This window comes from Desulfosporosinus burensis, assembly GCF_054657535.1.
In genome coordinates, this window is the sequence record NZ_BAAHYN010000001.1 from 1 (window position 1) to 57,416 (window position 57,416).

The following is a 57,416-nucleotide window of genomic DNA, read 5'->3' on the forward strand; positions in this document are numbered from 1 at the left end:
ATATTTCCTCATCGAACTCTTCAAGCAGTGAATCCCTGCTGTTTATTTATCTAGGATCTCATCAAACCTTAGCTTCAAGCCATCCTTTGATTCGTTTACCCTATCATGCTCAAGCCTTTTCTTTCGTACTTCCTCCAGCTCTCCAGATATGCTTTTGTATTCCTCGTTATAGACCTCAGGATCAACGTTATTATTCACCTGAAACCGGATAAGCCGCTTTAACTCATTTTTCAACTCTTCAATCCGTTTATCCAACGCTTCGGTTTCTTTACCATCTGGCCTTTGCAAAATAATCATTTCAATATTCGCAGTCATTGTCTTGATAAAACTCTGCTTGTTTTCATAGATTCCGTTGAACATCCGCACAAAGCCATCCATCAAAACATTCTCATCGACTGCCTTGGCTCCACAGGCATCCTTACCGTCCATTATGTAAGTTTTGCACTGCCATACGACTTTCTTCGATGTATTGGTGCTGTTCCACTGCCTTCTCTTGAAAATGTTCCCACAGTTACCGCAGAAACGGATATTTACTGCTATATTTATGCCTGTCACCCACCAAATTCCCTCTTAGTAAGGCTCTTCGTTCCTTCTCATCCTGAACCTTGTCAAATACCTCTTTGGTTATGATCGGGTGGTGATTTTCATCGATCATATACTTCTGTGACTGGCCTTTATTGCCGTGCGTTTATGTGTGAGGAAATTAACGGTTATGGTTTTTTGCAGAAGAGCGGCTCCATAATACTTCTCATTAGCCTGTGTCAAGTCTTACATAAAAAAATAGATGACCTCCCGCAACATTTCCGATAATTGCAGATGGTCAGCTATGCATAAAGCGATCTTCTTTTACTATTGATAGAATAGTCGTCGTTATTACCAAAGTTTTATATAGTGCTGTGCATTGCCCATCATCCCACCTGCACAGACGGGAGAGTAAAAAAAATAGGTTCGCAGTTCCGGCTCAATTTAAATCATCAAGTATTCTTTGTAGCAGGGTAGGCGATATTCTAAAATCGACGTTCATTAGCTCTGTTATATCAGATTTAAAATCTTTGATTATACCCTTCTTATAAGCAATTCTCAGTATGCCAAGAGTACCTATGATGTTTAAATCAAATTGTTTTGCTTTATTTCGTGCGTGGAGATCATCAAGAATGACTTTATTTATACCAAGTTCAGATGCTCCAATAATAACTTGAACTTCTCCAGGATGCAAACGACCTGAAAGAGCCTTTACCGCCAACTCATTCTGTACATTGAACTGGATAATTTGCCCTTTTGTAACAAAATGAGCAATCTGCGAAGCGGCATCATCAGTTTTATGTGACTGCACAGTTTCCTCATATACAGCATAAGGAATGTATATCTTATTGAATATCTGGGTTAGTGCATCCAGCCTGCCTATTTTACTCAAAAATATCAGCGGGCTGGAATTTGATACAATATTCATACACTAGGCCTCTCGCTTTCGTGGTCGGACATAAATTTCAGGTCATCTTCATACATTTCCTCTGTATATTCAACAGCAGGAATATTCAAATGGTTAAGGATATTGATAAATTCTGATAAAGACTTGCCTGCAAGTTGGGCTGCCTTTCCAAGACTTATATCTTTGGATACGAAGAGACCTATGGAAAGGTTGAGTTTGAGTTTATCCTCAAGGGTTTTGCCCTCTATATGCAGTGCATTTATCTCCAATAACACATCCTCAGGCAGATACATGTTGACCGCTATCTGATTCATAATTATTCACCATCCTTTTAATCTTTTTTAATCATTCCACAATTTGCATTATTTTTATTATAAATAAGCAATTCTATGTGCTGCTCATTGCGATGGTGCAAGTCATTGATTATTTCCATTATAACACAATTCAAACTGGAACAAGTATGAAAAATGGCTGAACAATTTTACCCTCAGTCAAGATAGGACAAAAAATTATTGCTGATCATTCTCTCAATTCAAGTTTCTTTCAATTTATACAGCCACTTTAGGACTGTTCTCCAAGAATTGCGGTCGGCATGACCATTCCCCTGTTTCCTGATCAATCTGACGGATGCCTACCTGCTTGACACTCATTCTCACACTTCCAAGGCCAAAGGCCCAGCCTTCCATTATCCAATTCATTATTCTAACCTACGGGGTCCTGTTCCCCTTATTCACTTATAAGTTTGGTTGATCCAATGGTTAAGTTAAAATTATTTTCATGCTCTGTAATCACATAATCAACAACAAACCTTCTATCATTCTTAAAAAGAGTATCTTTCCTAAAAATCAAATAATCATATATTTCATTAAACTCATCCTCTATTTGTTTATCCTTGACTAATCTTTTTATAATGCTATCTTTTTGTTTTTCTCTATCCTCCATTGGAAATAATGATATGTTCCAAACCAGAATCCCAAATTGTATCATGCTTTTATTCATTTCATCATTATCAATTCTTTCAGATAGAGGTTTTATAAATTCAAGGATAACCGCTGACAATATATTTGCAGTGGGTAAGTTATTTTTATTTAATCTCTTTTTCTTTTTCTTTTTCTTTTTTTTAATAACAAACATACTTACCTCCGTTTATTATGTCTTTGGAGTACCTTCAGAAAGGTGAAACATATTATTCAATTCTTAATAAGTTGCCAAATTCCTTCAATAAAACGCGCTGTCATGGGTGTCCACAAACTGATCAAACACTCCGTTGCGAAATTCCTCGGCATATTCGAGTTGTTCAACCATCTCAATCGGTAACCCAAGCTGTTTGCACACATCCAAGTAAAGATAATAGGTTTCCACTCTTGCTACAAGCAACTTAGTTGGCATATTTTGTTCGACATAGTCTACAAACCTGTCTATACACTTGTATCCTTCTTCCTGAATGTCCTTCTTCATTTCGAAGGAAACGACCAGACCGCTGTGATGGTCAAGGAGTACACCTACTTTCGGGAAGTAGGGCCTACCATTTTCTCTGACTGGAGTTGGAACATAAAAAGTATCCGCTTCTAATATCAAATTTTGCTTGGGTTTAAAGGTCTTAAGTTTTTTAAAGTTCACATCGCAACAACTTATTTATAGTCAATTTCATGAAATTCGCACCATTCGCGGACGATTTCACATAGTGTCTCATATTTGTACGAATCCCATTCTTTTTCTATCCCATGCTTAATGATCACATCTCTGAAGCGACGAAACGCGCCTTTACCATCAATTGAGTAACACAGCTTATTTCGCAGTTTGTCATCTTCTTGAGAATAACAAAAGTTTTCCATAATCCGATATTCGTTAACTTCTTCCCGATCTGGCAGTTCAACATAATCGCCCCAGTTTTCCACCACGTCCACCGCCTCGCGAATAGCATCCTGCTCCCAGTCCTCATATTCACTAAAATCATCATCATCTTCGGATTCTTCGGCAATGCTTAAATACTCCATTTGGATTTCGACGATATCACCTGTCTTTTTGTTCAAATAATGGTTCCATCCATCCATGAAGAAATCCAGTCTATCGACAATTTCTTTCAAGCTGACTGGCTTCATATCTTGATCACCTTTTCCTTTCCATAACTTGCCTGCAACCCTACACATTAAAATCCACTTAAACCATTTCCAGAATTCTTAAAAGGCAGTTCCTTGGTTCGTATTCCCCACCTCACCTAAAACACCCAATCCAGCAACATTCTATTATGGCCGCTGGGTGTTTGTACTGCTTTATTGAGAACGTTACTAAAATGGGACTAACTGACCCTTTGAAAATATTTTAGTTACAACAGTCGTGCCCTTGTGATACTCTTTTCACCGTATTTCTCATTAACAAAATCAATGACCTTGGTGAGAGTTAGAGTTTCATTATCCCTTTGCGGCACAGAAATATGATACACCGGCTTCAACCATTTTGCTGACCACAGCAAAATGGTCGTCAATGTCATATTCAATCAAATATCTTTACGTAATCCTCATATATAAAATGTCGGTGCCTTGATTGGTTGTTTGCCTGTTTCAATATTCCACAACCAACCATTGCTTCTACTACTTTGGCCACCGTATTAAAAGAATAGCCTAATTCATTGGCAACGGATGGTATCTTTATTATGGGATTTTTTTCAATATACTTATACACAAGCATAGCATTCTTTGATGCCTTACCGAGTACTATTATTTTTTCTATATTCTTATTTCTTATAGCAATAAAGCTTTCTATCTGTTTTATAGAGTTGTCTGCAGCTACGATTATAGCCTTGATAAAGAATTTCACCCACTGTGCATAATTTCCGTTGAGCTGTGTACTTGAAAGCCTATCAAAATATTCAGCCTTATCATGGAAGAGATCATATGACAGTGAGATAACCGGTTTTGATAACGCTTTATTTTGCAATAGCACCAACATGGCAAGTATTCTCCCAACTCTGCCGTTTCCTTTTTCAAACGGGTGGATTATTTCAAATTGGTAATGAACGAGTGCAGACTTTATGAGTACATCAATATTGTCGTCTGCTGTCATAAATTTTTCAAAGTCATCTAAAGCTGATTCCAGATCTTCCGGCGCAGTGGGATTGTACTCTTGTATATTTGAGGAAACATAGGGCTTTAGAAAAATTTGCGTTTCTCTAAACTTTCCAATATTCTTGCAGCCGCTATCCTTCAATGCAATGCCTTGTATTTCACATATTAGTTGATTTGATACCGTTTTCCTCTGAGCGTACTGTATAGCCGTGACGCAGTTTAATATAGCCATCGCATTTTTACTTTTCTCGCTGTTAGAATCAAGAATATCATAAAAAGGTGCAGTTATCCCATCAATTTGGCAGGATAAATGGGCCTCTTTTTTCATGAGCAAGTTTATATATGTGTCAATATCTGGTATATACCTTGAAATGCCTTCAAGGATACCCAGAAGCCTGTGCGCTTGCGAAATCAGCATCATCATTTGCTCGTCAATCGGCAGCACGTTATCTGTCAAGCTGCAAAGTGGTTTAGGAGTAAAAGTATAATAACTCCTTGAATCGTATTTTCTGGATATCTGAAATTCGTAATTTCCTGAATGATTAAACATAAACATGCTCCTAGGTCATTATATAATCATCATAGCATGTCAAATTCATTTTTCAAGATTATATTGAAATATAAATCCCAAATACAGTAGCTTCTTTATAAAAACATCAGTATATTTAAGTTATTCTATTTATGTCCTCTGTAACTCTATCGTTAGCCTGTGTCAACTCTTACATAAAAAAAAGATGACCTTCCCATAAAATCTTTTTGTGCCACAGGAGAGTCAGATAGAACGAATATCTTCTCTGGAATGCTTCATGTTGATTCACAGAATATCTATAGTGGATAAAAGGGAAGCTGGAATCAGAATGGTTTTCTATTATCTTGTAAACTCGATGGTCTCCTAAACCATTTTCTAATGGAAGTTTAGCGAACTTGGTAATCATAAAAATGTATTAGACTTGGATCAACACTCCTAACTACATCCATATTTTACAAATGTAGAAAATATGATAGCTACGTACGCCCCCCACAAACCATCTATTAACACGAAGTCATACTCCCAACTTTATATATTCTTGATAGGTTATAGTGCTTTGATAGTTAACTTCACTGCCATAAACTAGGTCTTCTAGATTAATTCTATTAATCCATTCCGATATAATTTGAGCATCTCTATTAAATCTAAACACATGTTCAAGATCAGATGGGTAACATGGAATGGGAAACGTGTCAAACATCTTCTCGTTAAGATTAACAATATAATTTGAACCTTTATAGTAGTTAAGTCCAAAATAGTCCTCATCTTGGTTTCTCATTGGAATTTTCCCTACGATAAGTTCGTAATGAGTATCAGGACTATCTCCAACTCCAATTTCAATAGCAATTAGTTTTCCTATTGTATTCCCGAAGTTCTTAACATCTATGAAAAAGTCTTTATAATATTTGTAACATATGTCTAGGTTATTATCCTCGGCCAAATCTAATTCGATATCATCCCAAAAAACTACGTTAACTATAAAGAGTCCTTGGTTAAGATGATCTACAGTTTTTTGTCTAACAAATTCCTGCAATCGTTGGTCTCTTGGTGCCGTTGTGGCAAAGATATATTCGCTTAATCTAGGATTAAAGGTCATCGCCTTTCGGATTTCCTCTTCCACCTCTGTTTCCGTCAACCTATCCCCCATAGACTTGACCTTGCATTGAATTCCCACCCAATTCAAGCTACCGTCTCTTCTTCCAAAAATGTCAACTCCATGTTGCTCTTGCCCACGACGTCCATTTCTCTGTATGTGCTGGTCATTGATTTTTCTTTTCCATATATCCAAACAAAGATTCTCAAATCTTTCGCTTTGTCTAAGAGGAAAAACTTTTACATCCTGTAAAGTAGACATATTATCCTCCTTCACGTGTCATTTTACGTACTGTACATTCCTGATCATCCAGACTACCTGATTAGCTATTTCTTCTGGAGACATTTAGCAACTACGATACGCATAATGGTTGACGAGCTGAGCTTACGCGCAAGCAGTTCATTTTCCAAAATACATCCAGTGGAGTTATAGAAGTTTAAAAATCTGATTTTTTATTTTAGTGTAGCTTCCAGCAGTGTAGAATTTAGCCATTATGTAGGTGTAATACTTATCTTTGCGCTTTGTAACAATATGTCGAGCTGGTCAGGGGGTCAAAAATAGTTTTCGGATGTGAATGTCCAACTATTTCCTCTGCTAATACCTCCCCATACACTCTAAATCCGCCCGAGGAATCCCGCATACATATTTGTTGATTAATTCCTGAAAGATAGGCTTCAGGAATATTTTGCAGTGGTATATCACAATGAAATATCGTAGGAATTCCCAACCGTTTTAAGTTTGGTTGGCAAAATAATTGCGCTGCCATGCCACATAAAAATTCACTGCCATAAATCAGATAGTGCCCACTACTATTAAAAAACTCATTCTCAGAATAAGTGAGCCATACTGATTTATGTGGATGCTTTAGGGCATCCCAAGATTTATTGAACCTATCAATAACTTTTTCTTCTGTAATCCATTGATCGCATAATCTAAAAATAGCTTCTCGTTTCGCAAATTCTTTTTCAATTGGCTTTATTCCATTTTGATAATAGTTATCTATAGATATCGGACGGCAAGCATGATATCCCCTTATGTGAGTGTATTCTCCCGATAAATCAACATAATTTATTCGTTTCTTAATAAGTTCATCTAAAACAGCAACACGCTTACCCAAATGATTATCCACCTCTTTTGTTAAACCACTATAACGCCGATAAACATTAAATTAAAATAGCAAATAGTAGAAATCCTGTCACTGGTAAAATCAAGCCAATATTATAGTTTTTTGTTCGCATATCAGTGAGCATATCTAGATTTTCCATAACCCCATCGCCTGTAAATCGGCGGCTTTGGCCACCGCAATACCGAATAACCTGTATGATCATACGAATGTAAGCACTATATACTTTGACCATCTTCTTGGATTTTTGTTCATCGGTCAGATTAGTAAACTTTTCTCATATCAACAATTAGAATAGCTTTCCTTTAAACACCTTGTTTGAATCCGCAATGTCACTAGTTGGAGGATCGTATCGGTTAATTCAATATTTGCGTAAAATGCTCCCTAGTGCATTGAGAGCAGCGTCATACTCACTTTTTTGTAAAATGCAATCCATTACAACCCCACACTTCAAATTATACCTGTTTCCGAAATTCATTAAGCATTTGTTTTAAAGCAATTCCGGCTTTTATGTCGCCAACGATTTTTTTATGTACTCTTTCATTATTGACTTCAATCCAGCTATAATCGCAATTAATATCCTTTACGAAATTCGTAAATTTACCTTTATTACAATTTGCATACTCTATAAAAGTGTTTTTCTCATTTTCAGTATCAAATACTAAAACTACTTCTAAAAATTTACATCTTGCATAAGCCGCTTCTCCACTATCCTCTTTAAACAAATAGTTGTGTAGCAGATAGGAAATATCGTCTTCTACAAAATATTTAAAGGCAACAGTGTCCTGATGATATTCATCAAAATGCAGTAAACCCCATTCTGGAATAGTGGTTTTATATCTTCCGCTATCTAAAAAAACTACCCCACGGCTATATAGTGTTGTGCCAAAATAGTTTGCATTAAGAATTGAATTATATGTAGAGCAATTAGTCATAACATATGCATAAAACTCTGGATCATCTTGTTTCTCATAATCTTCAAACGATAACGTAAATTCAGGATTAGTTTTATTATAGTGATGTTGTTCTTCTCTCACCCATTCGGACCTAGTCCGTAACTTGTGCTTGAGCTTGTCATAAGGTGTCATATGAAGGCCAAACCGCTTTTTCCACAGATATTCAACATGGTTGTGGTCGGCGCTTTTATCAATGTCGGTGTTTGTATCAGAAACCCTTGTATAGATATAATTTGCTCTAACTACTCTGTCATTTCTTTTTTTGTCATGAAAATCTTCTATCAGATAATAGGGCGTATCCAGCGTATTGTTAATTATAAGCACGTCTATTTCGTGATTTTGTATTTCGAGTGTGCGCATCTCTATTTTAGGACGAACACCGCCAGCGAATTTTTTGCTTTTGAGTTGATTAATTATCTCCTGCTGATTTCTGCGATTCTCGTCCGTTTCAACGCCTACTATTTCACCGGTTTTGTCGACAATGCCAAATATAATATAGGCATCGCGATCTGCGCGATTGTTCGCCATACAAATAATATCATGCAACAAATCCGTCGTATTTGCGTGGTGTGCTTGTTTAAAATCCCAATAATCATCTTCTCGCTTGGTGAGAATTATGTTTTCAATCTCTAAGCATAAATTGTTCAATAATATCCCCTCCGACTCCATCGGTCGTTTAGCTGTAACTATTCTCCTAACTTGCCTTTTTTATCTCCCATCAGCAGTTCTTACTGCATCCTTTGGTATTGCTCAGTGTCGGTGTAAACGGACAGCACCAGGAATCTTATCTTGAGCACATAACACCTGCGCCCGGCGTGCTTTGATTCCCCATTTTTCGGTTGGCTCTTTCACAGTAAATAGTCCACAAAAACAACCTTCCGGAGGAAAATCCTGTATATTTAATTATATATCGAAAAATGAATAAAACAATGCATTCACCGAAAAAGCAAAATATCTCTCGGAAATTACAGATAAAAGTCACATATAAATTTGTAGGCAAAGCTTTTATGCACAAAAGCTCCAATACAAGCGATAGGGCATGCTTATATTGGAGCTTTTCTACACAAATGTTCATTACAAAAATTCTTACACTGTCATCATGAAACCTATATCATTAGCCGGTTTAAAATTCACCTCGCCATTGTCGGCGCTAATCAGTTTCACTCCATAGCGGTTCATCCACTCCACACATTCCATGGTCTTATATACATCACGCCCAATCCGGCAAACACTTTTTGCCAGCACTATGTTTATCTGTTCAGCTTCAATCGCTTCCATAACCTCTGTTAAGCCCTTACGGTTAGAATCCAGGCCACTTCCTTGTTCGGCAGTAATGCCAACGACCTCCCAGCCTTGCTTCCTCGCATATTCTACCATCTGCTCCTGCTGAAACTTCAAAGCCATATCGTCCGGGCTGTTCACTCTGCAATATATCCAAACTTGGCTGCCTTGCTTTTTTATCGGATTATCCATTTTAAGATCCATTCCTTTCTGAGGCACGAAACAGCACAAGAAAACTTTTTCCAGCTTCTTTCAACCTATCATCTTCCCCTTTAGACAGTATCCCACGCTCATTGAGGGATACTGTCATCATTATAATCTTTAAAATTCCAAACAATCTCTATCGCCCCATTGTTGTAGACTCGAATGACTTGAATAAATTCATCCAGCATTTCCCTGGTCAGCTCTTTTGCAGACGCAAACCTTTGACAGCTTTGCAGTTCAGTATCTTCTTGGATTTGAAGGTTTTCCTGATCAATCGCCTTCTCCCATTGGTGGATTAAAGCCTCCGCTGATGATATGCTTTCCGAATATTCTTCTTTTAGTTTCAGGTATTTGTCCTTCGGGATTTTCCCGTCGCAGAATTCCTCATAAGCCAGTATCTTAGCCAGCTTCCATTTGTCCAGCATGGCACGCTGTTCTTTGACCTGCTTTTGCAGCTTGGTGATGGCATCGCCGGCCTTTTCCAAACGGCCTTCTTTGGAAAGGCTGCACTGGATAAGCCGGATTTGTGCGTCTATGGCCGACAGCAGCGTTTGCGTAAGTGTCTGCTCGGAGAGCTTTACCGATTGGCATTGCTCGTTCTGAGCAGCCATTCCTGCTTCACAACGATAGAAATATTCCTTGCGAAGCAGGTTTCTTTGCAGGCTATGATTGCAGTGAGCGCATTTCAGTTTCCCGTAAAAAATATGCTTCGGCTGATTTGTCCAGCCAGGTATGATTCTTGTTTTGGATTTAGACTGCACCTTTTGGAACATTTCCTCGGATACAATGGCCTCATGGGTGCCTGGCACGATTATCCACTCGCTTTTCGGCAGTTGTACGGTCTTTTTAAGGGAAATGTCCACCTTTGTTCGCTTGCGGCTGACCAGCTTTCCGGTGTAGCGTTCATCGTATAGTATCCGCCTGATGGCCACCGACGTCCATACCGTTTGTTCTCCGGCAACCCTCCAGCCCCGGTCTTTGTCGGTATTGTTTTCCTTGCGGTACATTAGTGGGGATGGCACTTTTTCCTTATTCAGTGTTTGGGCAATCTCCATAGAAGGAACACCCTCGTAGGCCATCTGAAAAATCCTTCTGACCACAGCGGCGGCAGGTTCGTCCACCACAAGGCTGTTTTTCTTCTCTTTTGACCTTGCATAGCCGTAAAAGGCAATGGCGCACAGGTATTCGCCTTTTTTGAATTTCGCCTGCTGAACGCTGCGGATTTTCTCGGAGATATCCCGGCTGTAAAGCTCATAGATCAGCGTTTTAAACGCCACATCCATTCCGATAGAGCTTCCGTTACTCTTGCTGCTGTCGTAATTTTCGTTCACGGCGATAAACCGGACACAGAGAAAAGGGAATATTTGATCCAGGTAGTCGCATACCTCAAGGAAATTTCTGCCGAAACGGGAAAAATCCTTAACAAGTATGCAGTGGATTTCCTTCCGTTTTACCATAGTCAGAAGCTGTTTAATTCTAGGACGATCAAAATTGGTGCCGGAAAATCCATCGTCGCAAAATTCGAGAACCTCATACTGCGCAAATTCCACATGGTCGGCAAGGTAGCTGTGGAGCAAATCCCTTTGGTTCTTGATGCTGTTGCTTTCGCCTTCGTTTTCATCCTCTGAGGAAAGGCGTATATAGAGGGCTGCTTTCTTAGGCATTACAGACACGCCCCCTCTTTATAAGGAAGGATTTTCTTATATTCGTCGCCGTAGTTCCATACGATTTCGATGTTGTTATAGTCAGATACCCAAATGCACCGGATCAGCTCCAAGGCCATTTCTCTGGTAATGGACGTTTTGCCCTTGTATTTCTGAAACGTCTGAATCCACTCGTTTTGAGGGGTCAGGGTTTTCTCATAGTTCAGGCTTTCCCGTTCCAACGCATCAAGCTCGGTTTGCAGACGTTCGATATCCTCATCGTAGCTTTTTTTAGAATACAAGTATTCATCCTCCGACAGCAGATGGTCTGTGTAGGATTCAAACAGCGAACCTTTCAGGAAGGTGATGCGTTTCAGCTTTCGACGCGTGACGCTGATTTTTTCTTCAACTTCCTTTTGCGCCGTTTGAAAATCCTCCTGCCGGTTGAGCCTTTCCAGCATCCTTTCCATATCCACCGACAGGTCGATCTGGCTTTGAATGGCGACATGTACCGATTCAAACAGCTTATCCTCCCGCACCGATTTATTTGTACAGGTCAGGGAAAGGTTTTGTGCATACACCCGGCAGATAAAGCGGTAGCATACCGAGCCGGCCCTGGAAACATCCTTGTACCGCACCATTTTGGTTTTGCAGTCGTCACAGTAAAGAAGGCCCCTGAACACGTTTTCTTTATTGGAGATGTCCGCATATTTCCCGTTCAGGGAAACGCGCAGGCGGTTCTGCTCTTCTTTGATTTTTTGCACTTTGCTAAAGGTTTCCTCATCAATGATGGGCTCATGGGTATCCCTTACAACGACCCAATCAGACTGCGGAATCATGGTGGTCGGTTGCCCAATGTACAGGGATTTTCTGCTTTTCCCCTGCGCCATGTGCCCCGCATACATCAGATTGGAGGTTATCAGCTTTATGCTCTGTCCCTGCCAGATGGCACCGCTCCCGGTGGGCTCTTTCTTAAAAATACCCGATAGATAACGATATTTTGCCGGGGATGGCGCACCCATTTCATTGAGCCTTCGGGCAATGATGTTGATTCCTAGGCCTTCCGCTTTCCAGAGGAATATCTGACGGGCAATGTGGGCCGTATTGGGGTCGGGCACCAGCCTGTGGTTGTCATCTTTGTCTTTCAGGTAGCCATAGGGAGGATACGCCCCGATAAATTCGCCGTTCCTTTGCTTCACCGCTAACGCTGAACCGGATTTCTTAGAAATGTCCTTGGCATAAATATCGTTGATCAGGTTTTTCAGCGAAACGATAAGGTCGTTCCCGTTTTGACCAGTCAGGCTGTCGTAGCCGTCGTTCACGGCAATGAAGCGTACACCGAGAAACGGGAATATCTTTTCCATATAGTGGCCGGTTTCAATGTAATTCCTGCCGAGACGAGACAAATCCTTCACCACAATGCAATCCACTTTTCCGGCTCTCACGTCGTCCATCAGCCGTTCAAATTCGGGGCGTTCAAAGTTGGTTCCGGTTCGTCCGTTATCGCAATAAAGGGAGTATATTCGCATGTTCGGCTGCCCATTAACATACTTTTGCAGCATATACTTCTGCATTTCGATGGAATCGCTGTCCTCTTTGCGGTTGTTGTCCTCCACCGAAAGACGCGCGTAAATCCCCGTGCTATAGACTTTTTCAAGCTGCGGCACAGGCATGGTGTCGGCGGCAATGGCGGATACTCTGCTTTTTCTCGCCATTTACATCGCCTCCCTTGTCGGCAGGAGCATGGGAATGGGCTGTATCTGATTTACATTCCCGATGGTTTCCACCATCCGGTCAAAATCATACTGATACTTGAAGTGAATATCAACGCGCATCCCCTCATGGACAAGGATTTTGTCAATGAGTGTTACGACGATTACCCTTGTCAGCTCAGTAATGTCCCTGTACTGTTTAAACCGCTCGATCCATTGGCATTTGTCGCCCTGAAAACCCAGGATGGCGTCGATTTCCTTCTGAAGCCGTGCTTCGGCGGCTAAGGCGTCCTTCCGTCTGCCTTCGTACATTTCTTTCATTTCCAGATATTCGGCCTTGCTGTGTACACCGCTGATCATGGATTCATACAGGCTTGCCTTAAGTAAATTGCAGCGTTCGATTTCTTCCCGGTTTTTGACAAGCTGGGCGTCGATCTTTTTGACTTCGTTCTGCTGAAAGGGCAGGGTATTGATATAGTGCAGAATAAGCTCTACATTGATGATGTTTTCAATATGGGTTTTCAGGGATTGGAATACGGCCTGTTCCACCGTCTTTTCCCTGATGCGATGGGCAGTACATTCTTTTGATGTCCGGTTGCTTCCGCACATATAATAGGTGTAGGTTTTCCCGTTTTGGCAAACGCCGTTGCGCACCATATTCCGGCGGCAGTCCCCACAAAAAATCAGGCCACTGAACAAATAGACCGTTTCCTCGGCGGGTGCGATCCGCGTATCCCGCAGGAGCAGGCGGTTAACTGCCCGAAAATCCTCCGGAGCAATGATGGCCTCGTGGCTGTTTTCTATCCGTATCCAATCTTCCTGGGGCTTTAGTATCTGTGTCCGAATTTTGTGGTTGGGGGTGCTCCGTTTGCCCTGCACCAGTGTTCCAATATAAAATTCATTGCGAAGGATGCGCCCCACCGAAACGGCAGTCCATTTAGCCTTGGGGTTGGTTTGAAATCCGCTTTTGTATTTCATCCCGCAGGAGCGTTTGTATTCCAGAGGGGACAGTATCCCCATTTCATTGAGTCTGTCGGCTATACGCAGCTGGCTGATACCTTGCAGCTTCCATTTGAAAATATCCTGCACAACCGTGGAAGCATATTCGTCCACCATCAGCCTGTGCCGATCGTCCGGCGCCTTCAGGTATCCGTATACGGCAAAGGAGCCGATGAAATCGCCCTTTTTGCGTTTGATTTCAAGCTGGCTCCTGATTTTGACCGATATGTCACGGCAATAGGCGTCGTTTACCAAATTCTTAAACGGAATCAGTATCTTGTCGGAGGACGACTTGCCGCAAAAGCTGTCATAGCCATCGTTGATGGCGATAAAACGCACACCGAGGAAGGGGAATATCTGATCGATATACCGCCCGGCCTCCACAAAGTTCCTGCCGAAACGGGACAGGTCCTTGACGATGACGCAGTTGATTTTCCCTGCCCTCACGTCTTCCATCATTTTCTGAAAGTCGGGACGTTCAAAATTCACACCGGAATAACCATCGTCCACCCGTTCCGAGCAAACACAAATATCCGGCATACCTTTCAGGTAATCCCGGATCAAATCTTTTTGGTTTACAATGCTGTCGCTCTCAACCTTGTCACCGTCCTCTTTGGAAAGGCGGACGTAGATCGCAGCATTGAAAATCTTATTGCCTGTTAAGTTTTCCATAATGGCAACCTCCTGATTGTTGAAGTTCATCAGCAAAAACTTTCAACAACCGGGCGCCACCGATTTAAGTGCCTATTTATGCTTGATGATAGCATAAATCTAACCACGCGTCCAGATTGAATTCCAAAAGCTTTGCCCTCAAATTGTCAATTTTTATTTCAGGCTCCTACAATGATTTTAAATAATGCTCCAGCCGGTCTTCCAATGTCGCAGTTGTATCCGAAAAGCTTACCTTGACAATCGCCTTGCCGCATTTGTAGCAGTAAGGATTTTTGATTTGACGGATAAAGTCCCTGATCCTTTCGGATTGGGGCAGATTTTTGTCTATTTTCACAGCGCAGATATCCACCAGCGTAGCCGGATTAACCGTGCGTATATCAACATTTCGCATAGCTTCCAGATCAAGCTTCGATACATTGTCCATTGCTTACCCCTTTCTTTTCAGCGTAAAAAAGTCGTTCGTCTTTTATATTGGCAATTTAGGCATTAAGGCTTTAGTATCTCTCCATTTCTTCGTCGTCTTCCTGTTCCAGTTCAGGAACTGCCTCCACTGCAGGAAGCAAATCCAGGACATGGCAGCCGGTACGTCTTAAAAAAATGGCTTGCAGCGCCATCTCAAAGTTTTCATCATCCAGCGTGTTTATCAGTTCCGAAGGAGAAACCTCCATAGAACCGTTAAAAAGGTTGGCCGCCAGCTTGATGAGCTTTATTTCGCTGCTGGGAAAATCCTGGGCGGACAGCATTTTTTCAAAGTTTATGCTCTTCCCCTCGATAAAACGGCGGGTCTTTTTATATAAGTCGTTCTTTGTGGAGAGTAAAATATATAAGGCTGACAGGTAATAGTTGTCGGCCTTTCCGTCTGGATTAATCCGGTTTTTCTTTCGCAGGCAGTGCAAAACATTCTGGCGGTGGGCTTCATCGTGAAAAAACGTCATAAAAGCTTCCTCCTTGTGAATGCTGCTGTCAGCAGCACCCATCATATAAAATGGAGTAACAAAGGTTTCGAGCCACTTACCACAAACTTCATGATGAAGTTTTGAAAAACATTGTTTTATGAGAAACGGGAAAGGCCGACATAGGCGAAAAAGCCGACGCACAAAAACACGGCCAGGGGTACACTCTTTTGCTTTGTCGCTTTTGCGTAGATACAGGCGGGAAGAAGCGCGAAAAAGAGGATGACTACAAGACCATACAACCCGAAACTAAAGCCCATTGCCGCCGTCAGCTTGATATCGCCGCCTCCGACACCGCCATATTTGACGGCAAAAAACAACAGGCTCACGCCGGGCAGCAGAAGTCCTAGAATCCTTTCCAGCAAGGGAATATACGGCGTATTAAAAAGAAAAGCGGATACACCGCCGATCAGAAGGACCGCAATCCATGTCCAATCGGGGATGATCCGCTTTCTAAAGTCCGTTACTGCCGCCCACAGGATGGGAACGGCGCAAAGCAGCATATTCATCAACTCCCTGTGGTGACATCATCGGAATACATGCTGTCAACCACGAATAGTTTAAGCTCCCCTCCGGTAATCCATTTGGATAGTGTTCCTCCAGGCGTATGCACATCGGTGACAAGAAGCTGCACAATATAGTCCTTGTTGTCAGGGAACCACACTGGCACGTACTGCTTCTTGTATTTAAAGGGTGAGCTTGGGTTTTCCCGGAAGGTAAAATGATTCGTGCCGTCGGTCATCAGAGGGATAGCTGTTTCATAGCGGTACTGCGGCAGGTATACCTCCGCCGTCTGCGGGGCGGTAATCAGCTCCGGCCTGTCATAATTGGTGTTCACGGCAGTTGTGACGCTGATGGAAAAGCCATAGCCCGACTTGAGATAGCCCTTTGCCTTCGTGTCGTAGTCCAGCGTGGCGGTGACTTTTAGCTCCGCGTAAAACTGCCGCCATACAAATTGACCGTTTTCATAACGCTGCTCCCACCAGGTAACTTTCGGCTGGTCGCTTCTTTGCGGCGGTGCCGGGATGGTTCTGCTTTCTTCCGGCTCATCATAGGTTACGTTTTTGATGACGGCCCGTTGGGTATAGGTATTGTTGGTGGTGGAGCTTTCATTGTTCAAAGTCCGGTCGGGGTTGATGGTGGCAATCAGGGTAATGTTTTTATCGGCCTGGACGCTCGGAGTATCCCATTTAACCGCCACAACGTTCCAGGTGTCTTGTTCCATAACAACGGCATCCACACGCTTTGACAAAGCAAGTTCGGGGATTTCCACCAGGACAATGACCTGTTTTCCGGGTGTAAATTCCTGGCTTCCCTTGTTGGATACCTTGATGGTCGTAATGACCGTCTGCTGCTCCTTGTACTGGTCGGGCGTGATACGCTGTACATCCAGGTCATAGGGACGTTCCAATACCATAATCTCCGCAGTAACCAGATTGTTGCCTGGGTTGGTATCCCCGTATTCCGCAGGCGGTGTTATCTGAGCAGACAGGTGGATATTTGCCCCTTTTTCTCCCGCTGTGGCTTTAACAAGGAACACCTTTTTCTCATAGGCTTTAAAATCCGCCTGGGACGACACAGTTGAAACCGGGCTGCCGTTGATGGAAGCGTTTAAGCTCACTCCTGACAGCGCTTTGTCCGTGGAATTGGCAAAATACACGGTAAAGCTGTATTCCTCCTGCTCATAGACCATAGGCGGACTGGAAAGGTTTGTCCATACGTCACACGGCATTTTCGCAGGCACCTCCGGGTCAGTTGGATTATCGGGATTGTCGGGCGGATTATCAGGGGTGACAGGACCGTCCGGTGGATTGTTGGGATTATCGGGATTGTCCGATGGGCTATCGGGGTTGTCGAGTGGATTGCCGGGGTCTGTCGGGTCGCCGGAGGATTTTGCCACCACCGTTATTTTTGAAACGGCGGTGTTGTTGACCGGGTTTTCATCCCGAAAGCCGTCCGGCGCTCCAATATTGGCCCACAAGTTATATACTTCACCCTTGCTTCCCGCCGTAGCTGTGATAGTGAACGATTTTGTTTCCTTGGGTCTGAAGTCGCAAGTTTTGAGAATTTGCATCAAAGCGGCCTCGTCGTTTGTCCCCTGCAATACTGCATTTTTCAGTTCCGTGCCGGATTGGTTGGTAAAGCTTACGGTAAAGCTGTAGCTCTCATGCTCATACACTGTAGGCGGCGCAAGAATACTTGCGGATAGATCACACAGCTCTGGAGAGACGGGAGGGGTATCCTCCGGTGGGACGGGGTTATCGGGTTGCTGCGGGTTGTCTTTGGGTTCAGGGGTTTTTGAACGCTCCGGTGCAGGTCTCTCAACCACCCGGATATTCGCAATGGCCGTGTTGTTGGTAAGATTGCCGTCGATGAAGCCCTCCGGCACGCCGATATTGGCCCACAGGTGTATCACACCGGCAGAGGTGTCGGCCTTGCGCAGGATGGTGTAGGTTTTGCTCTCATCGGGTGAGAAGTCTTGCATTTCAGGAATTTCTTTCATCAGGTCGTCATCCACCTTACCTTTGAGTGGTACGTCATAGGCTGGTTGGATTCCACTGTTGGTAAAGGTCACGTTAAAGGAATAGCTGTCGCCCCGATACACCGTGGCAGGAGCGTTAATCACAACCGAAAGGTCGTCGGCATCCTGCTTTTTGAATTTAAAATAGAAGTCTGCTGCGGGGATTTTGTAATTGATTGGTTGGGTAATGCTGGTTTGGGTCTTGCTTTCTCCGTCAGCATACCCGGCAGCCTCCGGGGTGTAATCCCATTCCAGTCCCAGGTAAATAAAATTGCGGGACAGGGGATTGTCCTCCTTGGAAAAGGTGACGGCGGTGGTCTGGTAAGGGTAGAGAACTTCCGGCACTCCCTTGTCTTGTGCCGACAGTTTTCCGTAAACCTCCTGCTTTTTTTCATCGCACCAGGCAGCTTCGATATCAAGCTTTACGGGTGCCTGATAGGAAATCACCGTGTTTCTCATCGTTTCAAAGGCAATCAGGGCTTTGGGCGTCCAGCCGTAGCTGGTGGTGAGACGGTCAAAATTCTCGTCCGTGTCATAGGCACCATAAATTTTGCCCGTTGTAAAATTGTGAATTTCCACCACCAGGCTGCCCTTTAGCGTATAGGTTTTACCGTCGCTCCTGCCGATCAGCCCTGCTATTCGCTCCTTTTCATCCTCGGCAACGGTATTTGCGTTTTCCAACAGGACACGCTGCGGCGTGGGGAAAGACTTTATCAGCTTGTCGCCCTCATAGATTTCCTGAATATTCATGGCTGTAGTGCGGTAACGGATGTCATAGACGGCCCTTACCTGGAACACCACATTAGCCGTAACAGTGAAGACGGCACCTTTGTCCGTTTTTGCGGTGATGGTGTACGCTCCACAATCGCCTTTATCTTCTATGGTTAAAATGCAGGCTGACGAAATCGCCTGGGTTTTACCCTTGTATGTTGCTTGAACATCCGTTATTGTACCCACCTTTGCGATGGTGTCGATTTTCACCTGGGCGGGAAATTGTTCCACGGCAACCACTCCATTTTCGCTGACCAGGCTGTCTACCGGAGCCGTTACCGTTATCTCTATGTCGCTGTCCGTCATGGCATAGGCATTTACCGACAGCAGCATAAAGCACAGCAACATAAAGGGCAGGGTAAATAATGCTTTTCGTTTCATTGGGACCCCCTTAATCAATTCGGCTGTTGCTGCTGGATATGGTAAAGGGCAGCCGTATTTCTCCCGTTAAAAAGTTGAAGATGCTGCGGGTTCCAATCCAGCCCTCTATGGTAAGGCGAGGCGGGCTTTCCGCAGCCGAGAAGGTCCGTATTTTAAGCTGGTACACAAACCTGTTGTCGGAGTATTTGTTAAGCTCCTGGTCCAGCTTCATGTTTTGGTTAAAATAATCGTACAGCTCCTGCTCCGCGATGGCGGTGTCCATTTTTGCGGTGTCATCCCTTCGGTATTCGTCCAGGATGGCATACTCCACCGCTGAATTTACCCCGCGCTGCAATTCATATTCCACCTGCTGGTACAGGCTTTCGAGACGGAAATATTCGATGATAATGGCTGAAAGGGTCAGGATAACAAACACGATGATAAAAATAAAAAATATGGTGTCCCCTCTTTGACTTTTTAGAACTCGCAGGGCTTTTTCCACACAAAACACGCCTCCCCCCCTGTAGTTTTCTTTGTCAGTCCGGGACCTTCCAGTATTTTTCCGACATGCCTGCAATCCTCACTTTCATGGGTATGATAATCTGGACGGGTGGCGCGAAAGAAGGTCTGAAAATGGTGAATACATGGTTGTACTCCATATCCACAGTAAAGGTATCCCTTAACTGGATTTTTTGGTTCCGCTCATCACAATAAGCAACATCTTCAATGATCATTTCCGGCGACAGGCCGGTCTGCCCTTTTAGCTTGTAAAACACATCATAGACGGTATCCGATACCTGTCCCTCCAGTTCAACCACCCGGACCACTCGGCGGCAGATATGGTTAAGGTTCAAATACGTGGTGAAAATGCTCAGAAAGGACAGCACTGTCGCCAGCAACGTGATGATTATAAAGGTCTTGATAATCAGGTCGTAGTAAGAGCTGCCCCTTCTGTCAGATAAAGACAAGAGGGGAGAAAATCTCCCCCCTATGCCCCGGTGCTGCCTGTTCATCTGACTTTTCACAACTCCCGCATGGGCGGATATACCTGCTAAGTCTGTCATCAGCTCAATAAGCCGGTAATCTTGCTGACAATGCTGTTCCAGATAGTGGTAATCGAGCCCTGGTACAGCGTCATAAACACTGCGCCCACAACTACGACGATCAGCACCACAATCAGCCAGCCCGTCATTTGGTCACCGGACGGATTGGTCAATACCTTCCTTGCCTTCAAGCTCGCTAACTGCATTTTGTTTCTCAAGGTTCTCAACATAATATAAATACCTCCATAATCATTTATTTTTGGATTTGGGCTTCAAAGGAAAAAGGGGGAATTCTACCCCCATGCCTCAGTGGTCTTTTGAGTTTTTGACGATTTTAGCTCAATAAGCCGGTAATCTTGCTGACAATGCTGTTCCAGATAGTGGTGATCGAGCCCTGGTACAACGTCATAAACACTGCGCCCACAACTACGACGATCAGCACCACAATGAGCCAGCCCGTCATTTGGTCACCAGATGGATTGGTCAATACCTTCCTTGCCTTCAAGCTCGCCAACTGCATTTTATTTTTCAAGTTTCTCAACATAATATAAATACCTCCATAATCATTTATTTTTTGTATTTGGGTTTTAAAGGAAAAGGGGGGAATTCTACCCCCATGCCTTCATGGTCTTTTGAGTTTTTGACGATTTAGCTCAATAAGCCGGTAATCTTGCTGACAATGCTGTTCCAGATAGTGGTAATCGAGCCCTGGTACAGCGTCATAAACACTGCTCCCACGACTACGACGACCAGTACGACAATGAGCCAGCCCGTCATCTGATCGCCGGACCTGCTCCGCAGCAGCCCTTTTGTCCTTAAAAGGGCGCTTGTGATTCTGCTTCTCATGGAAATCAACCTCCTTTCCTCTGTGGTTTGGATTGGGTTTTTCCTGTTGCTCATGCTTAACCTCCTGAAAATATAGTTGTATTTGAAAAGGGTTGCCCCGTTTTCACTAAAAAAGTCCCCCCATTGACGTAATCAAGTGAGAGCCGATGACATATAAAAGGCTGGAAAGGGTCACTGCCACCAGGGGGATGGATGCAAGTTTGATTTTGCCGGGCAGCCTGTTGAGGTTTTTCCGCAGGGCTTCCTTTGCCTTGAGGTCCATATCCTTAGCAAGATACATCAGCGCTTCGCCCTGATGCTCCCCGCGGTACAGGCCGATGAGGGCGTTGACCAAAAAGGACACCTCCGAAAGCCCGACGCGTTCTTTGAAGTTCCGAAGGGCGGTTTCTATGTCTTTTGCCTTCATTTCCATCACTAGGACGGCAATATCATAGTAGAAAACTTCGCTGGATATCTTCAGGTAATCCTCGAATATCTGGATCAGGTCCACCTGCACAACTGCTTTTTCGTTGTTTACCCTGATGTCGTCCAGCTTGTAGAGGATGGAACGGACAAAGCTCGGAAGCTCCATTTCAATCAACCTTTTTTTCTCTTTCAATTTATCTTTGAGGTCGGTCACAAAGTGGAAATACACTACCACCGCAAAGATAAGGATTACGGGGGCGATGTTCGTCGCCCCGGCTGCCAGGAGCAGAAGCAAAAGCGGCAGGGTGAAGGCGGCACAGATGAGAGCCCGCGCGTGATATTCCTTCGGTGTCAGGTCAAGCCCTCCGCGCCGCAACATGGATGCCATTTTTGCTTCCTCCTCCGGGTCGATTCGGATAAGCCGGGATACCGGCTTTACCAGGGGCATGACAAAGAGGTTTAATAACCTTGCTCCTGACTGTTCTTTTTCCGCCTGTACGTTTTTGATGTTTTTCTTCATACTCGACCTGGGTATCTTGAGTATCTGTCTGCAAATAAGAAAGCCTGCCGTAGTCAGCAGGACAAAGACAATGATTTTATATAGCAAATTTGAACCTCCTATCTGTTTGCCGGTTTTGTCACCTTCATTACATAGAAGGAAGTCGCAAGGGCGGTCAGCAGCATAACCACAATCAATAGCTTCCCGATGGTGGTTTCCGTCAGGATGGCAAACCATTCGGCATTGGAAAAACGCATCAGGGGAATAATGCTGAACATCATGCCTACCGTCATCAGGTAATCCCTCCAGACCCTCACCATCATGCTATCGCTTTCGATTTGCATCGCTTTGGCGTCGTTCATGGACTGGATGATGGGGAACAGGGCGAATTTCAGCCGCCGGTCGTGGCAGCAGAGGATGAGCATTTTAATCCACTCAGCAAAATACCGGTTCTTTATCTTCGCCGACAGGCGGTACAGTCCGTGCTCCACATTGGGGTTGATGAGCCGGATTTCGGAGACGAACTCGTCAAAGGGTGTCGGCCTGCGCAGATTCACGGGGATATACCGGTTTTTCTCCAGCACATAGGTTTCCACCGCCTTGATGATGTCGTCACATCCCGCAAAGGCATTGGTAATAACGGACATGGTGTTCTCCAGTCCTTCAATCTCTTCCCTTGCCGCTTTGGCACTTTTTATGGTCAGGTAAAAGTAAGGGGCGGGGATCAGGCAGACCGCCATAACCGCTGCCAGTCCGGTGTTGCTAAAAAGCAAGCTTCCGGCCAGAAACCCCACCGAAAAAGCTGCAGCCATCATCAGGCTGAATTTTTTCAGCGTGGTGCCGGTCTGCCGGAACAAGGTTTGGAACCGGAGGTCGATCCGCTCGAATATCTTCAGCCTGGACCCCGACAGGTAAAGCCGCCGCTTTTTCAGGGGGTTTTTCTCCAGCACAAAAGGATTTAGTTTCAGCAGGAGAAATAGGGACAGGCTAATCAATGCAAAAATAATAGCAAGGGATAGCTGAATGTCATTCATGGCCGGCCTCCCTCAGTTTAAAGCCGTTTCCTGCAAAGCGGCGGATTTCCTTTAACTCAACGCCTCCTACCAGCAGCTGTTCGGCAAGGGTGGAGGAGATGCAGCCCAAATGCTTGTGGGTTCCCACGACCTTTACGATTCTGCCGGCTTCATCCCTTTCATATTGGTCTACTTCATATTTGAAAAGGGTATTGCCTGTGACTCCGCCGTCTTTTACTCCGGTGGCTTCAAACACCTCCATGTACTTACGGGATTTGTCGGGGAGCTGTATCTTAAATACCATAATAGGGAAAGCTTCCACGATGTTTTTGAGCAATCGTTCCTCCGACAAGGACGTTCCAGCCTCCAGGCACATGGTGAGGATTCTTTCATAGGCCGTCCGCGCACTGTTGGCGTGGAGGGTGCTGATGATGGTGTGCCCCGTCCGTCCGGCCTCCTGCACCGTCAGGGCTTCCTTGCCCCGCATTTCTGCCGGCACAAGGATTTCAGGGTGCAGCCTTAATGACAGTTTTAAAAGGTCCAGCATAGTGATGGGGTTGGGTTCATCCTTCGTGAGAAGGTGAATCACGTCATTCGTCATCACCCCGTTTTCATCAAACTGTGTTAGGGTCAGCTCGCGGGTGTCCTCTATGGTCACAATTCTTTTGTCCTGGGATACACAGCTTAAAATATATCCCATGTCGGAGGTTTTTCCGCTGCCGGTGGCTCCGGCCAGGGCGACCGATATGCCATTGTTGATGCATAGGGTGAGAAAATCCAGTTCGTCCGCCGTTGCCGTATTCCAGCCGATGAGGTTTTCCCGTGTGATGTAGGAGGGCTTTTGCTTTCGGACCGAAGCAATGGCTCCGGCGTCAGGGTCCACACAGGGGGCGATGGCGCCCGACATGCGTATGCCCCGTGTGATAAAGCTGTCCCCGATGGGCTTGGAGCCGTCCAGGATGACGTTCCCAAACCGGCTCATTTTTCTGGTGATGTTGGCGCAAGCCTCCGGGCTGCCGAAGGTGGTCAGAAGCCGCACCTTTTTGTCCTTGTATAAAACCCATATACCGTTATAACCGTTGACGTTCACTTCTTCCACTTCATCATCCTTGAGATAGGAGGATAAAAGCCCCATGCCGGCCATATCGAAATATACGGCGTCCACCAGCTCGGAGATGTTGGCAATCCCTTTCGCCACCATATGTTCACTGTTCAGATACTGCATAATCAGGTCTTTCAGCTTTTCCTCGGCTTCTTCTGAGTACAATACCTGCGCCAGCTCGGTGGAGTGGTTTTTGGCGATGATCCGCTGCAGCTTATCCAGGATTTCGCCGTAGTCCTGGGCCTCCAGGCTGTTTTCTCCGGTGTCGGAGCGCTGCTTGTTGGCCCTGTAAATCAGCTCATTGATTGAAAACTTGTTATTCATCATGCTTTGCCTCCGCAGATTTCCTCGGATATTTGCTCCAGCACCCTGCCGTAACGCCTGCATACTCTGTCGTGAAAGAGATAGATAGGCGTCCCGGCGTTTTCCAGCTCGCCCGCCCGTTTTACAAAGGGCAGCTCATAGGCAAAGGAAAGCCCCGTCATGCTTTGATAGGTCTTGCCGTCAAACTCGCCGTTGGGGGACCGAAGGATATGGATTTGCTTGCCGGCAATGTGCAGCTCCCGTACAAAATCTTCTATGCCCTGATACCACATTTGCGCCGCTATAGACGGCTTGTGCAGGGTGTAAATCCTTTCGGCCATCCAGAGCCCTGCACCGGATACCGGGTTTGCAAGCTCCCCGGCACCATCAATGATCAGGATGTCGAACACCAGGGACGCAGCGGTAATCATCCGCTCCACGCCTTTAAGCGTCACTGTGTCGCAGAGAAGGCCGGTGTAGTGCGTGGGTGCGGACAGAAAAAACAGGTTTTTGCTTTCCTCGTATTCAGAAAATTTCTCGCCGATGTTGGGATTATCCTCATGCAGCGCGTGAAACAGGCCCTTTTCCGGTGGGATGCTCTGTCCAAAAAAGATTTGAAGATTGCCATAGGTCAGACTGGAGGAAATGATGCCCACCAGATGGTCACGACTGGAAAGGGCGCAGGCCAGGTTGACCGCGAAGGTGCTTTTCCCGCTGTTGTCGCCGCCCCATACGGTGACGATTTTACCGCTCATGGCTCATCCCCCTTTTTTCAAAAATTAAGTGCAGTTTGCCGGTGTACTCGGCTTCGATAAGCTTCGTAGCCTGCGCTTCAGTGACAATCAGGGTAACGACTTTGGGGATGGGGTCACTGGAGCCTTGCTGTTTTTCTGCCTGCTGCTCTCGGACCTGGGCAGTGCTCTGCGTGTGGGAATTTTCCACACTGTAAACCTCCAGCCCTTTCAGTTCGGGGTAAAGGATCACCTGTGAAGAAGCGCTTTGACTTGTGCCCCCTTCCTCCTTGTGGCTTGAAAACACGGCCACCGTCACAATGTCGCCGCTTTGCAGGTGGGAGGAAAGCCCGGTGGCAATACTCGGCACACTCACCGTAACCAGGCGCTTATTATCCCCAGCAATGCGATCCAGCTTTTCATCGGCGATAAACTCACCGAGCTTTTGGGGAAACAGGTAATCCCCTTTGGCAAGATCGATCTGTGCGATCTTCCCCACAATCAGGGTCTTGTCATTGACGATGCCATCTGGCAGACCGAAGCTTCCCACCTCCACCACGGCCAGTTGTTTGTCTTCTATCCTGGTGCCCGCGGGGATATCCTCCGCCACCCGGAACACTGTCACGGTCGCGCCCTTGTCCGCGTAAAGCTTTGGCAGCAGCACAAAGGAAATGGCTGCTGCCAGGATAATGCAGAGGGCACTTAAAAATATCCGGTTTTTAAGAATTCTCAAGTCATCTTCATCCTTTCCTAAAGGTTGTGGCAGGTAAAAAAGCTTAATTATTTATTCAAAATACTCCGCAGCCTTGACGCTTTTCACAAACTCCCCAACCTCGTCAATGGACCCGACTATGGTATATCCGAGGATGGAAGCCAGCACCCTGCGATGGTATTTGCCGTACCTGCTGGCGCGATAATCCAAAATGGCGACCACTCCCGTATCGGTTTCGTTGCGGATCAGCCGTCCAAGACCCTGCCGGAGCCTGGCAATCATCACCGGGAAGGCATACCTGTCAATGAATTGGGAAAGAGAGGAAAAGTCCTTCTTCTTGTACTCCATGATGGGTGACGGTACGGGAAAGGGCAGATTGACCACGATGATGGAGGACAGGATATCGCCGGGGAAGTCTACGCCCTCCCAAAAGGAGCCGGAAGCGAAAAGGACACCGTTCCGGCTTTTTCGATATGCCTCGGCGGTGTTCTTTGTCCCCTTGTGCATGGTGATGAGGGGGAAATGGGTGATTCTGTCCTTCAATAGCTCATGCACAGCCGACAGTAGCTTGTAGGAGGTGAACAAAATGGCGGTATGGCCGTAGGTGGCCTTCACCAACTTTTCAATTTCATCCGAAACGGCGGCTATGTACCGCTCGTCGTTTTTATCGGGAAAGGGTATTTTCTCGGAGAGATAGAGCCTTGTGTTGCTCTTATAGTCAAAGGGTGAAGGCGTCCGTATCTCCGCCAGCAGCAAGGAGGACAGTTTGCCGATGCCTGTCTGCTCCTTGAAAAAGCCGTAGCCTGTGTCGTCGGTCAGGGTGGCCGAGGTCAGTATTTTAGAGGCCATGCCTTTCCACAGCACCTCATAGAGCAGAGCTTCCATGTTGGTGGGGATAGCGGCAAGCTGCCATAATCCGTCGTCGCCCTTCTCAAGCCAGTAGATGATATCCTTCGGCGCCAGAAAGGTTTCAATTCCGCCGCTGATTTCCCGGTGCAGGTGCGCAAGCTGCCGACAACAGGCAATATCCTGAAAGCAAGCCCGGCATATCTCGTCAAGGCTGGCCTGCAAATCCCGCATGGCTTGTTTGACGGCGGCATTGAGCTTCACGTTTTTCCGCCGGTTTTCCTCCGTTTCATCCGTGGGCAGGGTTTTCTCAAGCTCCATAAACAGCCTTTGGTTATGAAAGGCTAGGTCATCGCTTAACAGATAGGCTTTTTTGTGATATGCCTTGTTGCCGGTGGTGTGGTTGTGGAGGATTCGGATAAACTCACCCGTCAGACTGCTTGAAAAGCTTTCTCCCAATATCTGATAGGCAGCGTCCAAGAGTTTATGGGCCTCGTCTATGATATGTACGCTGCATTTCGGTATCAGGGGTGCAAGTCCCGAATACACCCGCTGTACATTGGCAAGATAGTAATTGTGGTTTGTCACCTGAAAGGTATAGCCGTCCGACCTGGCGCGGCTGATATGGTCGATATACCGGCACCTTTTGTAGTAAGGGCAATTGCGGTCGCAGTCCCTGGGCACGTTGATTTTGCGGACTACATGCTGTTTGATGTCGGGGTAAGCGTCTAGGTCAATATCGCCCTGCTCCAGTGTCTTTGCTTTCAGCTTTTGATAAAGCCTTACATCCCTTGAAATATCGCTGTTTTCAAGATAACCCATGAAATCCGCGTAGCGTTCCTGGCACAGATAATGCTCCTTTCCCTTTCGGAGTACGGCGGTAACGGGGCTTGCGATGATTTTATACTCCATCAGTATCCTAGAAAGATCTGGGATAAACTTCCTTATGATGGCCTGCTGTAAATCAATGCTGGAGGTGGTGATGGTAATGGGCGTCGGGCTCATCGGACCGACAAAAACATAGGGGCTCGTCCGTCTTTCCTTCACCTCATACAGACCATAGACGATAGCAGCCACAAGATAAGCAAGGGTTTTGCCCGTGCCCACCTCGGCTTCGCACAGGGCAACCTTTTTATGCCTCATGCTTTCAAACATCATCACCGACAGTTCGATCTGCTTGTCCCGCACCACATAGCTATATTCCGGCAGGAGCTGCCGGAATATGGCTTCAATCAGAATTTGGGGCTGTGGTGGCAGCACAAACTGATATACCTTGCAATGGAGTATCTTTTTAACAAGGCCCGGATAGTCTGTTTCGGAGAACACAGCTCGGCTTGTCGCCAGCACGACTGACTTCTCGGTGGCGTAATTCAGCACAGAGTATGTAAATCTTTTTCCTGAAAATCGGAAATAGACAATATACCTGCCGTCCAGGGTAAAGAAATAACTGCTGTCAGCCTTTATCCTTCCGGCCAGGATGTACTTTTCCAGAATAGAATAGTCTCTCGTCGTTATATCAAACATTATTTATCTCCCTTGAATTTACGAAAATATGGAAATGCCTGGCGACAGAATGGTGCGCCGGAGCACCAATGGTTTCGAAAAACATCAAGGCGTCAATCGCTTTGTGTCCCGGCGCAATAGTTCTGTCGTCAAACAAAAATGGCAAAAATATATGTATCATACTTGTTCACAACGTCCCTGATACAAGGGTATGTACCGGTCTGCTCCTTGCTGGAGAGCAACATATCAACCGGCATGGGTATCAGTTTCCAACCCAAACCGGCCTGATCCCGTCATTCATCGCGGGCTGCCCAATGCGGTGAGGCGTTCAAGGCAGAAGTATCATTGTGTATCCCTTTCCCGGTCATCGCCATTCAACCCGCAACAGGCTGATTCAAAGCCGAGAGTAATCGCTCGCATTCCTATGGAAGGGTCGTGGCGTTCCCGCTTACGTGGCTTGCCGCTGTTAACGGCGGGAAAGGTGGTTTTCCCGATACACCGTATATGCACTTGTCAAGGAACAGCGAGGGAGATAATAAAATAACCCCTCACTTCTATAAGGAAAAAAGTGAGGGGGTGGTCGGAATTATTTTTAAGTTTGTAGTATCTTTTTTAGCTTGCCGAGTATCTTCGTTTTTCTATCATGCAGGGTCGTCTTTGCAATTCCGAGCATAGCGCACAGTTCTCTTTCGCTTTTACCTTTGAAAAACAGCGAATAGATCAATAATCTTTCCTGTTCGGTCAGCATTTCCATCGCCACGGTCAACCCGGAAAGCATCTCGGCCTTGATAAGCTTGTCCTCCGCGGATTCCTGTGTCTGCGATAATAAGTAATCTATCTGAATGCCTTTTTCCTCGCATTCTTCAAAGGATAGATTATTTCGCTCGGAAAGCTTCTCCAAATATGATTCGCGCTCTTTATGCTGATAATATGCCTTGTAAATTTCCTCGGTTACCGGGATTCGCTTCTTATTGATAAGCAGGGTGTATGTTTTGTCCTCCTGCATTTTGATTTCCTCCGTTTCTGATTTGTGAATTTCTCAAAATCAGAAATGGAGGGAGGAGAGCGGCACCCTACCGACTTGACAAGGGTGTCAAAGTATTTAATTGCAACCTGCGGTCGAAAATTTAGATTTTTTGTCAAATAAAAAACCGCAATTTGTGGCTCACAAATTGCGGTTTTACGGCTTGTATGAGGTGTATTGAATTGTAAACTTATTGGGGTCTGCGTGGAATTCCGCAGAGGTCTAAGGTACATATCCGTGTCGGAGAAATTAATCTCTGCATGATAAGTGCCTTTATATCTTTTTTTTAGTTCAGCTACTCTAGCCTTTCTATTATTATTAAAATTCCATTTGCCATTTGCCAGCACCTCACTCACATGAAATGAAAAATACGGCTATAACGGTCATATTTTATTTAAAAATGTCATTGTATTACTGGCAACAAATTATGGAATTCCCTCGTTGCGTCTAAAACGCAAAAAGCCTGCCACTAAGGGCAGGTTTAGACACGTAGTCTCTGCGGTAGCCAGGCTATCATAGTGCTGGTAAGCACCTTAGACCCTATGGCTTTGCGTCCCTGTCTTTTAACAGGTTTGCCCTTAGCGCTGGTAATTCATTTGTAAGCTATTTGCTCGAAATTGAAGCATGTAAATTTTCCTAATACCAATAACTTGAACCCGTGTAAGAAGTCTGTTCTACCAGGACATCATCCTGATAAACTGCTCCGGTTGAAACTAGGCGGTAATAGTAACCGCTCATTAAATACCACTTTTGATTCAGATAGCCGCTGTTGCTGTAAGAAGTGCTTGTCCAGCTATTGACTGCCTGCCAGCTTCCATTGATGTATTGTTGAATGCTGGCATTAATGACTACTTTGTTTATATTGCTACGTGCATAAAGGCTTGTATCAAATTGAGCTAGTCCGCTTCCGGAAATTTCAAAGGAATTTGTGAATTCCGTGATGCTGACCCATAATGGTCCTATTTCTGAATTGGTTACTTGATTTGTCCCGAGGGCAAACACCTGCATGGGAGCCACGCAAAGAATTAGAAGTGACAGGACGAGTGCTACCGCTCTCTTTCTCATAAAAATCACCTCCCTTCATTTATCCCTTCATACAAATAAACGAAAGAAGGCGGCTTTTTGTGACACTTTTTTTGGAAAGATTTTCATTTATTTTTTGAAAATCTTCCTACCAGACAAGTATGACATTATAGTGTTTCGGTCGCACATGTTGATCTTTCGCTAACCATGCATCAACGAGTGAAGCGATGGAATCCATAACTGGAGAAGGCTTTTCTTGAACTAAGTGGTATCTTCCCAGATAGTGTAAGCCAAAGCTAGTAATTTGAAGAGAAAAGCTTCTCATAATAAGCCGGGTCAGAGATCATCCTATCGAATCATTGAGGGGCTTTTTCTCTGTCCTTTACTTAATTTGAGTCCTATAACTAGGGTTAAGCACCCTCGTCCAAATCGGACGAGGGTGCAATTATTGGATAGTTGAATGAGTTTTGTCGAAAATGTTGGTGATACTGTTAGCAGTCTCTTTAATCTGGATTGCCATAAGCAAATTAAACTGGACTCCGTCCGTCTGTCAGTCTGTCCTTCCAACACTTATTCAAGAAGGTGCAGTTTTTGAAAAGTATCTGGAGATTGAGAATATAGCCCAGGCTAGACCGGAGGGGATGAGGGAGAAATATGCCTAGCAGCTTACGGAAAAACAGCAAAGAAAAACCGGGAGTTGTCCCGGTGAGTAGTGTGAAACTAATGTTTATCGTAAAAATGTTAAAATTTTGGGTGCGGTCCCTTCTTATACTTGAGATATAACGTATTGATCGCATCGAAGGTAATATCCTCCGATTTGTATTTTGTACCGTCAATGTCCACAATGTCATTTGCAATAACAAAAAGGCCGATTGAGCTGCTGTCATTGTAAAACGAAATGTAAAGGCAGCGTGCTCGTGTGGGTGCTTGTGTGGTGCATTTGATAAAAGAGGTTTTGTTGAATAAGCTCTCAATCTGCTTTATGATTTCTGGGTCTTTGATATTGACAGTACTGTTGCTATCGCTGCTGACTGGATCACAAATACCAATGCATTTTGTATTTTCAAGCTTTAATGAAATTTCATCTTTATCCTTGGAAATCATATTTTCCCCTTCATTTGATGATTTATGAATCCCGGATGCTGCTAAGATTATCACAAGTATAACTGAGAAAAGGATACCCCATAAAACCCTGTATCTTTCTGTTTTAATCACTTACACTTCCCTTTTTAATGTCTCCAGAAAGTTTTGGAATATAAATAGTATGGGCAGTCATTAATGGGGTGACGATATAAGCCAACAGCGCCCCATTTGGAGGTAACTGTAATATTGGAGCCGCTCACAGATGTAACGTTTCCAGAATGTGCTCCGGTATAATATACCTTGTCACCGGCCGTGGGATTCGTTACTTGGTTATAATAACCATAAGTCATATAATAAGATGGATCATCCATCCACCACGTATTGCCAGTCGAGGATAAGTACCAGGCATATGAATGACAGTTGTAGTTGTAAGTGGCAGTGCCTAGTCTTGTTGCTGTTGGATATGTCGCATCATAGTAGTTATTCAAAAATGTTTTATCAGAAGATGTCATTTCTTGCCGTCTACAGACCAAAACCGGGGTAGCAGACTGCGGAGGATAAACATAGCCATAGTATAAGATATCTCCGGCTGCTGCCGCCATTACCGATGTTTTTTCCATTGTAAGGGACGACGTCTGAAACTTATCGGATACGTGTTGTGAAAGTGCCACTACTGCTTCTTTTTCATCCTGACTCAGTATATCGGATACTTTCGGATAGGTCAACAAAGACTCCATAAACATCTTTTGCATGATTTCTGTATCACTGATATTGTTTTTTGTTTTGACGGCCATTTTTTCCATGCTATTTTTGTAAATAGTTTGAAGCTTTTTCGCCAAGTCTGGTCTCTGCAAAAGAACCGCTGCGCCGTTAAACTCCAAAGAAAGGCCTTCAAACCCTTGTGTTGTATTGTCATAAGCATAAATATCAATCATGAATGGATAGTCAAGTACTGTCTTTAACAACGTTGCCGTATCCATTTTTTCAGCTGTGCTTAGTGGGATATTCAGCATTTCCTTCAGTTGCACTGATGAATAGTTTTTCCATTCCTTTGATTTTGGAGTCATCGAAAATTCGAAGGAATTTTGTGAATCAAGAATGTCTTTTTTATCAATGCTTATATCGCCGACAAAACTGGGGGAAACATGTGTAGAGTCTTCTGCAAATACTGCAGTTGCTCCGACGCTTAATACCATCGCAATAACAAGAATACACGCCAATAGTCTTTTTTTCATTTTAATTTTACCTCCTTGTAAGATTTTTTTGAATACCTTTTTTCAAATTTTGTTAAAGGATTGTTGTCTTTGAACAATTACTACTGCATAATAAGGCGTATAAGCTCTTAAATATTCTTTTAATCAAAGACTTTCAAGAGGTTAGCGATCATTGGAATATGAGAGAGCCTTTTATCGTAGACGGCGATCTTATATGCGCCATGGCCTGTCCACCTCCCTTTTTACATTAAACTTGGCTCTTCCGCAATTGCCGATACATTTAGGTTACTAAATCGCTTCAGTTATTAAAACAACCTTGATATTGTAACGTTCTCCGGATAAGAACTTTTGTTCTTTATCCACTTATGCGGAAGAGCCTTATGAATTACTTTGATTGTCAATACCAATAACTTGAACCCGTATAAGAAGTCTGTTCTACCAGGACATCATCCTGATAAACTGCTCCGGTAGAAGCCAGGCGGTAATAATAACCACTCATTAAATACCACTTTTGATTCAGATAGCCGCTGTTGCTGTAAGTAGTGCTTGTCCAGCTATTGACTGCCTGCCAGCTTCCATTGATGTATTGTTGTATGCTGGCATTAATGACTACTTTGTTTATATTGCTACGTGCATAGAGGCTTGTATCAAATTGAGCTAGTCCGCTGCCGGAAATTTCAAAGGAATTCGTGAATTCCGTGATGCTGACCCATAATGGTCCTATTTCTGAGTTGGTTACTTGATTTGTCCCGAGGGCAAACGCCTGCAGGGGAGCCAGGCAAAGAATTAGAAGTGACAGGACGAGTGCTACCGCTCTCTTTCTCATAAAAATCACCTCCCTTCATTTATCCCTTCATACAAATAAACGAAAGAAGGCGGCTTTTTGTGACACTTTTTTTGGAAAGATTTTCATTTTATTTTTGGCTTATACTTTCAGCCATTTTAATCATCTCTGCTTTATCTACTTCTCCTATAAGAGAAAACAGAAATTCTTCCTTCCAGACAATACTGACAAGTCCCTGTTTCTCGGCTAAAAGTGCATCGCTGTTGTGTATTGAAATATTTAGTACAGTGGCACCTTCCGTATCTACTCTTAGGTCTGTATCGCTACTTCGATACTGGGTGAATCGAATGGTTTGCCCTTGCTCATTTGAATAATAAATAGCATTTAACATATCACGTTCTTCTGTTTTAACAACTTTAAAACCATGGGGAATGTAGTTGGGAACATATCCACTCCAGTTCGGCGGGATTTGCTCGGTAGCCTGTTTCGATTGACCGTTATTTTCGTCTGTCGTTTGAATGCTGGTGTATTGATTCTGGATATTCAGAATGATATTTAATGCTCTCACTCTCAAAGCTTGAACACTAGCCACAACTATTGTAAAACTCCCTAACAAGACCAGCAAAAAGATCGCTGCTTTTGGCAGGAACCTGACGGTCCTTTTTCTTATTTTGTTAAAAGTTTCTTTTCTGTCATGCCTGGCAATCAGCCTCTTCATTTTTCGGTCAAATTCGGGCGGAAGGGCAAAATCAGGAGCAGAATCATCCTCAATCGGATTCTCAGCGATTATGTTTTCGACATGACAGGCAGCAGCATATTCGAAGAGTGCTTCCAGCATTTTTTCCTTTGCTTGCACCTTCGCTGATTCGTGTTCACTCATGATTTGTCGCCTCCTGTTCCTGAGATAATAATTTGATCAGACTCTTTCTGGCCCGGTGAAGCCGTGTTCGGATGTTTTCCGGTGTAATATTTATAATCCGGGATATTTCCTCATCTTTATAGTGATAAAAAAATTTAAGCGAAAGAATATCGGCATAAGACGGATGTAATTCCTTAATTTTTTCTGCCACTCTGGTAAATGTTTCATTATTCATGAGAATTTCTTCAACACTTGGTCCCGATTCGGGTAAATCTTCTTCAATCTCTTCAATAGAAACGCTATATTGCTTTCTCCTCAGTCGATAGATATCAATGGAAACGTTTCTAACAATAATAACGAATAAAGCCTTTATTTTATTACAGTCAGTTCCAATGATCTTTTCGAGATTGTTGGAAATATTAATAAAAGCTTCCTGAACAGCGTCCTGAGCCAAATGTTCATCATTTAAAATCCTATATGCTACCTTATACATCCTAGAAGCATGTTCTTCATACAAGGCTTCTAGGATGCTGCGGTTTTCTTTATTTTGTGTCGCAGCAAAAATAATCAGCATACACTTTTCTCCTCTTGCCATTTACTTTACATTAACGGTTGCGAATATCATTGTCATTTTAACTTCAATTTCTTTTGCCGCCTTTAATTCACCCAGGTCAAAGGTTCCTATGTCCTTAAGTTTGGCCGGAATTTTCACGGTAATGGTGTATTTCCCTGGTAGAACTCTGTTGCCTTCATTATCCTTGTAGTCCCAGATTTCCGAAAATGAGAGCCTTTCATATTTTCTTAACTTAGCATCCACAATGACCGTTAAAAAGCCTTTATCATGGGACCACCTGTACACTTTTTCTCCATTTTGGTTCGTAATCAAGATATCGAATTTCTGACTGGAACTGAAGGATAGGACAGGTCTTGCTCTGCGATATTCTGTAGCGAGAAATCCAGCTTGAGCGCATCATTTTCCGGGGTTATATCCAGTGTTGTCTTTAATAGACCTGTAACGGGCTTTTTCGCTTCTGCTTCCTTGGGCGCGATCAAGTTCAAAGATTCCGAACTTCCTTTCTTTGTTTGGGCCGGTTCGATTTTGATAATACTTTCTTCACTCTTTACCTGGGCGTCAAATTGAACCTGGATACCCTTTGCTCCCGTCTTGCTGGCTGAAGGCAAGCAATTTTCCGCCAGTGCTACACCCTGAGAATTGCTTTCGCCATTGTCTACATTCTCCACCAGACAAAGTGGAACCGTGAAGCTCATGACCAGCACCAGGATAAAAATAACCATTGGTCCTTTTCCTAAACCTCCTCCAAACAGGTTCATACTTTAATTTCACCTTACTCTCAGCAGAAAGACGATGAAGATGAGTAAGAAAGAACTTACTCTCTGCTTTGATACACTCTTCCTCTGTCACTAACGCATCGAAGTGAAAAGCCCTTCCTTCTTCTTGGAAACCGAGTGCCCCCTTTTTCACAAATCTCCCGATTAAGGTCTTGATTGTTTGGTTTCCAATCTGTCGATTGTTCTAAAGCCTTAACGATCTCATTTGCGGTCTTTGGGGTACATTTTAACCCAACAGCCCAAGGCATGGTTTTGAGGCGGTCCAGCCAGAAGAATAACGAACATGCTCCATATAAGCAGATTTATTCTATTCACTCTTCTCCCTCCCAACCTTTTAGTCTCTAAATTTCCACCTCAAAGGGAACGTGAGCCCTTTTAACACCGACCGCTCTTCCTACTGCACTGTATCAACAAACATCATTTCGTTCTTTGCTTTCCGGCCAAGTGGAAAATCCTGTAACATACCATTTGTCTTCCTTTTTTACCAGTTCATGAGGTCCTCTGAAATATCCTCCGTTCAGGATAACTGATGCCCTGATGCGGGTATCATTCAGTTTAAATGTCATTGATATAATTGATAGGAGTCTAAACTGTTTACTCCACTACTTCTTGTTTGTGGCATAATTTTAAAAAACTACTCACCCTGTTGCAAGAAATGCCGTACCCTTACATCTACACTACGCCTAGTGCTGACAAAAAAAAAACCCAGGCCGTAAAAGAAAAGCCCAGGATTGAGTTAATGACAGGTTGGTTGCAGTTATTTACCGAAATCTGCTCGCTTTAGGCTGGGTCGTAACCTACTACCGACCAAATACCTGTATTGTCTTGTTTCACCAAACGTTTCAGGTACACTTTTCGTATTGGGGTGCTATCTCCCACCACCTCAACAATGGCTACCTTCTGAGTATTTTGGATAACCCTCAGGTTTTCCCACTTGACTGGAAATTCACCTTTAACTCCGTTCGGAGAAATCCTTAAGCTGACATATGTCATCGTTACTTGGACAGGGTCTAGTTGCCAGGGAGAATGCCCTTCGTCAACACTATTTTGGTCATTTTTGGTGATTTCCAAGTCAACAGGAACAACATCTTGTGGTTTCGTAAGGAACTGTAGGTCTGACGATGGCAGAAGGTCCTGTTCCTGGCCTTGTGAATCGTAGTACTTGTCGTTTTGCATATAAAGTGTATCTTTTAAATAGGCTCCAAGTACAACCTTGCCGTCAGGAGGGATAGCGTACTGAGCGACGGTAACTACGAAATCCGAGCCTTGCTTGAGCCTATCTTGGAAACTGCCTGCGTTTTTCAGGGATTCATTAAATACGATTTCCAGGGTTTGTCCTGCCTCGTAGTAGCTATCTACTGGGTCATTCGGTAGCTGGATATTTTTTGTCACTTGGAGAACGATAGATTTCAGCTCATCCGAAGTCACCGCAAGTTTAAGTATAGTACCTTGCACCCTCCGCGTTCTGGCAACCACTTGCCAATTCTTGTTGCCTGTATTTCCGGTTGCGTTTACGTTGTTCTGTGATTTGTACTTATCCTGGTTGAAAATTCCCCCAGGCTTTAATGTAGGTACAGCTAGCAAGCCTTTTTGTCCCTTGCCTTTCCCTTGTAAAGTGAAGACAATAGTTGCCGTTGAAGTTTCGATTATTTTGCCTGTTTCTTCGATAAGTTTATGACGGAAAGTTGACCAGTCGCCATCAATCGGTTTTACCTCGTCAGCCTTTCTATCACCTAGTTCCAATTGGTTCCCCTTATCGTCGAGGAACGAGAGGTACAAATCACCTTCTGCCAGTTTGTATCGGCCTTCCACCCAAATAATGTGTTGCCCATGGGCGTAATCACTAATAGTTTTGGTTACTTCCAGAGTTCCAGGTATGACCTGCCTTACTTCATCTATCTCAATTGGACGTGAATCTCCTTGTTGTTGCTGAACCCTGTTATCTGTATTTGCTTCGTTGAGGTTAGCAGTGCTTACAGTTCCCTTAGAACTCGTTAGGCCTGTAATGCCAACCACAACAAATAAGATAATCGCGACAGCAGACCATTTCCACGAATTTTTACTGAACATCGTTATCATTCTAATTCTCCTTTTGATGTTAGACTTCTTATTTGCAATTCCAGCAGTAACGGGAATCCAATAAGGCGTTGAAACTATTTTTATCAAATTAATAATGCTTTCCCCATAACCGACGTATTGAACAGAGACTAAGGTATTTGACCATATTGCAGGGAAGAAAGGCAGCAAATTAAGCTTTAAAAATCTAACGCTTGGTTTTTTCGATGGTAAAAGCCTTACGCCTTTTTGGTCAAATAAACAGTAAAGGTTTTAAATATTTTCCCTTTTTAAAACATTTAAAACCTTCTATATAAGTTTCCAAAATCCCTTTAATAATAAAGATTATTTTTAAAGATCTCTAAATATAACCGAAAACTTAGTACTTAACTTCATCTTAGGGGAATTTTTAATAAAAGACAAATTGAGTCACCTAATAGATAATCTTTAGGCTAAGAAATGTAAGTGGCTCATAGCTTTAATAGCTATTGAGCCATTCCGAACTAAACATACTTATAAGTTCAATTGACATTTTTAACTCCAAAACGCCGTTCATTACACAATGGCTAGTTCCTTTTTCTTTTTGGTTATAGTACCTCAAAATAATAAGGGTCAGTTTGCAAGCGCCTAGTCGTCGCGGAGCAACATTCTTTAAATGGAAGGCAACAGTATTTCTACCTGAACCCCTCGATCCCTCCGATTCACAGTAGTAATCCTCCCACCGTGTTGATCAAGGATGCGGTGCACAACAGATAATCCTAATCCAATCCCTTTCTCTTTCATCGTAAAAAACGGGTCATAAATATAGGGCATGGCGTCTGGTGAAATACCAGGTCCCTCGTCACTGACGGCAAAGCCTACAAGGCTATCTTGCTGAACCTGCTCTAGATGAATCACGCCACCCTCCCCCTGGGCATCAATGGCATTAAGTAAATATTTAAGATAACTTGCTTGATTTGATCTGGGTCCACCTCAACCTCTTTTTCTTCAACCTGACTTCACACTTGCATTAACTCAATATGATGTTGCCACAGGGCAGGTTGGATCAAACTAACTCCATCGTCCAAAAGCGTCCCCAGCACAATCCGTACACGCGCCGGTTTCTTAGGACGAGCGAAGCTCAAAAACTCGCTCACCAAGCGATTTAACCGTTCACACTCTTCCAGAAGCACACGACAGTATTCCGAAACAACTCCATCGTCTTTTTTTTCCTAGGCCAGCATTTGGATGCTCACTTTCATTATCCCTAAGGGATTGCGTATTTCATGAGCTAAACCGGCACTCATATGCCCCAGCGCAGTTATTCGTTCTGTTTGCCGGATCTCAGCCTCTTATCGTTCGCGTTCCTGCCCTTCTCGCTTTAGCTTCTCCACCAACTCTTTTTGAACAGTTAGGGCGAGCTGATATTTGCGTTTCGCCTTCCGCTCCTCTTCAGTCAAGAAGCCTGTTAACCAGCCAATAACGTTAATTAAACCGACTTCTACCTGTGTATACTTAGCGGCCGGTGTCAAAGTATCCTGAAAATGCGTCATGAGCGGTAGGAAAAGCAGCGTAATGACAAAACTAGATATGATCCCTCCTGCAGGTCCAAAACGCATAGCAGCATAAATTACCGGGAGATAATAGGCGAATTGCAGAAGAATGTGAAAATCCACTTCGTAATGATAATTCGTGTAATGAATAGTAGTCAGAACCACGATGACAAGCCCAATAGCAATGAGGTCAAAGAGAGCCCGGGCACGGTTTTATGCAAGGGGCTCATGCATGAGATTCAGCAAAAGAAAACCTCCACCCTATCCTTGTTTCTTTGAACCAAACGTACTCTCTCGTAATGTTTCCTAAATCCCCCAGTGAGGATCTATCCCGTATTTCTCTAAACGGTATAAAAAGGCATGCCGAGAAAGTCCTAACTGTTTGGCAGCCTTGCTTTGGTTCCCTCCCGTTTGTTCCATAGCCTGCTGGAGAAAGGATTTCTCTAGTTCTTCGAGGGAAACCCCCTCTGGAGGTAGCTAAAAGGTTCCGGGGCGGCCCTTCTCCTCTTTTGAGATGGTGTTAAAAACGGGCAACCCCTCCGCCCCAATGACTGCTCCTTGGGAAATAATCACCATACGTTCCACCACATTTTCCAGTTCACGCACGTTTCCCGGCCAGTCATAGGCCATGAGTTGAGTAAGCACTCCCGGTCCAAGAGTCTTGCTTTGCCCATAAGTTCTAAGTTTCTTTAAAAAATGTTCAGCAAGGTAAGGGATATCCTCCCGACGTTCCCGTAAGGGAGGTATAGAAATAGGAAAGACACTGAGGCGATAGTAAAGATCCTCCCGAAAACGCCCTTCCTGGGCCTCTTTCAGTAAATCCCTGTTCGTCGCCGTAATAATCCGCACGTCCGCTTTGATGGTTTTCTCACCGCCGACCCGCTCAAACGTGCGCTCTTGAAGAACCCTTAACAACTTTGCTTGAACGTTGAAGGACAACTCGCCGATCTCATCAAGAAAGAGAGTACCTCCATCGGCTAATTCGAAACGACCCGTCTTGCGAGCATGAGCACCTGTAAACGCTCCTTTTTCATGTCCGAACAATTCGCTTTCCAGCAAGGTCTCCGTCAATGCAGCACAATTCACGCGAATAAACGGCCCATCAACGCGTGGACTTAAGGTATGTATAGCATGGGCTACTAATTCCTTTCCCGTCCCCGATTCCCCTTGAATAAGCACCGTTGCTGGAGTAAGGGCTACTCGCTCCACTAAGTGTTTAACCGCTTGCATCAAGTGACTGCTTCCCACCAGTTGCCATCCATCATTTTGGACCTCTCCCTTTAAATAATCCACCTGCTCACGCAGGCTTTCCACTTCAAAGGCCTTAGAGACTGTAATGAGAAGTTCTTCGATATCAAAGGGTTTTATCAAATAATCGTGGGCTCCGGCCTTCATGGCCTCGACCACGGTTGCAGTACTTCCGAGCGCAGTCATCATGACAATCATTAAATCCGGATAATGCTCTTTCAGCTTCTTAAGAAGACTTAGACCATCCACCTTTGGCATTTTCAAATCCACAAGGACTAGATCTGGTCGTTCAGCCAAGGCCCGATCTAAGGCGAGTTGCCCGTCCTCCACTGTCTCCACATCATAGCCGGCTTTACTTAATGCCCGTTCCAGAACCCAGCGCAAATTCTCTTTATCATCCGCAATTAAAACCTTTCGCATAGTCACTCTCCTCGATTGCGGGATTTCCTACACCATAGTGTGGGAAATCCCGCAGTTTTTTAACCTAAAACTAATTTATTTCATTTCATCATAAGCCCTCTATATTCTTATTGAAAATTTCCCTTAAATTAAATTTTAAGTTTTAATCAAAGTTTAGGACTATTCTCCAATGGAATAACTCGATGTACGACATTAAGTGATGTTCATTCACTCAAGTTCCGAATTCGAACTTCGTGTTTTGAGCCTCTTGCCTCGAAGTTGGCACAGACTTTGCATATAAACTTATCCTGAATAAATTTTCAAGGAGCGTGCATCGTGAAAAAGAAATTATCGTCACTTATAGTATTAACTCTATTCTCTCTTTTAATTTTTGCCCTTCCCACATTAGCAGATAGTAAACCCGCCTCATCCAACAACATGTCAGACATGAACATGTCCGACAACTCTTCTTCTAGTTCTGAACAAGGTACTACTTCTATGAATGCAGCAGTTGCCAGCGATAACAAGTTTCAAGTGAATGTGCAATTTACCCCTGAGAACCCTGCCCCAAATCAGCCTGTAAACCTCATGATTACCGTTAAAAATAAGGCAACTGGACAACCTGTCCTCGATGCTTCAGTGAATGTGAACCTGATGCATATGGACGGTAATAAGGGCAGTAGCATGCCTGGCATGAGCATGTCTTCAGACACTTCCATTCAAGGAAAAGCTAAACTAGACAATATGGAACCTGGAATGTACACAATCACCCTCACCCCAACCAAACAGGGCGATTGGAGCCAGGAAATTCAAATCACTTCTCCTTCTCTTGGGAAAACCACGGTCACTGTACCACTTAACGTCACCAAGACAGGCCCGAACTGGATCCTCATCGGAAGTGTTGGCGGATTCGTCGTACTGGCCGGTATTATAGCTCAAATCCTAAAACGTAAGCAAAATGCTTTAAAGGAGGTTCAATAATGAATCAACCATTACAACCTAAATCCCCCCAAACTAGAAACTTCCTAAAGTTTAAACCCCTCAAGTGGTTTTTACAAAGTTCCCTTTATCCAGGAATTTTCCAATGGGCTGCCGTGCTTGTTTTCGCGGTCATCATGGTCGAAACTCTAGCAGGACCCACAAGCGGCCACGATAACTTCGGTACTGCCGCTACTTGGGTTCTTTGGTGGCCACTCTTACCCCTCTTCTTCTTTCTATTCGGACGGTTCTGGTGCGGCGTCTGCCCCTTTGGCTGGGTGAGCGATTTGACACAGAAGCTTTTTGGGGCCAACCGAAAAGTCCCGAATTTTCTGAGGAAATATGGACTATGGATCATTGATATAACCTTCATTTTCATTACCTGGTCTGACCACGTCTGGGGGATAGTGGAATCTCCCCGAGGATCTGGCACCCTCTTGTTACTCATCTTAGGCGGTGTAATGGTAACCGCAATGTTCTTTGAACGCCGTACCTGGTGCCGTTATTTATGTTTCCTCGGAAGTTTGTCCGGCAACTATTCCCGAGCTGGTATGCTAGAGCTTCGTGCCGACAAAGAAACCTGTAAAACTTGTACAACTCGAGATTGTTACAAGGGAAACTCTAAAGTTCCTGGCTGCCCGATGTTTGAATTCCCTATGGCCATGGAAAATAGCGCCAACTGTAATCTCTGTGGGAACTGCATCAAAAGCTGCCCCCATGATTCTATTAAACTTACTTCCCGCAAACCAACCAGCGAGTTTTGGTCAATGACCAGAGCACGTTTCGAAGAGTCTTTCTTAGCTATTGTTATCGTCGGGATTGTCTTTGTGCAGAATATTACCATGTTGGACTTTTACCAGTCCTACCTTAAGTGGGCCGAGCTGTCATTAGATATTAGTAAAGATGTCGCCTTTACAATTCTCTTTATAATCGCTATGACTACTCCGGTATTACTTCTTTTCGCAGCGACTGCAGTATCTAAGCGTTTTACTAGTGAGACTATGCGAAATGCCTTCGCACGTTTTGGATATGCTGTCATTCCGCTTGACCTCGCAGCCCACATGGCCCATAACTTGTTCCACCTTTTGGCGGAAGGGAAATCAATCTACTACACGTTCATGGGGCTATTTGGAGTGCATCTTGAGGGGCCAACCAACTTCGTTTCTGACCCGTCGATTCAAATAATGCAATACGTCTTAGTCATCGCCGGAACTTTCGGTTCTATGTACACTGCCTATCGAATTGCTAAAAAGAACTATGGTACGAGTAAAGCCCTATCCGTAGCTATGCCATATTTAGTCGTCATCTTGCTCTTCGGTATTCTAAATTTCCTTACGTTTACAGTACGAATGGGAATGCGCATGTAAGTTGTGTGATAAGCGCAGGCTCCTAAACTTTAGAAAAGTGGCTCATAGCTTTAATAGCTGTAAGCCACTTTTCCTTCACTAAATATAACTGTGAATGCTACTGCGATTTATAATAAGAATTGTCGTGTATTCGGAATTGTGTATTCTATTTCGAATTTACATTTTTACCACAAATGAATAATCAATTATCTTTATTTTCACACTCATCGCCTCGATAATTGATGGTCTGTAAGTATTTTTTTAGTTGATTTAATAAATCAGTTAACTGTGACTGCTGCGATGCGCTTAAACCGGACATTAAATAATCTGTTACTTGGTAATATGAAGGAAGCATTTGCTCCAGCAAGCTCAGTCCTTCTGGGGTTAATTGAACTCGTTGCTTGCGTAGGTCATTAAAATAGTTTACTCGTTTAACAAGTTTCAAGACCGTCAATAAAACGTTTTATCGTTGGCTTAGATTTTTCTACTCGTTTACTTAGAACAAAAAGATCTAAAATACATTGGGGTTCACTATATAACAGCATGAGGACGTCTAAGCAGCTCTCGGTCAAACTAAAGGTTGATATATGACGCTCAAAAGCTTTTGATAGATTGGCAGCTGTTCTAATTAAAGCCAACGATGCTTCAACAGTTTCTTTTTTTAGATCGGGAAAACGCTTTTCGTTTTCTTCCAAGGTTTGTCGCAGTTGTAATCTCTTAAACCTAATTGGAAGCCTTGTAACAACTCACCTCCGCCTTTCTCAATAATTACTCTTACATTCTCCAGTTTAAACTCTTTGTTGTAGACCCTACCATTATTGGTCATTTTGGTCATCTCCTACTGTTATATAATCTCAGTTCGGAGTATACATTAAACCCGGCACTACTCGCCGTTATGTTCGCCCGATGTTTGTGAAGTATCCGTAAGCCTTGGCGCATTAAAATTGCGGCCTAATGTTAATGAAGATATAGACCACCTGACAGATCAGTCTTTGTATCCTTCAGTTAGTGCTCCTTTCGAATATGCCAGTATTCACGGCTAGCCCTCTTGGTTTAGAATGGGGGTCTACGCTAAAGAACATGACTATTTGGGGTCAGTCTTTACGATCGAACCCGATGTTTTTGTTAAGTCTACTCGTTTAGGCTTTTTATGTTAATATAATTTCAGGAAATAAAAGTTCTTTCGTAGCGTCAAAGATGAAAGAGGTAGGCTATCTTTATGAGACAAGAGTGGTTTACTTTGTTGGCATTTCCAACTTGATTATTAAGGTCTTTTGTTTGTACCACTGGTACTCCCATTAAAATTTGTATCAGACTCTAGTAGTGTACACGATGCAGATTTTTGTCCGTTATCATCGAGATCACAGCTTATAGCTGCTCTTGCCTTCTCTAAAGCGTTAGTGGACGATGCAAAAATTTCATTCTCCGACATGAAAATGTTATCTTCCCCGATGTATGACGTAACATTTGAATTCTTAAGCAAGGAGTTTAGCTCTGACTTTACACCACTGATGATCAGGATACCACCTGCTTCTCTTACGGTTCTAATAAAAATTTTCAGAGCATTAAGTGATGTTAAATCAACAGATGTAACATATTTCATTCTTAAGATGAACGCCTTGGCTTTATCGACTAAGCCATCAAGTTTAGCTTCAAGATCCTCTGCTGAACCGAAGTACAGATTTCCTTCTAATTCAATAATTAAGATATCGACCTTTTCATGGACAGATTCAATTTTCATTTCAATAATTTGAAAATTCTCTCCCTGTGACGGGATAAGAATTCTAACGGGTACTTTGTTTGTATCTTTCAGGTACAAGACAATAGATATCGCAATTCCCGTGTAAATTGCAAAATCTAGGTGCGACATGAAAATTGTTGCCAAACAGGTTGACCACATGGCCAGTGAATCAGATTTGAATTTACCCACTTTAACAATATGATTAATTTCCTTTTTGTTAATCATGTTGTATGAAATAACCATGATTACCCCGGCAAGGCATGGATTGGGAATATACTTGGCATAGGGGGCAAAGAATACTAGAACTAGTGCAACGAGCACACCTGATAGGATTCCAGCAATTCTGGTAGCTGCACCACTATGATAGTTTATTGCAGAACGTGTAAAGGAACCCGATCCTGCAAAACACTGAAAGAAAGAACCTGCAGCATTTGCTATACCTTGTCCAATAAATTCCTGGTTTGCATCAATTTTCTGATGTGAGGTGCTTGCAATGGATTTGGCAATAGATATGGCTTCTACCAGTCCAATAATGGCAATCGCTATAGCACCACCAAACATGCTCTGTATACCTGCTAGGCTGAATTGTACCCTTACAAAGGGAGGTAATGAGGAAGGAATAGCGCCAGTGAGTTTTACACCTTTTTGATCTAAATCAAAAATCACAATAAAAATGACTGGTATGATAATTCCAATTAAGGCACCAGGCAAGCTGTTATTTATCCTTTTACAAATCAATATTATAGCCATTGTCATTATTCCAAGTCCGAGTGCATACAAGTTGGTTTGGCCTAAGTGGGTTAAGACGTAATAAAACTTTGTCATTGTCGACATATGTGATGAATCTTTGATAGATATGCTCAGGAGTGTACTCAGTTGACCGAGCGCGATTAAAACCCCTGCACCAGCAGTAAACCCTATTATTACGGAATGGGACACGAAATTGATCACCTTACCCAGCTTAATGACTCCAAAGAGTATTTGTAAGGCGCCGACCATAAAGGTCATTAAAAACAGCAATTGATAGGCGTTATCTTGTGCCATATAGGGGCTCATGCTACCTGCTACAAGTAGAGCAATGGCATTGGTGGGTCCAGCGATCAAGTGTTTCGAGCTTCCGAATGCCGAACCGAAAATCGTTGATACTATGGCCGTATATAGACCATAAACCGGGTCAACACCCGCGATCAAGGCATAAGCCATAGCCTGTGGAATAACTAAGACTGTCACGGTCAATGCAGCAATCAAGTCTTTACTAAAATATTCCTTCTTATAGTTTCTTATCGTCCCGATTAAAGGAAGATATTTAAATCGCATTAAGTGCAGATGAAGCCCACCTTTCAGGATATAATTTCCAACTATCCCTTCTTAGCTTCGTACTCTTTTACCTTCATGAAGAATGATATAAACACCCATTTTGAGCAAATGTATGTGTTCCATACCTCTTTTATCATGTTCCAAGACTTAATTCCTTAGTCCAGAATTGTTAAAGGACAAACAAGAGCCGCAATGTTTATGCGGACATATAAGAAAGATATTGATCAAGCAATTCGAGACTGAAATGCCGCAGTGCTAATAAATAACATATCTTGATAATCTATTGGTACACGTCGCGCGCATCAGCGTGGTAAAAACAGTTCAGCCAACTATTACGGGCCTCAGCGAAATTGCCGAAGATAGCCGTCCTCTTGTATAATGATCTCAATACATTTTTGATGGGAGCTTGACAACTAATGAGAATTTTACTAGTTGATGACGAAAAAAAGATCACGACCGTTCTCAAAGCCTATCTTCAACAGGAAGGATTTCAGGTAAGTACGGCCATTAACGGCCTAATCGCTTTAACCATGTTTAAAGAAAATCCTTTTGATCTACTCATCCTTGATCTAATGCTTCCAGGCATGTCTGGGACAGAAATTTGTAGCGAGATTCGTAAAATATCCTCCGCACCTATTATCATGCTCACCGCAAGAGTCGAAGAAGAGGACCGCATCCAAGGATTAAGTATCGGTGCGGATGATTACATTACGAAACCCTTTAGCCCACGAGAAGTGGTTGCCCGTGTTCGGGCCGTTCTACGACGAACCAATAACGAAACTTCACCCCTTGCTGACGTAATTTCCTATGATAATGGCCTCACCATCGATAACATCCAGCATGAAATTCGGCTTAACGATCAAGAAATCTTGTTAACTCCAACCGAGTTTAAGATCCTTGGTGCCTTAGCGAAATACCCCGGACGGGTGTTATCTCGAGGTCAATTGGTGGAAATTGTCCAAGGGCACGACTTTGACGGAGATGACCGCGTGATTGATGCCCATATTAAGAAGATTCGGCAAAAGATCGAAACGACTCCCAGCAACCCACAAATTATTATGACCGTTTACGGTATCGGCTACAAATTCAATCCAAGTGCGGGGGGATAAGAATGCGAACTAAATTGTTTCTTTCCACCCTGATCATCGCGATAATTACTCTAACCTTCAGCATGCTTTCCGTGAAACTTGTCTTCAACCAACAGTTTAGTGTTTATTTAACCCAGGCGAATGAAACAATCTTAGAACAGTTACCCTCTCGTCTAAGTGCCCTTTATCAGACCAAGGGTACTTGGGATCCTACGTCTTTGGACGAAGTTACTCACTCCCTCCCAATGGGTACAGTGTTAACTCTGACAGATCCGAACGGCAAGCTCATCGCCACTTTAAGCAACACCATGGAAGATATGATGCATGGACAAGGCGAAATGGGCATGGGTATGGGTATGGGTATGTCCTCCTATTCCACGACAAGTTGGAAAACAAAAACCCTTACGGTGTCAGGACCCCTCGGGACTTTAGCCATCGCACAGGTCCGCTACCCTGCAACCGCACAAATTCTCAATCCCCAAGATGTCCGCTTCCAATCCTCAGTCTTTCGCTCTCTACTCTTCGCTGGAGGATTGGCGCTTCTATTTGGGATTATTCTCAGTTACTTTACAAGCCGTCAACTCGTCGCTCCACTCAAACGATTAACGAAAGCTGCTGATCGTATTGGTCATGGGCACCTTGACGAACGCGTTGACCTTCGCTCCAAAGACGAGGTAGGGCAACTGGCGAACGCTTTTAATATGATGGCCGACAATTTGGATCGACAAGAAACCCTCCGCAAACAGTTTACCGCCGATATCGCCCACGAACTGCGCACTCCCTTGACCTCGATCAAAAGCTATATTGAAGCCTTTCAAGACAACGTCCTTCCAGCTAATCAAGAAAATCTCTCCTCCATTCATGAGGAGATTGACCGATTAGTAGACTTGTCCAGCGATCTAAAAGACTTAAATGTAGCAGAAATCGGTGCTTTACAGCTCATCCTCGAACCTGTGGACTTAAAGCATCTTCTTGAAAAAGTCATTCGCAGCCTTTCTCCCCTCATCCAGGAAAAGGAATTAACTCTAAATTGGAACGCCTCGGAAGAATCCGTGACTACGTCCGGGGACGAGCGCCTTCTGACCCGGCTCTTCTACAATCTGGTGCATAATGCTTATCGGTACTCTAACGCAGGCGGTCAGGTTACCGTCGCGCTTACAGAAACACCGGATTTTGCTGAAATTAAGATTACAAACACAGGTTTAGGCATCTCAGAAGACGATCTCCCTTTAATATTCGAGCGTTTTTACCGAGCTGACAAATCTCGAACCCGTGAGACAGGGGGAACCGGAATTGGTCTGGCGCTGGTCCGTCAGATTACAGACCTCCATCAAGGCACGATCACCGTACAGAGTGAAGTCGGGCATGAGACTGAATTCATCGTCCAGCTTCCTAAAGAGATAAAAGTAGTGGCTGAGGATTAGATTTCCTCAGCCACTACTTTTCTTTTTCCATATATCCACGTCTTAGGACTTATCTTCCCATGGATCCCATCATATTGTTGCCGCTTGATTTTTGGGCTGGCTGTTTAGAAACGTTAGAATTGTTCGGTTTGTTCGTTCCAGTCATTCCTTGCGTGTGTTGGGAACTATTCATCTGGTCATTCATTTGAGTGTTCATAGGCATATTTTGCATTTGAGTATTTATCGGCATGTTTTGCATCTGAGTATTTACTGGCATGTTTTGCATTTGATCATTCATGGACACGGCGGAACTCCTTATTTGATCGTAGACATCTGTCTTGGATGGAACTGTTTGATCAGCCTGAGTGGTTTCTACCTGCTCAACTTCGGTGCTTGTGACATCATTGTTGTTCATATAGGCCTGTGCAGTCGAAGCTTTTGGCTGCATTTCCGTGGTATTTTTGCCAATTGTAGCAGCGTTCACGATCCCTGCCAATCCAAGTACCATAACCATTGATAATGAAACCATTAAAACTCTCTTCTTCATAATTCATTCAAATCCTTTCATAATTCGTTGCTGGTGTTTGCTTTGTAACTCTAATACTTGAACCAATTTGTGATTCTCAGTCTGGCTGTCACCTCCTGTAGTCGCTAAAGTATTCGTACACCTGTTTAATTATCGAGGGGTAGGTTCGAAATTTTTTTAAAAGTCGGGTATGAGACTGAATTCATCGTCCAGCTTCCATAAAAGATTAAAATGGCTGAGGAATAGCTCCTCAGCCACTTTAATTAGAACACTTGCAATATCAGATTCACCAACTCATGGACAAAAATCTGTCGCCTCAGTTGATTCTGCCTTAGAATATATATGGATCTCAGCATATTGTTACTCCAGATGTTTGGTCTTATTAACTGTTTATGACTTTATAACCAGCATCTTCTACGGCCTTAATAAGTAATGAACGTTCAGTCGTTCCTAAGACTACTGCTTGTTTACGAGCTAAATCGACTTCTGCTTGAGAAACACCAGGTACATTTGATAACGCTTTCTCAACTGAACTCTTACAGTGACCACAAGTCATTCCCTCAATTTTTAATACAGTACCATCATGTGGATTCAACGCATTCCCTCCAGAATGACCTTTATTTGAATGTCCACAGCAACCACTCATTTCACATCTCTCCTTTATTAGGTAAAATCTTTGGCTTGTTATCTCCCTTAGCAATGAACCAAATATTTCGTACAAACTGGTGTTATGATTCCAAAAATCAGCCTAAAATATCCTTATTTAAGGTTAGATCTTGTATTAACACAATTTCTCTGTTAATTTGATAAAATTATGTTCTAAAAAAATTGAAAATTTCTCATGAAGAAAGAACCCTGATTGATGTTCAGGATCCCTTCTTATATGCAACGCATCCAACTGTCAGGCATTGCTATTCTTACAGTTTTCTTATCGAATCCGTCGAGCGCCTAGATAACGTTTTGCCCAATAGCTATCCGACAAGCTCTGAATATCTACTCCTTTACTAGCAGCTCCGATTGTACGCCCTCCACCAATATATATCCTCACATCCGTAGCACCTGGGGCATAGGTTTGGAAAAAAACGAGATCTCCAGGTCTTAACTCATTACGGCTGACAGGTGTGCCAAGTTTGTACTGATCGGCGGCAACTCGAGGTAGAGTAATCCCGGAAGCTTTGAACACATATTGCACAAATCCGGAACAATCAAATCCTTTTAGACTCGTTCCGCCCCAAACATAAGGAATCCCTTGTAAACTTAGGGCACGGCTAATGAGCTTGTCCACATCTAAACTTCCCCTAGACACTTGGGATACTGGAACCTGTTTAGTCCCAGAGGCCACCTTCTGCGAAGAAGCGCTAGGCTTTTTAACGGTCTGAGGTTTTTGTGTCGTCTTGCCCACCGAAGCTGGAGTTTTCGTTTCAACAGGAGTTGACGTTTGCTTTTCGTCAGGAACATTATTACTTTCAGGTATTTGTGACACGTTCGTTTTGACCTCGATCTTAGGTGTCCAATTAAATGCCTCGCGCATTCTTTGAGAATATACTTTCGATGTAGAAACTGCCAAAGGAGGATTTTTGAGTATGGTAGTTTGTACTGTATCAAACTTTGGGACATCCTGAGAATTGAGCATTGCAGCTTGAGATGGGCTTATCCCCGTTAAGCTGCTTGTCAAAATAACACCCGCAAGGGCAACCCCACTAAACCACTTTTTCTTGGGAATTAACACTAAGTTGTCCACCTTTCTTTGCTTACGAGGTTAGTTGACGGATTCGGGCTAAAGGTGTAAGCCCTACATGTTCTACACATGATTCACCCCACATGAAATCCCCCGTTCTGAGCATCCAAAAGCTCAGATTCAGCACTTTAATTATTATGTTTCATATTAAAGGTAATGTAAGAATGGAATGAAACGATCTCAACCCCCTTCTGAATACCACTTAATGATACTACACAAATATGAATTTCCCATGAACGAGAATCTCTAATTGACGATCACTTCACGCGAACCTATTCTAAGACTTGAACATATACTTTCCTAAAATGCTAAAGGACGTGAACGGATATGGTGGTCTCGCCAGATCTCCCCAGCTTACCCTTTATTTTGAGAAATGGAGTAAAATACTTTGAGTTAATTGCCCAACCCGTACAACGGGAGATTCTTCCTGGACTCTACATTAATGCTTGGGGATATAATGGTAGTACACCCGGACCGACTATCCATGTTTATCCCGGGGACTTTGTCAATATTCGTGTTTTCAACAGGCTTCCCGAATCAACTAGCGTGCACTGGCACGGTTTAGATGTTCCAAACGTCATGGATGGTGCCCCTGGTATGACAACTAGCCCTGAGATTGGACCCGGAAACTATTTTGACTATCAATTTCAGATTAATAATCCACCCGGTACTCACATGTATCACGCTCATTTGGATGCGCTGCGTCAGGAAATGATGGGCCTACAAGGCGGCCTGATTATTTTGGAACCAGACCAACCAAGCTGCGTTCATCGTGATTACTTCCTCATGTTCCAAGAGTTCCATGTCGACAAACAGCCCATGCGCGGATATACACCCGGTGTCTATGATCTCGATCCTTACAATATGGACTATAATTTCTTTACAATTAATGGGCGATGTTTTCCAGACACCACGCCACTAGAAGTCTGTACTGGTGAGAATGTTCGAATTCGTTTGAGTAATGCCATGGAAACCGCCCACCCAATCCATCTCCACGGCCATCAATTCTATGTAACCGCTTCTGATGGTAACAGGATTTCTCCCGGTCAACAACTTTTGCGAAGCAATATATTAGTCGCTTCTGGGGATACCTGGGATATTGAGTTTTCGGCCAATAATCCCGGCCAGTGGCCTTTTCACTGCCATATACCGCACCATATGACCAATAACATGTCTAAATCGGGAGGCGGGATGATGACAACGGTTCTTTATAAACAGTGAACTCGTTCAGCTAAAGCTGAACATCAAGGCTTCAGGTACGAAAGCCTCCGGTGGAGGGTTTCGCCGAAGGCGCAGAGCCAGTGACGAATACTTTAGCGCCGTAGGATGAGTATCGCCGAAAGCACACAGTCCTGAACGAATACATTCGCGCTGAGGATTGGTTTCGCCGAAGCCGTCTATCCTATAAGGAACACTTCGCGGCGAAGGATTGACTCTAACCCCACCTGAAGTTTACGAAGAACTTGCTAGATAACAAACAACGGTATATCTGAGAGAATAGCTGTTAGCTTAATAATAAAAGGGCAGTTTCTCCCAGGGGTAACTGCCCTTTTGTTGCTTTCGCTGGCTAATTCCCTTATTACTTTGCGTCAATAGTATTTAGAATCGGTCCCTGCCAGTTTTCAAACCAAACCTGACCCGTGTATCCATTAACATCAAGTTCCGCGTAATCCTTACCATCTTTCTGAATCATAAATTCATAGTAACCAGGCGCTAGTTCTGGTTTTCCGATTGAATATCCTTGGCCCAATTTGGTTACGAACTCTTGAGCACTCTTCGTGGCCTGTTCTTCGCTGACTGTAACCGCCCCGTTATTTCCCCAATTCATATGTCCATATTTTGTATTCCACATAATATTTGGACCCATGTCAGTTATGATCTGTCCGCCATTCTTGTAAACCATAACTTCATAGGCTTTAGCCCCTGTCGCTCCCTCTTTGAGCTCTACTTCATATCCATTTGCAAATTCATAAAGTTCGGCCACAACGACGTCTTGGTTAAATTTTTGAATATAAGCCTTAGCAATGGCTACTGCTTGATCAGATGTGGTGACTTCGCCATTTGTGAGGTCTACACCTAAGCTTTTTGCATCATAGCCGCCTCCCATCATGCCGTAACCACCTCCGCCCATCATACCGTAACCGCCACTGTATCCATTAGCACCGAAGCCTCCCATCATGCCATAACCGCCACCATATCCATTAGCACCGAAGCCTCCCATCATCCCATAGCCTCCACCATTCCCATTAGTACCGAAGCCTCCCATCATTCCATAGCCTCCACCATATCCGTTGGGTCCTGGAGTGGTAGCCACATCAGAGTTATCATTTGGGGAAGACAGTGCTAAAGTTATAGGTTGAGGTGTCCCAAGCTGACTACTCTGTGTCGTTGTTTCAACTGTCTGTGTGAATCCAAGAGTTTGTCCCAACGATTTCACGGCACCTGAACCAGAGGTTAGGGCGAAAGCCGTACCTGAAAGCGCTATCACGCTTGAAATTGAGAGTCCTACAATCCATTTTGTCTTGTTCATTTCTTTTTCCTCCTTTAATTTCAACCAAGAATGTTTTCACAGCAACCCTGTCTTTATGTCTTAAGTATATTTAATCAATTCGATTATGCTGTGAATGACTTATGAATTTGTTATGAATTTTCTCTCGAATTTGGTCACAACTCATAGCAAAACTGTAAATTTCCCATTAAATAAGGGACTCTGATTGATTCAGAATCCCTCTAAGCAATAAACTGATTCGAACTCCACAGTGCTGAAGTCCAATTGAATCGATAACGTGCGCCATCCCCTCGAAAAATCCTAACCCGAACCGTTCTCTTCTGACGTTAATGGCTCACTTTTTATTGACAATTACAAAAAAAAGTATAACAACCTTCTTTGCCCAAGCCCCTGGGCTTTTTTTAATTCCATAAACACCTGATAATCTTCCGTGCTGCCAGTGGAAGCTAGGACTAGCTACCATAATTTCTCTAACAGAACCAAACAATATTATGGCTTCTGTTCACAAGAAATTCATAAGTTTTTCATAGTAAGTTCATAAAAATCTGGTATCTTGAGTCTAGGGCTCCCGTAATCAGTGCAAGGTGGAAATCACGTGGCCTTCAATAAGTCCAGCCGAAAAACTTAGTCTTATTTTCCATTGCTAACGAGATCGTCGCTCATGTTGACGCTTTAAGTATTCTAATCGTCTCAAGAAAACTCGACTGATTTCTAGAACTTGGAAAGATATAGAAAGGCTCAGACCCTTAATAATCGGTCTGAGCCTTTCTTAGATCTTACGGCATTCGTCCGCACACCTATGACACATATGTTTACGTTTCTGACAAAGATTATCTTTCATCGAAAAAATCAGGCAGCCATGTAAGCTGCCTGATCTCACTTATCTTCCCATACTTCCCTTGGATCCCATCATATTGTTGCCACTTGATTTTTGGGCTGGCTGTTGAGAAGCGTTAGAATTGTTCGGCTTGTTCGTTTCAACCATTCCTTGCGTGTGTTGGGAATTAATCATCTGGTCACTCATTTGAGTGTTCATGGGCATATTTTGCATCTGAGTATTCATGGGTATGTTTTGCATCTGAGTATTTTGGGGCATGTTTTGCATTTGATCATTCATGGACACGTTCGAACTCCTCATTTGATCGTAGACATCTGTCTGGGATGGAACTGTTTGATCAGGCTGAGTGGTTTCTACCTGCTCAACTTCCGTGCTTGTGACATCATTGTTGTCCATATAAGTCTGTGCGTTCGAAACTCTTGGCTGCATGTCCGTGGTATTTTTGCCAATTGTAGTAGCGTTCACGATCCCTGCCAATCCAAGTACCATAACCATTGATAATGAAACCATTAAAACTCTCTTCTTCATAATTCATTCAAATCCTTTCATAATTCATTCAAATCCTTTCATAATCCATTACTTGGTGTTTGCTTTGTAAATCTAATACTTGAACCCATTTGTGATCTTTAGTCTGGCTGTCACCTCCTGTAGTCGCTAAAGTATTCGTACACCTGTTTAATTATCGAGGGGTAGGTTGAGAAATTTTCTTGACAAACTTTTTTCACTGGGTACCCCCTAAAATTTCTGATACATATACGAAAATATCCTTAAGTGGAGGGGTTGAAGTGCCAGAATTAACGATTCAGCAAACTTTACTACTAGTCAAAGAAGGAAACAAACTTATTAGAGAAGAGTTCATACAAAATCACAAGCCATTTATCATAAAAATCTGCTTCAACATCTGTAAACGCTATCTCACCTGGGGACATGATGACGAGCTAAGCATCGCTCTAGTCGCTTTTAATGAAGCTATTGACAGTTTTAATCCTAACGACGGAGCGTCTTTCTACGGTTTTGCTAGGACAGTTATTACCAGGCGGTTGATAGACTACTTTCGCAAAGAGTCTAAACACCAAGTGCTCTCTCTTACTCCATCGGGGGCTGACAAAAATGATCTATATGATTATGATTCAGCATCATCTTTTGAATTATATAAAGAAGAAGAGCAAAAAAATGATTTTGCTGAGACAACAAAAAACTATACCATTGTACTAGCCGAGTACGGAATAACATTGGAAGACTTAGTCGAAGTTTCCCCGAAGCATAGAGACAGTAAGGCAACTCTATGGAGAGTTGCCCAAGAGCTTTGTACGCACCCTAATTTATTAAAACACCTAACTAAAACTAAGCTTTTACCGCTCAAAGAGTTAGAACTCCTTACAGGCGTGAAGCGAAAGGTTCTAGAAAGAGGTAGAAAATATTTGATCGCAACAGCTCTAATTCTATCGGATCCAGAATTCGTATCTTTGAAAAGTTTCACTCAGATAGATTAATAACTTAAAGAGAGGGGTTAGCTTAATGAAGAAGACGAGAGGCATTGTCATGAAGACATCAAAAAAAGCCACCATCCTTTACACTGAAAGCGGTGACTATTTGAAAATCAAAACGCCGAAGACCACTCCTGCCCTCGGACAGGTTATTGAAATCGAGCTACCTATGCATAAACCTTTAAGTCATAGACTCCTCAAGTTTGGTTCTATCGCTGCAATCCTGCTACTCGCCTTGACTCTAAGTGTCTTCAACATAGTCTCAGGGCCTAACACTGCTGTGGCGGCTGTTGTGATGGATATGGACACAAGTTTGGAACTATTAATTGACCGTGAAGCTAAAGTTCTTGATGTAATCGATGTAACTCAAGGGTCCGGAAATACACCATCGAACCTTCAACTTCAAGGAATGGACATCTATACTGCTGTAGACCTGATTATCGATAAAGCGAATAATCAAGGAGTATTTAATCAAGGTAACACCCTGATCCTGACGAGCATTATACCCATGGATAATCAATCGGTAGATGTTATCGATCAAGTGAAACTCCGAGACTCTATCGAACGCCATATGCTTGAGAAGAACATCTCTGCTAACATGATGGTTAGTAAAACAGATGAAAATACCCAAAAAACGGCTCAAAGCCTTGGTATGAGTGTGAATCATTATCAGATATATAAGCGGATTCTGGAACGAGGATTAATTGTAAATACCAATGGTTCTAATTCGAAGGATGCCCTTCATATGTTGGCCGAGGCAAATACCACTTTAATTTCACTTTTCCCGAAAGAGAGCATGTCCATATCTCCTCAAGGCGAAATGCACGAGGAAATGTCCAACTCAATGGGAAATCCGATGACTGGTGAGAGTACCCCAGCAAAGAATTCCTCTGAGTCAGGATCAAGTCAAAGCTTTCCCAACAAAGCTGAAGAGTCAACATCTTCCGGATACACAATGCCTGGCAGCCAACATAAGAGCGGTGGTTTGTCAGAATCTATGCCAATACCTATGCAAGATAACTCAGGCAGTTCAGATGGCTCTGGAGAACATCAAATGATGCGTTAAGGCCCCGATGTAGTATACAAAAACTCCAGAACGAAAATATCAAGGCTCAGAACTATCAAATGTTCTGAGCCTTGAAAAATGTTCATCTGTATAAACACATGTACTTTATATTCTTCATAAATCCCTATTCAGTCTCAATTACTTCAAACTTATATCCCCTGCCCCACACTGTGCTAACAAATGAAGGTGCACCGGGAACTCGCAATTTATCCCTTAAGCGATTAATGTTAGTATCTACTATTCTCACATCACCATAATAGTCGATGCCCCATACACTTAATAATTGCTCTCTGCTATAGATTCGCTTAGGAGACCTGGCCAAAATAGATAAGAGGTCAAATTCCTTGGGCGTTAAATAAATTGGTTCGTCCAAAACAAAGACATCCCGATTAATCAAATCTATTCTCATTCCAGTGAACGTCAAAATATGCTGATCAGGCGCAGATTTGGGTGAAGCTCTTCGCGAGGCGGCTTTGATCCTGGCAACCAGTTCC

The 57,416-nt window shown here is 43.5% G+C and carries 62 protein-coding genes, 3 pseudogenes and 2 riboswitches (1 of these 67 running past the window's edge); of the genes and pseudogenes, 8 read left to right on the forward strand and 57 right to left on the reverse strand.

Annotated features, from left to right (window positions below; translation table 11 throughout):
• Positions 1 to 42: 42 nt before the first annotated feature.
• From ACYQ3Q_RS00005 to ACYQ3Q_RS00165, 33 genes and pseudogenes are all read right to left on the reverse strand, one after another.
• Positions 43 to 555 (reverse strand): recombinase zinc ribbon domain-containing protein, encoded by a 513-nt coding sequence (locus ACYQ3Q_RS00005; protein ID WP_459926628.1) that lies wholly within the window; start codon positions 553 to 555, stop codon positions 43 to 45.
• Positions 512 to 667, reverse strand: a pseudogene (locus ACYQ3Q_RS00010) (recombinase family protein); the annotation flags it as partial. The pseudogene ACYQ3Q_RS00010 and the gene ACYQ3Q_RS00005, both read right to left, overlap by 44 nt.
• Before the next feature lie 294 nt (positions 668 to 961).
• Complete coding sequence (locus tag ACYQ3Q_RS00015; protein WP_459926629.1) at positions 962 to 1,450, reverse strand: PIN domain-containing protein; 489 nt, start codon at positions 1,448 to 1,450, stop codon at positions 962 to 964.
• Positions 1,447 to 1,743 (reverse strand): UPF0175 family protein, encoded by a 297-nt coding sequence (locus ACYQ3Q_RS00020; protein ID WP_459926630.1) that lies wholly within the window; start codon positions 1,741 to 1,743, stop codon positions 1,447 to 1,449. The genes ACYQ3Q_RS00015 and ACYQ3Q_RS00020 overlap by 4 nt, the downstream gene beginning before the upstream one ends.
• A 234-nt stretch (positions 1,744 to 1,977) precedes the next feature.
• Positions 1,978 to 2,127 (reverse strand): hypothetical protein, encoded by a 150-nt coding sequence (locus ACYQ3Q_RS00025; RefSeq protein ID WP_459926631.1) that lies wholly within the window; start codon positions 2,125 to 2,127, stop codon positions 1,978 to 1,980.
• Between the two features lie 28 nt (positions 2,128 to 2,155).
• Positions 2,156 to 2,563, reverse strand: a complete 408-nt coding sequence (locus ACYQ3Q_RS00030; protein ID WP_459926632.1) for a hypothetical protein — start codon at positions 2,561 to 2,563, stop codon at positions 2,156 to 2,158.
• A gap of 84 nt (positions 2,564 to 2,647) precedes the next feature.
• Positions 2,648 to 3,049 (reverse strand): DUF6930 domain-containing protein, encoded by a 402-nt coding sequence (locus ACYQ3Q_RS00035; protein WP_459926633.1) that lies wholly within the window; start codon positions 3,047 to 3,049, stop codon positions 2,648 to 2,650.
• Between the two features lie 11 nt (positions 3,050 to 3,060).
• A complete protein-coding gene (locus tag ACYQ3Q_RS00040; RefSeq protein ID WP_459926634.1) occupies positions 3,061 to 3,579 on the reverse strand; it encodes a UPF0158 family protein in 519 nt (172 codons plus the stop codon).
• 343 nt (positions 3,580 to 3,922) lie between these two features.
• On the reverse strand, positions 3,923 to 5,044 hold the full coding sequence (locus tag ACYQ3Q_RS00045) for a Fic family protein (protein ID WP_459926635.1): 1,122 nt from the start codon (positions 5,042 to 5,044) through the stop codon (positions 3,923 to 3,925).
• 493 nt (positions 5,045 to 5,537) lie between these two features.
• Positions 5,538 to 6,377: a hypothetical protein gene (locus ACYQ3Q_RS00050; protein ID WP_459926636.1), complete on the reverse strand. Its 840-nt coding sequence runs from the start codon at positions 6,375 to 6,377 to the stop codon at positions 5,538 to 5,540.
• 247 nt (positions 6,378 to 6,624) lie between these two features.
• Positions 6,625 to 7,233, reverse strand: a complete 609-nt coding sequence (locus ACYQ3Q_RS00055; RefSeq protein ID WP_459926637.1) for a hypothetical protein — start codon at positions 7,231 to 7,233, stop codon at positions 6,625 to 6,627.
• Between the two features lie 461 nt (positions 7,234 to 7,694).
• Complete coding sequence (locus ACYQ3Q_RS00060; RefSeq protein WP_459926638.1) at positions 7,695 to 8,843, reverse strand: ATP-binding protein; 1,149 nt, start codon at positions 8,841 to 8,843, stop codon at positions 7,695 to 7,697.
• Between the two features lie 438 nt (positions 8,844 to 9,281).
• Positions 9,282 to 9,707: a recombinase family protein gene (locus ACYQ3Q_RS00065; RefSeq protein ID WP_459926639.1), complete on the reverse strand. Its 426-nt coding sequence runs from the start codon at positions 9,705 to 9,707 to the stop codon at positions 9,282 to 9,284.
• Positions 9,708 to 9,766: 59 nt separating this feature from the next.
• The gene (locus ACYQ3Q_RS00070; protein WP_459926640.1) at positions 9,767 to 11,344 is read right to left on the reverse strand and encodes a recombinase family protein; all 1,578 of its coding nucleotides are present in this window, start codon (positions 11,342 to 11,344) and stop codon (positions 9,767 to 9,769) included.
• Positions 11,344 to 13,038: a recombinase family protein gene (locus tag ACYQ3Q_RS00075; RefSeq protein WP_459926641.1), complete on the reverse strand. Its 1,695-nt coding sequence runs from the start codon at positions 13,036 to 13,038 to the stop codon at positions 11,344 to 11,346. The genes ACYQ3Q_RS00070 and ACYQ3Q_RS00075 overlap by 1 nt, the downstream gene beginning before the upstream one ends.
• On the reverse strand, positions 13,039 to 14,706 hold the full coding sequence (locus tag ACYQ3Q_RS00080) for a recombinase family protein (RefSeq protein WP_459926642.1): 1,668 nt from the start codon (positions 14,704 to 14,706) through the stop codon (positions 13,039 to 13,041). It lies immediately after the preceding gene.
• A 166-nt stretch (positions 14,707 to 14,872) separates the two neighbouring features.
• On the reverse strand, positions 14,873 to 15,130 hold the full coding sequence (locus ACYQ3Q_RS00085; RefSeq protein WP_459926643.1) for a DUF6870 family protein: 258 nt from the start codon (positions 15,128 to 15,130) through the stop codon (positions 14,873 to 14,875).
• 70 nt (positions 15,131 to 15,200) lie between these two features.
• Positions 15,201 to 15,686 (reverse strand): DUF6075 family protein, encoded by a 486-nt coding sequence (locus ACYQ3Q_RS00090; protein ID WP_459926644.1) that lies wholly within the window; start codon positions 15,684 to 15,686, stop codon positions 15,201 to 15,203.
• A gap of 71 nt (positions 15,687 to 15,757) precedes the next feature.
• Complete coding sequence (locus tag ACYQ3Q_RS00095; RefSeq protein ID WP_459926645.1) at positions 15,758 to 16,162, reverse strand: prepilin peptidase; 405 nt, start codon at positions 16,160 to 16,162, stop codon at positions 15,758 to 15,760.
• A gap of 5 nt (positions 16,163 to 16,167) precedes the next feature.
• The gene (locus ACYQ3Q_RS00100; RefSeq protein ID WP_459926646.1) at positions 16,168 to 19,332 is read right to left on the reverse strand and encodes a DUF8195 domain-containing protein; all 3,165 of its coding nucleotides are present in this window, start codon (positions 19,330 to 19,332) and stop codon (positions 16,168 to 16,170) included.
• Positions 19,333 to 19,342: 10 nt separating this feature from the next.
• Positions 19,343 to 19,813, reverse strand: a complete 471-nt coding sequence (locus tag ACYQ3Q_RS00105) for a hypothetical protein (protein ID WP_459926647.1) — start codon at positions 19,811 to 19,813, stop codon at positions 19,343 to 19,345.
• Positions 19,814 to 19,847: 34 nt separating this feature from the next.
• Complete coding sequence (locus ACYQ3Q_RS00110; protein WP_459926648.1) at positions 19,848 to 20,375, reverse strand: DUF4320 family protein; 528 nt, start codon at positions 20,373 to 20,375, stop codon at positions 19,848 to 19,850.
• Positions 20,375 to 20,584 carry a hypothetical protein gene (locus ACYQ3Q_RS00115; protein ID WP_459926649.1) on the reverse strand — a complete coding sequence of 70 codons (210 nt, stop codon included), beginning with the start codon at positions 20,582 to 20,584 and terminating at the stop codon, positions 20,375 to 20,377. Before ACYQ3Q_RS00115 ends, ACYQ3Q_RS00110 begins: the two co-directional genes overlap by 1 nt.
• Before the next feature lie 104 nt (positions 20,585 to 20,688).
• Positions 20,689 to 20,898, reverse strand: coding sequence for a hypothetical protein (locus ACYQ3Q_RS00120; RefSeq protein WP_459926650.1), 210 nt, complete (start codon positions 20,896 to 20,898; stop codon positions 20,689 to 20,691).
• Between the two features lie 104 nt (positions 20,899 to 21,002).
• A complete protein-coding gene (locus tag ACYQ3Q_RS00125; RefSeq protein ID WP_459926651.1) occupies positions 21,003 to 21,254 on the reverse strand; it encodes a hypothetical protein in 252 nt (83 codons plus the stop codon).
• Positions 21,255 to 21,306: 52 nt separating this feature from the next.
• Positions 21,307 to 22,212 carry a hypothetical protein gene (locus tag ACYQ3Q_RS00130; protein WP_459926652.1) on the reverse strand — a complete coding sequence of 302 codons (906 nt, stop codon included), beginning with the start codon at positions 22,210 to 22,212 and terminating at the stop codon, positions 21,307 to 21,309.
• 11 nt (positions 22,213 to 22,223) lie between these two features.
• A complete protein-coding gene (locus ACYQ3Q_RS00135; protein ID WP_459926653.1) occupies positions 22,224 to 23,138 on the reverse strand; it encodes a hypothetical protein in 915 nt (304 codons plus the stop codon).
• On the reverse strand, positions 23,131 to 24,546 hold the full coding sequence (locus tag ACYQ3Q_RS00140; protein ID WP_459926654.1) for an ATPase, T2SS/T4P/T4SS family: 1,416 nt from the start codon (positions 24,544 to 24,546) through the stop codon (positions 23,131 to 23,133). The genes ACYQ3Q_RS00135 and ACYQ3Q_RS00140 overlap by 8 nt, the downstream gene beginning before the upstream one ends.
• Positions 24,543 to 25,277, reverse strand: a complete 735-nt coding sequence (locus tag ACYQ3Q_RS00145; protein WP_459926655.1) for a CpaE/TadZ family protein — start codon at positions 25,275 to 25,277, stop codon at positions 24,543 to 24,545. Before ACYQ3Q_RS00145 ends, ACYQ3Q_RS00140 begins: the two co-directional genes overlap by 4 nt.
• Positions 25,267 to 25,986 (reverse strand): Flp pilus assembly protein CpaB, encoded by a 720-nt coding sequence (cpaB, locus tag ACYQ3Q_RS00150; protein ID WP_459926656.1) that lies wholly within the window; start codon positions 25,984 to 25,986, stop codon positions 25,267 to 25,269. Before cpaB ends, ACYQ3Q_RS00145 begins: the two co-directional genes overlap by 11 nt.
• A gap of 51 nt (positions 25,987 to 26,037) precedes the next feature.
• The gene (locus ACYQ3Q_RS00155; protein WP_459926657.1) at positions 26,038 to 28,335 is read right to left on the reverse strand and encodes an ATP-dependent DNA helicase; all 2,298 of its coding nucleotides are present in this window, start codon (positions 28,333 to 28,335) and stop codon (positions 26,038 to 26,040) included.
• Positions 28,336 to 28,906: 571 nt separating this feature from the next.
• The gene (locus ACYQ3Q_RS00160; protein ID WP_459926658.1) at positions 28,907 to 29,320 is read right to left on the reverse strand and encodes an RNA polymerase sigma factor; all 414 of its coding nucleotides are present in this window, start codon (positions 29,318 to 29,320) and stop codon (positions 28,907 to 28,909) included.
• Positions 29,321 to 29,835: 515 nt separating this feature from the next.
• A riboswitch (cyclic di-GMP riboswitch) is annotated at positions 29,836 to 29,925 on the reverse strand.
• A gap of 49 nt (positions 29,926 to 29,974) precedes the next feature.
• Positions 29,975 to 30,403, reverse strand: a complete 429-nt coding sequence (locus tag ACYQ3Q_RS00165; RefSeq protein ID WP_459926659.1) for a hypothetical protein — start codon at positions 30,401 to 30,403, stop codon at positions 29,975 to 29,977.
• Between the two features lie 425 nt (positions 30,404 to 30,828).
• On the opposite strand from ACYQ3Q_RS00165, the gene ACYQ3Q_RS00170 reads away from it, so the two are divergent.
• Positions 30,829 to 31,023: a hypothetical protein gene (locus ACYQ3Q_RS00170; protein ID WP_459926660.1), complete on the forward strand. Its 195-nt coding sequence runs from the start codon at positions 30,829 to 30,831 to the stop codon at positions 31,021 to 31,023.
• A 79-nt stretch (positions 31,024 to 31,102) separates the two neighbouring features.
• On the opposite strand, the gene ACYQ3Q_RS00175 is transcribed toward ACYQ3Q_RS00170, so the two are convergent.
• From ACYQ3Q_RS00175 to ACYQ3Q_RS00240, 14 genes and pseudogenes are all read right to left on the reverse strand, one after another.
• Positions 31,103 to 31,576: a hypothetical protein gene (locus ACYQ3Q_RS00175; protein WP_459926661.1), complete on the reverse strand. Its 474-nt coding sequence runs from the start codon at positions 31,574 to 31,576 to the stop codon at positions 31,103 to 31,105.
• A gap of 14 nt (positions 31,577 to 31,590) precedes the next feature.
• Entirely contained in the window at positions 31,591 to 32,679 is a 1,089-nt protein-coding gene (locus ACYQ3Q_RS00180) for a hypothetical protein (protein ID WP_459926662.1), read from the reverse strand.
• Positions 32,680 to 33,055: 376 nt separating this feature from the next.
• Positions 33,056 to 33,484, reverse strand: a complete 429-nt coding sequence (locus ACYQ3Q_RS00185; RefSeq protein WP_459926663.1) for a hypothetical protein — start codon at positions 33,482 to 33,484, stop codon at positions 33,056 to 33,058.
• An 88-nt stretch (positions 33,485 to 33,572) separates the two neighbouring features.
• A complete protein-coding gene (locus ACYQ3Q_RS00190) occupies positions 33,573 to 34,322 on the reverse strand; it encodes a DUF4367 domain-containing protein (protein WP_459926664.1) in 750 nt (249 codons plus the stop codon).
• Positions 34,315 to 34,875 carry an RNA polymerase sigma factor gene (locus ACYQ3Q_RS00195; protein ID WP_459926665.1) on the reverse strand — a complete coding sequence of 187 codons (561 nt, stop codon included), beginning with the start codon at positions 34,873 to 34,875 and terminating at the stop codon, positions 34,315 to 34,317. Before ACYQ3Q_RS00195 ends, ACYQ3Q_RS00190 begins: the two co-directional genes overlap by 8 nt.
• A 21-nt stretch (positions 34,876 to 34,896) precedes the next feature.
• Entirely contained in the window at positions 34,897 to 35,187 is a 291-nt protein-coding gene (locus ACYQ3Q_RS00200) for a BsuPI-related putative proteinase inhibitor (RefSeq protein ID WP_459926666.1), read from the reverse strand.
• The gene (locus ACYQ3Q_RS00205; RefSeq protein WP_459927193.1) at positions 35,184 to 35,633 is read right to left on the reverse strand and encodes a hypothetical protein; all 450 of its coding nucleotides are present in this window, start codon (positions 35,631 to 35,633) and stop codon (positions 35,184 to 35,186) included. The genes ACYQ3Q_RS00200 and ACYQ3Q_RS00205 overlap by 4 nt, the downstream gene beginning before the upstream one ends.
• A 79-nt stretch (positions 35,634 to 35,712) precedes the next feature.
• Positions 35,713 to 35,784 (reverse strand): annotated as a pseudogene (locus ACYQ3Q_RS00210) (transcriptional regulator); the annotation flags it as partial.
• A 274-nt stretch (positions 35,785 to 36,058) separates the two neighbouring features.
• A complete protein-coding gene (locus ACYQ3Q_RS00215; RefSeq protein WP_459926667.1) occupies positions 36,059 to 36,217 on the reverse strand; it encodes a hypothetical protein in 159 nt (52 codons plus the stop codon).
• A 214-nt stretch (positions 36,218 to 36,431) separates the two neighbouring features.
• A complete protein-coding gene (locus ACYQ3Q_RS00220) occupies positions 36,432 to 37,730 on the reverse strand; it encodes a hypothetical protein (protein WP_459926668.1) in 1,299 nt (432 codons plus the stop codon).
• A 627-nt stretch (positions 37,731 to 38,357) separates the two neighbouring features.
• Positions 38,358 to 38,603, reverse strand: a complete 246-nt coding sequence (locus tag ACYQ3Q_RS00225) for an ATP-binding protein (protein WP_459926669.1) — start codon at positions 38,601 to 38,603, stop codon at positions 38,358 to 38,360.
• A gap of 101 nt (positions 38,604 to 38,704) precedes the next feature.
• Positions 38,705 to 38,878: a hypothetical protein gene (locus tag ACYQ3Q_RS00230; protein WP_459926670.1), complete on the reverse strand. Its 174-nt coding sequence runs from the start codon at positions 38,876 to 38,878 to the stop codon at positions 38,705 to 38,707.
• 159 nt (positions 38,879 to 39,037) lie between these two features.
• Complete coding sequence (locus ACYQ3Q_RS00235; protein ID WP_459926671.1) at positions 39,038 to 39,361, reverse strand: hypothetical protein; 324 nt, start codon at positions 39,359 to 39,361, stop codon at positions 39,038 to 39,040.
• Between the two features lie 183 nt (positions 39,362 to 39,544).
• Positions 39,545 to 40,906 (reverse strand): annotated as a pseudogene (locus tag ACYQ3Q_RS00240) (sigma-54-dependent transcriptional regulator).
• A 315-nt stretch (positions 40,907 to 41,221) separates the two neighbouring features.
• Between ACYQ3Q_RS00240 and ACYQ3Q_RS00245 the strand changes: the two are divergent.
• Positions 41,222 to 41,866 (forward strand): hypothetical protein, encoded by a 645-nt coding sequence (locus tag ACYQ3Q_RS00245; protein WP_459926672.1) that lies wholly within the window; start codon positions 41,222 to 41,224, stop codon positions 41,864 to 41,866.
• Positions 41,866 to 43,230 carry a 4Fe-4S binding protein gene (locus tag ACYQ3Q_RS00250; protein WP_459926673.1) on the forward strand — a complete coding sequence of 455 codons (1,365 nt, stop codon included), beginning with the start codon at positions 41,866 to 41,868 and terminating at the stop codon, positions 43,228 to 43,230. The genes ACYQ3Q_RS00245 and ACYQ3Q_RS00250 overlap by 1 nt, the downstream gene beginning before the upstream one ends.
• Positions 43,231 to 43,411: 181 nt before the next feature.
• Here the strand turns inward: ACYQ3Q_RS00250 and ACYQ3Q_RS00255 are convergent, their stop codons facing one another.
• From ACYQ3Q_RS00255 to ACYQ3Q_RS00270, 4 genes are all read right to left on the reverse strand, one after another.
• The gene (locus ACYQ3Q_RS00255; protein ID WP_459926674.1) at positions 43,412 to 43,576 is read right to left on the reverse strand and encodes a hypothetical protein; all 165 of its coding nucleotides are present in this window, start codon (positions 43,574 to 43,576) and stop codon (positions 43,412 to 43,414) included.
• 64 nt (positions 43,577 to 43,640) lie between these two features.
• Positions 43,641 to 43,904, reverse strand: a complete 264-nt coding sequence (locus ACYQ3Q_RS00260; protein WP_459926675.1) for a hypothetical protein — start codon at positions 43,902 to 43,904, stop codon at positions 43,641 to 43,643.
• Positions 43,871 to 44,035 (reverse strand): hypothetical protein, encoded by a 165-nt coding sequence (locus ACYQ3Q_RS00265; RefSeq protein WP_459926676.1) that lies wholly within the window; start codon positions 44,033 to 44,035, stop codon positions 43,871 to 43,873. Before ACYQ3Q_RS00265 ends, ACYQ3Q_RS00260 begins: the two co-directional genes overlap by 34 nt.
• Positions 44,036 to 44,473: 438 nt before the next feature.
• Positions 44,474 to 46,267 carry a SulP family inorganic anion transporter gene (locus ACYQ3Q_RS00270; protein ID WP_459926677.1) on the reverse strand — a complete coding sequence of 598 codons (1,794 nt, stop codon included), beginning with the start codon at positions 46,265 to 46,267 and terminating at the stop codon, positions 44,474 to 44,476.
• A 416-nt stretch (positions 46,268 to 46,683) separates the two neighbouring features.
• Between ACYQ3Q_RS00270 and ACYQ3Q_RS00275 the strand changes: the two genes are divergently transcribed.
• Both ACYQ3Q_RS00275 and ACYQ3Q_RS00280 read left to right on the forward strand, forming a co-directional pair.
• Positions 46,684 to 47,376, forward strand: a complete 693-nt coding sequence (locus ACYQ3Q_RS00275; protein ID WP_459926678.1) for a response regulator — start codon at positions 46,684 to 46,686, stop codon at positions 47,374 to 47,376.
• A gap of 2 nt (positions 47,377 to 47,378) precedes the next feature.
• Complete coding sequence (locus ACYQ3Q_RS00280) at positions 47,379 to 48,779, forward strand: sensor histidine kinase (protein WP_459926679.1); 1,401 nt, start codon at positions 47,379 to 47,381, stop codon at positions 48,777 to 48,779.
• Between the two features lie 49 nt (positions 48,780 to 48,828).
• Here the strand turns inward: ACYQ3Q_RS00280 and ACYQ3Q_RS00285 are convergent, their stop codons facing one another.
• From ACYQ3Q_RS00285 to ACYQ3Q_RS00295, 3 genes are all read right to left on the reverse strand, one after another.
• Positions 48,829 to 49,305, reverse strand: a complete 477-nt coding sequence (locus tag ACYQ3Q_RS00285; RefSeq protein ID WP_459926680.1) for a hypothetical protein — start codon at positions 49,303 to 49,305, stop codon at positions 48,829 to 48,831.
• A gap of 361 nt (positions 49,306 to 49,666) precedes the next feature.
• Complete coding sequence (locus ACYQ3Q_RS00290) at positions 49,667 to 49,879, reverse strand: CopZ family metallochaperone (protein ID WP_459926681.1); 213 nt, start codon at positions 49,877 to 49,879, stop codon at positions 49,667 to 49,669.
• 333 nt (positions 49,880 to 50,212) lie between these two features.
• The gene (locus tag ACYQ3Q_RS00295; RefSeq protein ID WP_459926682.1) at positions 50,213 to 51,013 is read right to left on the reverse strand and encodes a C40 family peptidase; all 801 of its coding nucleotides are present in this window, start codon (positions 51,011 to 51,013) and stop codon (positions 50,213 to 50,215) included.
• A gap of 4 nt (positions 51,014 to 51,017) precedes the next feature.
• A riboswitch (cyclic di-AMP (ydaO/yuaA leader) is annotated at positions 51,018 to 51,158 on the reverse strand.
• Positions 51,159 to 51,349: 191 nt separating this feature from the next.
• On the opposite strand from ACYQ3Q_RS00295, the gene ACYQ3Q_RS00300 reads away from it, so the two are divergent.
• The gene (locus ACYQ3Q_RS00300; protein WP_459926683.1) at positions 51,350 to 52,243 is read left to right on the forward strand and encodes a multicopper oxidase family protein; all 894 of its coding nucleotides are present in this window, start codon (positions 51,350 to 51,352) and stop codon (positions 52,241 to 52,243) included.
• A 358-nt stretch (positions 52,244 to 52,601) separates the two neighbouring features.
• On the opposite strand, the gene ACYQ3Q_RS00305 is transcribed toward ACYQ3Q_RS00300, so the two are convergent.
• Entirely contained in the window at positions 52,602 to 53,552 is a 951-nt protein-coding gene (locus tag ACYQ3Q_RS00305; protein WP_459926684.1) for a peptidase, read from the reverse strand.
• Between the two features lie 859 nt (positions 53,553 to 54,411).
• Complete coding sequence (locus ACYQ3Q_RS00310; protein ID WP_459926685.1) at positions 54,412 to 54,897, reverse strand: hypothetical protein; 486 nt, start codon at positions 54,895 to 54,897, stop codon at positions 54,412 to 54,414.
• Between the two features lie 257 nt (positions 54,898 to 55,154).
• Between ACYQ3Q_RS00310 and sigI the strand changes: the two genes are divergently transcribed.
• Entirely contained in the window at positions 55,155 to 55,862 is a 708-nt protein-coding gene (gene sigI, locus ACYQ3Q_RS00315; RefSeq protein WP_459926686.1) for an RNA polymerase sigma-I factor, read from the forward strand.
• A 25-nt stretch (positions 55,863 to 55,887) separates the two neighbouring features.
• Positions 55,888 to 56,922, forward strand: a complete 1,035-nt coding sequence (locus ACYQ3Q_RS00320; protein ID WP_459926687.1) for an anti-sigma factor domain-containing protein — start codon at positions 55,888 to 55,890, stop codon at positions 56,920 to 56,922.
• A gap of 124 nt (positions 56,923 to 57,046) precedes the next feature.
• Here ACYQ3Q_RS00320 and ACYQ3Q_RS00325 read toward each other — a convergent pair whose 3' ends face one another.
• Positions 57,047 to 57,416, reverse strand: the 3' portion of a protein-coding gene (locus tag ACYQ3Q_RS00325) for a response regulator (protein WP_459926688.1). Its footprint extends 323 nt past the window's final position; the window shows 370 of its 693 coding nt (coding positions 324–693); its start codon lies beyond the right edge, outside the window — the gene reads right to left on this strand; the stop codon is at positions 57,047 to 57,049.

Coding starts and splice junctions, on each gene's coding strand:
- ACYQ3Q_RS00045 (WP_459926635.1), bottom strand. CDS start 5,044: ATGTTTAATCATTCAGGAAATTACGAATTTCAGATATCCAGAAAATAC.
- ACYQ3Q_RS00285 (WP_459926680.1), bottom strand. CDS start 49,305: ATGAAGAAGAGAGTTTTAATGGTTTCATTATCAATGGTTATGGTACTT.
- ACYQ3Q_RS00095 (WP_459926645.1), bottom strand. CDS start 16,162: ATGCTGCTTTGCGCCGTTCCCATCCTGTGGGCGGCAGTAACGGACTTT.
- ACYQ3Q_RS00080 (WP_459926642.1), bottom strand. CDS start 14,706: ATGGAAAACTTAACAGGCAATAAGATTTTCAATGCTGCGATCTACGTC.
- ACYQ3Q_RS00215 (WP_459926667.1), bottom strand. CDS start 36,217: ATGACATTTAAACTGAATGATACCCGCATCAGGGCATCAGTTATCCTG.
- ACYQ3Q_RS00305 (WP_459926684.1), bottom strand. CDS start 53,552: ATGAACAAGACAAAATGGATTGTAGGACTCTCAATTTCAAGCGTGATA.
- ACYQ3Q_RS00015 (WP_459926629.1), bottom strand. CDS start 1,450: ATGAATATTGTATCAAATTCCAGCCCGCTGATATTTTTGAGTAAAATA.
- ACYQ3Q_RS00110 (WP_459926648.1), bottom strand. CDS start 20,375: ATGACAGACTTAGCAGGTATATCCGCCCATGCGGGAGTTGTGAAAAGT.
- ACYQ3Q_RS00040 (WP_459926634.1), bottom strand. CDS start 3,579: ATGTGTAGGGTTGCAGGCAAGTTATGGAAAGGAAAAGGTGATCAAGAT.
- ACYQ3Q_RS00070 (WP_459926640.1), bottom strand. CDS start 11,344: ATGCCTAAGAAAGCAGCCCTCTATATACGCCTTTCCTCAGAGGATGAA.
- ACYQ3Q_RS00030 (WP_459926632.1), bottom strand. CDS start 2,563: ATGTTTGTTATTAAAAAAAAGAAAAAGAAAAAGAAAAAGAGATTAAAT.
- ACYQ3Q_RS00075 (WP_459926641.1), bottom strand. CDS start 13,038: ATGGCGAGAAAAAGCAGAGTATCCGCCATTGCCGCCGACACCATGCCT.
- ACYQ3Q_RS00185 (WP_459926663.1), bottom strand. CDS start 33,484: ATGAGAAAGAGAGCGGTAGCACTCGTCCTGTCACTTCTAATTCTTTGC.
- ACYQ3Q_RS00300 (WP_459926683.1), top strand. CDS start 51,350: ATGGTGGTCTCGCCAGATCTCCCCAGCTTACCCTTTATTTTGAGAAAT.
- ACYQ3Q_RS00160 (WP_459926658.1), bottom strand. CDS start 29,320: ATGCAGGAGGACAAAACATACACCCTGCTTATCAATAAGAAGCGAATC.
- ACYQ3Q_RS00115 (WP_459926649.1), bottom strand. CDS start 20,584: ATGTTGAGAACCTTGAGAAACAAAATGCAGTTAGCGAGCTTGAAGGCA.
- ACYQ3Q_RS00190 (WP_459926664.1), bottom strand. CDS start 34,322: ATGAGTGAACACGAATCAGCGAAGGTGCAAGCAAAGGAAAAAATGCTG.
- ACYQ3Q_RS00265 (WP_459926676.1), bottom strand. CDS start 44,035: ATGACCAATAATGGTAGGGTCTACAACAAAGAGTTTAAACTGGAGAAT.
- ACYQ3Q_RS00125 (WP_459926651.1), bottom strand. CDS start 21,254: ATGAGCAACAGGAAAAACCCAATCCAAACCACAGAGGAAAGGAGGTTG.
- ACYQ3Q_RS00165 (WP_459926659.1), bottom strand. CDS start 30,403: ATGAGAAAGAGAGCGGTAGCACTCGTCCTGTCACTTCTAATTCTTTGC.
- ACYQ3Q_RS00100 (WP_459926646.1), bottom strand. CDS start 19,332: ATGAAACGAAAAGCATTATTTACCCTGCCCTTTATGTTGCTGTGCTTT.
- ACYQ3Q_RS00320 (WP_459926687.1), top strand. CDS start 55,888: ATGAAGAAGACGAGAGGCATTGTCATGAAGACATCAAAAAAAGCCACC.
- ACYQ3Q_RS00270 (WP_459926677.1), bottom strand. CDS start 46,267: ATGCGATTTAAATATCTTCCTTTAATCGGGACGATAAGAAACTATAAG.
- ACYQ3Q_RS00120 (WP_459926650.1), bottom strand. CDS start 20,898: ATGTTGAGAAACTTGAAAAATAAAATGCAGTTGGCGAGCTTGAAGGCA.
- ACYQ3Q_RS00155 (WP_459926657.1), bottom strand. CDS start 28,335: ATGTTTGATATAACGACGAGAGACTATTCTATTCTGGAAAAGTACATC.
- ACYQ3Q_RS00310 (WP_459926685.1), bottom strand. CDS start 54,897: ATGAAGAAGAGAGTTTTAATGGTTTCATTATCAATGGTTATGGTACTT.
- ACYQ3Q_RS00085 (WP_459926643.1), bottom strand. CDS start 15,130: ATGGACAATGTATCGAAGCTTGATCTGGAAGCTATGCGAAATGTTGAT.
- ACYQ3Q_RS00250 (WP_459926673.1), top strand. CDS start 41,866: ATGAATCAACCATTACAACCTAAATCCCCCCAAACTAGAAACTTCCTA.
- ACYQ3Q_RS00090 (WP_459926644.1), bottom strand. CDS start 15,686: ATGATGGGTGCTGCTGACAGCAGCATTCACAAGGAGGAAGCTTTTATG.
- ACYQ3Q_RS00025 (WP_459926631.1), bottom strand. CDS start 2,127: ATGAATTGGATAATGGAAGGCTGGGCCTTTGGCCTTGGAAGTGTGAGA.
- ACYQ3Q_RS00050 (WP_459926636.1), bottom strand. CDS start 6,377: ATGTCTACTTTACAGGATGTAAAAGTTTTTCCTCTTAGACAAAGCGAA.
- ACYQ3Q_RS00220 (WP_459926668.1), bottom strand. CDS start 37,730: ATGATAACGATGTTCAGTAAAAATTCGTGGAAATGGTCTGCTGTCGCG.
- ACYQ3Q_RS00145 (WP_459926655.1), bottom strand. CDS start 25,277: ATGAGCGGTAAAATCGTCACCGTATGGGGCGGCGACAACAGCGGGAAA.
- ACYQ3Q_RS00195 (WP_459926665.1), bottom strand. CDS start 34,875: ATGCTGATTATTTTTGCTGCGACACAAAATAAAGAAAACCGCAGCATC.
- ACYQ3Q_RS00180 (WP_459926662.1), bottom strand. CDS start 32,679: ATGAAAAAAAGACTATTGGCGTGTATTCTTGTTATTGCGATGGTATTA.
- ACYQ3Q_RS00205 (WP_459927193.1), bottom strand. CDS start 35,633: ATGAACCTGTTTGGAGGAGGTTTAGGAAAAGGACCAATGGTTATTTTT.
- ACYQ3Q_RS00275 (WP_459926678.1), top strand. CDS start 46,684: ATGAGAATTTTACTAGTTGATGACGAAAAAAAGATCACGACCGTTCTC.
- ACYQ3Q_RS00135 (WP_459926653.1), bottom strand. CDS start 23,138: ATGAATGACATTCAGCTATCCCTTGCTATTATTTTTGCATTGATTAGC.
- ACYQ3Q_RS00140 (WP_459926654.1), bottom strand. CDS start 24,546: ATGATGAATAACAAGTTTTCAATCAATGAGCTGATTTACAGGGCCAAC.
- ACYQ3Q_RS00020 (WP_459926630.1), bottom strand. CDS start 1,743: ATGAATCAGATAGCGGTCAACATGTATCTGCCTGAGGATGTGTTATTG.
- ACYQ3Q_RS00280 (WP_459926679.1), top strand. CDS start 47,379: ATGCGAACTAAATTGTTTCTTTCCACCCTGATCATCGCGATAATTACT.